Raw genomic sequence first — 57,671 nt, forward strand, 5'->3', positions numbered from 1 at the left:
CGATGTTTTGGCAACAAACTTTCGATTTAACAGTGTTAACAAAGCAAAACTCATTGCCGATGTCATTCCCCATATAACACCATCGATATCCCCTGCACTTAAATGGTCAAGTGGTAGAATAAATAAGATACCAACAACCGTGAGTAAAGCCTGCAATAACGCCTTATAATGGAATTTTTCTTTAAACAACATCGGTTCGAGGAAACTAACAAAAACAGGGAAAGTTGCAAAAGTGATCAAGCCAATTGCGACACTTGATACCTGAATAGCATAAAAGAAACTGCCCCAATGAAAAGCTAAAACCAAACCAGTAAAAGCAAGTGGCAATAGTAGTGACTTTTCAACTTTTAGAGACTGCTTTCTTATCAGTAAAACAAAAAGCGCAATAGTTGCCGCGGCAAAAGCAGCACGACCAAAAACAATATGGCTGGCTGGCATATTTAGCCACTTAGCAAAAAGACCCGATATAGCGAAAAGTAACACCGCACTATGCAGTGAAAATAATGACTGTTTGTGACTGGGCATTCATGCTCGATTTAGTAAAATTAAACAAGCCATTCTACCAGCTAAAATAGCTCAGCTAATAGAATAAGTCGTTTGCCTATATATTTTTACTATCTACTTATAGCATTGCAAATTAAGATTTTTACAATAAGCCCCTTAAGATCGGGGGTTCACATTATTGTTCTTTTAACCAGTAAGCCACTTTTTTAGCAAAGTAAGTTAAAATACCATCGGCACCCGCACGTTTAAAAGCGAGCAAACCTTCCATAACACAGGGTTTTTCAGCTAACCAGCCATTTTGAATGGCTGCCATGTGCATTGCATATTCGCCACTCACCTGATAAGCATATGTTGGCACTTGAAAGGTATCTTTAACTCGGCGCACAATATCTAAATAAGGCATACCCGGTTTTACCATGACCATATCTGCACCTTCGGCGATGTCTTGAGCAACTTCATGTAATGCTTCATCACTGTTTGCTGGGTCCATTTGATATGAGAATTTATTACCGCCTTTAATGTTACTTGCAGAGCCAACAGCATCACGAAAAGGACCATAATAATTAGAAGCATATTTTGCCGAATAAGCTAAAATTCGCGTGTTTACAAAACCATGTTTTTCTAATTCTTGACGAATTGCCCCAACACGACCATCCATCATATCTGAAGGGGCAACCACATCGGCACCCGCTTGAGCATGAGACAACGCCTGCTTAACTAAAATTTCTTTGGTAATGTCATTTAATACGTAACCCTCATCTTTACCCTTTATGCCAAGAATGCCATCTTGTCCATGGGTCGTAAAAGGGTCAAGAGCAACATCGGTTATTACCCCTAATTCAGGAAACTTTGCTTTTAATGCACGAACAGTACGTTGAGCTAACCCTTCAGGGTTATAGGCTTCTTCAGCCATTAATGACTTTTTATTTGCTGGAGTGACAGGAAATATAGCAATGGCAGGAATACCTAAATCAACCAGTTCTTGCGCTTCTTCTAATAATAAATCAATACTTTTACGTTCAACGCCAGGCATAGAAGCTATAGCTTCGCGTTGATTTTCACCATCAAGAACAAAGACCGGGTAAATTAAATCATTAACGGTTAATTGATTTTCTGACATTAAACGACGCGAAAAATCATCACGGCGCATGCGGCGCATTCTGCGGGCAGGAAATTGCCCAAAAGCGTTACTCATAAAATTTTCCTATATAAATAAAGTTGATAAGTTAGCGGTTAACTATCGCTAGCTTTGACAACGTCTTGTTGTCTCACTTGATTGCGGCCATTATGTTTTGCTTGATATAAGGCTTGATCTGCTGCGGCAAAGAGATGCTCGGCTTGAACATCTTTTTGTTGTAAATAAGTACTAACACCACAGCTAATGGTTAGACTTATGATAGTGTTATTGTAGCTAACCTGACAGCTAGCAATACTTTCCCTTAATTCTTCAGCCAGTGCTAATGCCCCTTGGCTATCGGTTTCAGGCAAAATTAAACAAAATTCTTCACCGCCATAACGACAACTGATGTCTGCACTTCTTCGCAAGCAACTTTTAATGCAAGCAGCAACTACGATTAAACATTCATCACCGGCTAAGTGACCATAAGTATCATTCACTTTTTTAAAATGATCGATGTCAAGAATCACTAAGCTCAAGGGCGTTAAGTTACGGCGACTACGTCGATATTCAGCGAGTATTTTTTGATCATAAAACCTCCGGTTATACAAACCGGTAAGGTCGTCTAACGTATTCTTTTCTTCTAACTCTTTATTAACTTCTTCGAGTTCTTGCAAAGCAATATTGAGCTCTAAAGTACGCTCTTGTACTTTACTTTCAAGCTCATCGTTATCTTGAACTTCATTTTCAATGTGCTGATCTGCTGCATTGCTAGCAAGAGAGTTTTTAGTGTTTTTTTCTTGTGAAAAGACTAAAAACGCCATAAAGAGAGCCATAATTAATAACAGTAAGGTCAGCGATGAAAATTGCACAACTAACTGAATTATCGATAAAATCACCACTAATATTGCAACAATAAAAAGGTAAGAAGTTGACCGATTAAAGAGTGAGATCATTAACGCTCACCTAAGTTGAAAACTTTTCGCGCATTTTCACTGGTGGCATTAATAATGTCGTCGCTATGGCATTGGTACAAATGGGCGAGCTTTTCTATGACGTAAGGTAAATAGCTTGGTTCATTGCGACTGCTTTTGGGTTTAGGCTTAATGCTTCTAGGTGTTAAATATGGCGCATCTGTTTCAATCATTAACCTATCTAATGGGATTGATGGAATAAGCGCTTGTAATGGTTCTCCACGACGTTCGTCACACACCCATCCGGTAATACCAATATACATACCAGCTGACAAGCATTGATTTAACTCATTCTCATTACCGGTAAAGCAATGAGAAACCATAGCGGGCACAGCGGTTAAGTAAGGAGATAGTAATTGAAACCAGACAGGGAAAGCATCCCGTTGATGTAAAAAAAGTGGTAATTGAAGTTCTGCAGCTAATGATATTTGTTCAGCAAACACTTTTTCTTGTTGCTTTGGCGTAGAAAAATTACGGTTAAAATCTAAACCACATTCACCAATTGCTTTTACCGCTTTATTTTTAGCTAATAATCGAATGTCATCTAAATAGTTATCACTGACATTATCGGCATCATGGGGATGTATACCCGCTGTGGTATAAAGATAATCAGGATATTGTGCAGATAATTGTAAAGCTTTATGACTTTCAGAGATATTAGTTCCGGTAACCAACATAGCCCTGATACCAGCAGATTTAGCCCGCGCGATTAATTCATCACGGTCTTTATCAAAACGAGTATTTGTTAAATTAACGCCAATATCGATCATTAGCTATCCAGTTTCATCAAACTAAGCTTCTTCAGATTCGTTTTTTTTCTGGTAAATAGACGCTATAAAAACGCCTAATTCAAATAATAATAGCATGGGTACGGCCAATAATGTTTGTGAAATAATATCAGGCGGTGTTAACAACATGCCAACCACAAACGCACCAACAACAACATAGGGTCTTTTTGCACGCAAACTGTCGGGATCGGTAAAGCCGGTCCAACACAGTAAAATAATAACAATGGGTATTTCAAAAACAATCCCAAAGGCAAAGAATAATTTTAGAACAAAATCTAAATAACTGGTAATGTCGGTGGCAATATTTACCCCTTCAGGAGCTACAGAAGTAAAAAAAGCAAAAATTATTGGGAAAACCACATAATAGACAAAAGCAATACCACCATAAAATAGCAAGGTGCTGCCGAACATCAGTGGAATAACTAAGCGTTTTTCATTCTTGTATAAGCCAGGCGCAACAAAGGCCCAAATTTGATAAAGAATAAAGGGCATGGCAATAAAAATAGAAAGTACCATGGTTAATTTAAAAGGAGCAAAGAAAGAAGAGGCAACATCGGTTGCGATCATTTGTCCCCCTTCAGGTAAGGTTTCCATTAAGGGTTTGGAAACATATTCATAAATTTCATTAGCGAAATAGAATAAGCCTAAAAAGACAACCAAAACGCCCACCACAACGTTCAACAATCGGCTGCGTAATTCGAGTAAATGATCAAATAAAGTATAACTACTTGCTGGAGATGGATTCATGGTGTTACTTTTTATTTTCTTGTGAAGATGAAAGGTTAGCAGTGACTGCTGCTTCTTCAGTCACCTTATCATTTTTTTCAATATTTTCTGAGACAATACTTTGTGAGTCAACTTTTTCAGGCTCTTTATCGAGTTGATAAGGACGATTGACCATCTCAGCAGCTTCTTGTAATGTTTTTAATGATTCAGCAATCTCAGGTGATAGATTTTTCATATCCGCTTGTTCAGCTTTTTTCAAATTAGCATGTAATTCTTGTATGCGTAATTCTTCGGTAAGCTCGGTTTTTACACTATCACTAAATTTACGAACACCACTTATCCAACCGCGCACCGTTCTAATAGCAACAGGTAAACGTTCTGGACCTAAAACGATCATACCTATTATCGCAATCAGCGACAGCTCCCAAAAGCCAATATCAAACATCGCTTACGCCTGATCTTTTTCTTTTGTTTTTACTTTATCTTCGGTGTCGGTAGTAACAGACTTATCAGCAATATTTTCTGCACTTTCTTCTTCCTTTTTAGCGTTACTATCTGTCATAGCATTTTTAAAACCTTTAACCGCAGAGCCTAAATCGCCACCTAGATTACGTAATTTTTTTGTGCCAAATAACAACACTATAATAACCGCAACAATTAATAATTGCCAAATACCCATATTTCCCATGATAAACCCCTATTATTTAGAATGGATTCATTATAAAGTTTTAAAATGAAAAATCATCCTTTGATAGACAAAATAATGCGATAGGACAAACTTTGCAGAAAAAGCACCTTATTTATCTGAGTTGCTTGTTGATGATCAGCATTACCTTCACTACTTTTCAGAGTAATGCTAGACAAGATCAAAACATGGACAGTGACACTGAAAAGCAAATAGCAAAACCTATCAAACATCCACAAAGGCATGTTGTACCCACACTTGTGCCCGATGACTGGGGTCAAGACGTACACGACACCATCGCTAATTCCGTTTATCAATCGGCGACTTGGTTCGATAGTTTTTTTACTGATATTGATAGCCAACAAATTGAACCCAAAGCAACAGCCAAAATACGTTTTGGCTGGATACCCAAAGCACGTCATTTGGCGGAGCTTGACTCTCGTTTTCGATTAAAAGTAAAGTTACCGCACTTTAAAGATAAGATGAGCTTGATTCTTTCCGATGAAGATGACGTTGAAGACGGCCAGTTACCCCTCGATGGTATTGGTACTCGCCCAGAAATAAATGAAGAAAGCTTTGCCGTGGCCTTACGTTATGTGGTTAAAAAGAAGAGCGATAGCTTAGTCGATACTCGATTAGGAATTTCAGGCGGTGATATTTTTGTAAAAATACGTAAGCGCAAGTTGTATACCTTCAATGAAAAGCATGGTTTTAAAGTTGAACCTTCAACCTATTACTTTTTAGGCGACGGTCTTGGAGCCAAGTTATTTCTTGAATATAATTATCAATATAATGAAAAATCACAATATAGGATCAATTATACTATTCGCGGCTCTGAATCATTTAGTGGCATTCGATGGAAACACGGCTTTTATCAATTAAATCAATTAGATTCAACAACGGCCTCCGTTGTTGGTTTGCAAGTTGAAGGTGAGCGTAATGGTCAATATGGTTTTTTTACCGACAAATATACGCTGAGTTATCGTTATCGATTCAATGCACTAGAAAAATGGTTGTTTTTTGAAGTAGAACCATTTTTAGAGTGGTCAAAAGAGGATAACTACACCACCACACCTGGAATTGCGCTACGCATAGAAGGTTTTTTTAGTAAAATATAATTGATTGTTAACGAAAAATTAGGCGCTAACTTTAACTACAACCTCACTTTTGGTTATTATTCGTGGCATTTTTATCGGTCGACTAATATGAAAGCCCTGACCAAATTCACAACCGGCGTTCTGTAACTTTTTCAACATTTCCTCTGACTCGATTCCTTCAGCGACTAAATGGTAGCCAAAGTTACTGCCCAAATCATGCAAAGCCTTAACTAACGATAAATTTTTATTATTAGTATTTAGCGTACGAACAAAACTTCTGTCTAATTTGATAAATTCAAACGGGTAGTTGTGTAAGAAATTTAATGACGATGAACCCGCGCCGTAATCATCTAGAGCGAGTTTAACCCCAAATTCTTTTAATCGACGTAAGTTCTTCAGGGCTAATTCACTTTGTTGAGCAAATGCAGATTCATTAAATTCAAGAATTAAACGATGAGGCTCTATACCTGCGTCTTTAATTTGCTTGATCAACTTATTGAGCTGATTCGCTTGAACTAAGTGACGTCCCGATAAATTAATACCAATAAAAGCATTAAAATACTCGGTATTTTGTTGCCAGCTTTTTAATTGTTGACTAACTTCTTTAATAACCCAAGCTTCGATGTCTAATATCATGCCGGTTTCTTCGGCCATATATAAAAATTCACTTGGCGTTAGTAAGCCTTTAGTTGGATGCTGCCAACGTAATAAAGCTTCAAAACCAATGGTATTCGTTAACGTTAAGTTGGATATCTGCTGATAATGCAGTTCAAATTGACTCTTGGTAATGGCAACGCGTAATTCTTGCTCTAAAGTCATACTTGCCATAAGTTGTTCTCGCATGCTTTCATCAAAAAAGACATAACGACCACGACCTAAGTTTTTCGCTTGGTACATAGCGGCATCAGCATCACGTAAAATTTCATGAGAATCCTTATAATGACTGCTACATTGCGCAATACCTATACTGGCATTCGAGTAAAGTGTATGACCACCTAAACTGAAGGGTTTGGCAACAGCGGTAATAATGCGTGAGGCCACTTCTTCAATATCATCTTGACATTGTAGTGAATCAAGCAAAATAACAAATTCATCACCCCCTAAACGCGCTAAAATATCATTATCTCTGACACAGTCTTGTAATCTGAGTGCTATCTCAATAAGAAACTCATCTCCAGCATGGTGTCCCAATGTATCGTTAATCATTTTAAAACGATCTAAATCGATAAATAACACGGCAAAGCGTTGATCGGGATGACGCTTCAAATGTCGTAATGAGTAGCTCAATCGGTCTGAAAACATCGCTCTATTGGGCAGTTTTGTTAGGCCGTCATGGTGTGCTTCATAGTAAAGTTGCGCTTCTGCTTTTCGTCTCTCATCAATTTGCATACGCAAATTTAAATTACTCGCTTGTAGCTCTTGGGTACGTTGATTAACCGTATTTTCTAATTTTTCATGGTGTTTTTTTATTTCTGCTTGCGAACGCTTACGTAAAATAGCGGTATCAACGTGCTGGCTAATAAAGCGTATCAAGGTTAGGTCACTCTGTTGATAGGCTTGCGAATCTTGGTAATGCTGAATAGCTAAAATGCCGAATATCTTGCCATCTTCCATCAATGGTGCAGCAAGCCATGCTTGTGGCATTTTATTTTTAGGATAATCTATCGTCAGCGGTTCACTCGTTATTTCACCTTGCTCAGATAAATAAAAGACTTCACCTTCGGTGATCAATGTCGGTGCAACAGCATTTATCGCTAATTCTGTCAGACCAAAACCTAACATTCGAGGCAGAGGTGTATGCACTTTTTCATCGTCATAATAGGGGAAAGTCACGATAGAGTTATCTTTGTTATCACCCGTATCTAACAGAGCAATATATAAGTTCTTTGCTGGTAATAGAGTATTAATTTCTTGATGGATAGCTCGATAGAAGCAATCAATATCTTGTGAATTAGCCGTAATTTCTGAAATTGATAATAAGGCTTTATGCATTTTCACCGCTTTCTTACGCTCAGCAATTTCAACTTGTAACTGCTTATTCATTTCGGTTAGTGTTTCAGTACGCAGTAAAATACTTTCTTCTAATAATTCACGACTACGTACACGATCAATAGCGGTCACTAAATGCAAGGCAATAAATTCAAGCAACTGACAATCATATTCATCAAAGTAAAGTTTATCATCGTAACTTTGTAATGCCAGAACACCAATAACCTGATTCCCACGTCTAAGCGGAACACCAAGCCAATCAACACAGGATGAACCATAAAGAAAAATATCGCCTGATTTTGCTAATGCGAAACGCTCTTTAGCAGAGCAATGCATCGGCTTTTCATTTTCAAAAACCATACCTGTTAAGCATTTTCGCCAATCAGCAACTTTTAAATGATCATGTAAACGAATTTCTTCGGGGTTGTGACAATGAGCAAGCTCAAGATTATTTTTTGAATTGATCAGGGTGATGTGAAAACTATCGGTAATTAATAATGTTTTAATCACCGTTTTAAGCTCAGCATAAAAGGCTGCCATATCGGTAACTGTGCTTGCCAATTCAGACAACTGCAACAAACCCGACTGCATGGTTTTAACCTGCCGATACTTTTTAAGTAGAGACTTTAATTTGGGAAGCTGACGTAATGCCAGAATGTCTTCCTTTGCCTTTAATTCCGTCAAGGCGATTCCATAGTTAGTTATTAGTATTATTTTTAAGCGGTTAGTCTACCAAATTAATATCACTTGGCTAGTACCTTATTTGAATTGATAAGATCAATACAGTATATGTCTATTTTTTGTACACTATAATTGACGAGTTGCGCACGTTTACCAAAAAGGGACAAAAGACCGTTAATGATTAACATAAGCAAGCTAGTATCAGTGCTCAAAAGAGAAAGTCTACAAAAAGCAGACATAAAAAAACCGACGTAAATCGGTTTTTTTGTTGGTACAGACATGATCCAATAACTAAGCAGCCATTGAGCCTTTAAGTTTATTAAGGGCATTTTTTTCTAACTGTCTGACACGCTCTGCAGAAATATGATACTTGTTAGCTAAATCTTGTAACGTCGTTTTATCTTCAGTTAACCAACGGGTTCTTATAATATCTTGGCTGCGTTCATCAAGAATGACCAAGGCATTAGATAAACGCTTATTAGCATGAGAAGAGTGATCTTCATCTTCAATCTGAACAGCGAGATCTGACTGATGATCTTCAAGATATAAGGCTGGAGAGTAACCTCCACCAGCAGAATTATCAACATCGTCAGACGACAGTTCAAAAGCCTGATCTTGATTACTCATTCTAGATTCCATCTCTAAAACATCTTTAGGCGTAACACCTAGAGTCTCTGCAACATTATTAATTTCGTCGTTACTGAACCAACCTAAACGTTTTTTGTTTTTACGAAGGTTAAAAAACAATTTACGTTGTGCCTTGGTTGTTGCCACTTTAACAATACGCCAATTACGTAACACAAACTCATGAATCTCAGCTTTTATCCAATGAACAGCAAACGACACTAAGCGTACACCCACTTCCGGGTTAAAACGCTTAACAGCTTTCATTAAACCAACGTTACCTTCTTGAATTAAATCAGCTTGAGGTAAACCATAACCTGCATAACCTTTTGCTACATGAATAACAAAACGTAAATGCGACATAATAAGCTCTTGTGCCGCTTGTAAATCATTTTCTGAATATAAACGAGTGGCGAGTTCATTCTCACGCTGTGCAGTAAGCATAGGAATGCCATAAGCAGACTGCATGTAAGATTCAATACTACCGCTACGTGGAACTGTTAGCGCCATTGATTGTATCGGTTTACTCATTTTAAAAACCCCTCTTTATCGCTCTTTAATAACTCTTAAATAATTTTAACTTTCTAGCTCGCTATAATAGCATACATCGACCGTGTAGGCGAGCAACGCATCACACATTACCTTACAACACAAGACGAAACAACTCAGTCAAGTAGATTTATCTGTTTTTTTTGTGTACATTTGTTAACATAAAAGTATCAGAAAACACTTTAAACTTACAAAACAATAACTTAGCTTTTGTATCAAGATGTAATTTAACAAGGATGTGGCTATTACTTTATGTATTTAAGTAACTTATAAATGAATTTTAGAGGGTCATAATTTGTACTCATATGTTGCTCGTCAACCCATCTTAGATATTAAACAAAATGTTGTTGCCTATGAATTGCTTTTTCGTGATGGTAAAAGTAACAGTTTTCCTGATATTGATCCTAATCAAGCAACATCTAACATACTAACTAATAACCATTTAAGCTTAGGCATAGAACAAGTCACTGGTGATCTACCCGCATATATTAACTTTCATGCTGATACCTTGATTTTTCACTTCCCAAGCTTCCTTGATCCCAAAAACGTGGTATTAGAAATTTTAGAAGACGTTCCGGTAACCCCTGAGCTATTAGCTGCTTGCCAGTCACTTCATGAGAAGGGTTATAAATTAGCCTTAGACGATTTTGACTTTGATGAAAAGTGGGCTCCATTTTACCCTATCATAGACATTATCAAAATTGATGTCCTACAGTTTTCTATTCTAGAAATTAGCAAGCTGGTCAGAAAAATTGCTGGGCTAAACGTAACACTATTAGCTGAAAAAGTAGAAACTTCACAACAATTTGAACGATTAAAAATGCTGGGATTTACACTTTTTCAAGGTTATTTTTTTGCAAAGCCAGAAATGCTAAAACAGCGAAAAATCACCACGGCAAAACAAAATATCCTCGAACTGATCAGCCAAGCAAGCCAAGTAGAGTTAAACATTAACAAAATCAGTGAAATTTTTGCCGTTGATCCCGGCTTAACTTATAAATTACTGCGTTTTATCAATAGTCCTACCTATGGTAGTAGCCAGGAAATAACCTCGTTAAAACATGCTCTTGCTTATATCGGACAAGTTGAACTGAAAAAATTTATCGCGTTGCTTGCACTGTCAGATTTAAGCTCAGATAAAAATCCAGAAATTATGCGTCTTTCTTTGGCACGAGCTAAGTTTTGTGAAAAAATAGCCCTTTGCCGTTTTGAAAGTGAAAATCCGCCTAAAGCTTTTCTCACCGGTATATTATCGTTAATCGATGGTATTTTAGATCATGAATTAGAATATGTATTAGGTGTATTACCTATTCATCAAGGCATAAAATCGGCATTAAGAAGCGAGCAGTGTGACCTTGGAGATTACTTGTCATTAGTAAAAAACATTGAACAAGGCTTATGGGCAGAGGGTGAAGAAATTGCCAAGAGAATTACTTTAGAGAGTGAACTTTGTTTTCAAGCTTATAAAGACTCACTGTCATGGGCAGACGAAATGATCGCCTGTGGAACTTAAATCGACATTTAGTAGACTTTATTAATCAGCGGTAGGCTCTATGGCACGAATATGCTTACGCACTGAAATATAACTTCCTGATAAACCGAGTATAACGGCAAATAATATCAGTGTCATCGCTTCTGAAAAGCTTAAACCACTAATAATAAAGTTACTCTGATATAAGTGGGTTAATTCAGAGAGAGCCCCAGATAAATATTTAGCGAGCAGAGCCACACATAACCAAGAGACCACCCCCCCCAAAATACCATACCAAAGGCCCGCATATAAAAAAGGACGCTGAATAAAGCTATCCGTCGCGCCGACAAGTTTCATCACAGCAATCGCATCTTTTTGATTTAAAATAGCCAAGCGTATAGTGTTGCCAATAATGAGCACCACAGACAAACACAGTAATGCACCGATACCTACCACGATATCTTCAATAAGTTTAGCAATAGCTTCTAATCGAGAAAGCCATTCGAGGTCTAATTTTCCTTGCTGAACCTCTCGTTCTTTTTCTAGCTTCAATAATAACTCTCCAGCCGCCTGTGTTTGACTAGCACGCGTTGTTGGGGTCACTAAGAGTGTTGCTGGCAAGGGATTTTTATCTAAATATTCTAGCGCCTGTCCAAAACCAGATAAGGTTTTAAACTCTTGTAAAGCCTGCTCTGCCGAGATGTAAGTAACTTTGGCAACCTCAGGATAAAGTTCAATTCGATGAACTAAGTTTTGTGCCGCTTTGTCAGTCACTGACAATTTCAAAAACAAACTGATTTCTGAGGCGGTATCCCACTGTTCACTGATGGCTTTAGCATTTTTGACAAATAAATGTAACGTAGCCGGTAAGGTTAAACTGATACCTAAAACCAAAACCGTCATTATTGAGGTGAAAGGAGTACGCCATAAATCGCCTAAACTACCTACGGCTTGTTGAACATGTCGAATTAATCTATCTGTTATTTTTGCTGCAAAATTTAATTTCTGCGAAGGTTGGCCAAAACGGGTAGGTTTATTCATTGTTTTCATGCCTAACTTGTAAACCTTCAACGATACCATCGGTGATCATTGAACCTTGCTTAAGCGTCAGCGTTCTATATTTCATTCTAGCAATTAGCCCCAGATCATGCGTAGCTATGAGTACGGTAACGCCAAAATCATTAAATTCTTCAAACAAGCGAATAATATCTAAGGAAAGCTTAGGATCTAAGTTTCCGGTTGGCTCATCAGCAAGCAAGATTAATGGTTTATTCACTAATGCTCTAGCAATGCCAACTCGCTGCTGCTCTCCACCTGACAACATATTAGGAAAACAACGTAATTTATCGCTCAAGTGGACTTTATCTAGCGCTGCTTCCACGCGTTTTCGCGTTTCCTTGTGGCTATACCCTTCAATGACTAAAGGCAATGCAACATTATCGAAAATAGTTCTGTCCATTAATAGATTATGGTTTTGAAAAATCATTCCTATTTTTCGGCGAGCATAAGGAATATCTTTATACTTTATATTTGATATTTCATTACCGTTAATTTGGATTTTACCACTGGTCGGCTTTTCCATTAAGCTCATTAGCTTTAAGAGTGTACTTTTCCCCGCTCCTGAATGTCCGGTTAAAAATGCCATTTCCCCCGCAGCCAATTCAAAACTAACATTTTTAAGTGCTAGAAAGCCACCAGGATAGGTTTTACTGACATTGTTAAAGTGGATCATAAAATGGCCATACTCTTATTTTTGTTGTTCTTCACATAGTGTAGTCGGGCATCAAAACTATACCGTAAATCTTAGCTATCTTGGGTGAATAATGCATCAATAAAATCTTCACCGTTAAACGGACGTAAATCATCAATGCCTTCACCAACACCTAAATAGCGGATAGGAATCGCATTTTTATCGGCAATAGCAAACACAACACCACCTTTAGCCGTACCATCAAGCTTGGTTAATGTTAGTCCCGTCAAACCCACCGCTTCATTAAATAATTTTGTTTGGCTTAACGCATTCTGTCCAGTACCTGCATCTAAAGTTAACATCACTTCATGAGGTGCTTTATCATCAATCTTTTTCATAACACGGACAACTTTTTTCAATTCATCCATTAAGTGACTTTTGTTCTGCAGCCGGCCAGCTGTATCAGCAATGAGTACATCAACACCACGGGCTTTTGCGGCACTAATCGCATCAAAAATAACAGAAGCACTGTCTGCGCCAGTATGCTGGGCAATAACAGGAATATCGTTGCGCTCGCCCCACACTTGTAATTGCTCAACCGCCGCTGCTCTAAACGTGTCACCGGCCGCTAGCATGACCGATTTACCTTCAGCTTGAAATTTTTTCGCTAATTTACCAATAGTGGTGGTTTTTCCAACCCCATTAACACCGACCATTAAGATAACAAAAGGACCTGAATCATTATTAATCTCTAACGGCACACTTGCTGGCTCAATAATTTTCTTTAACTCTTCTTTGAGTAAATCATACAAAGCTTCAGCATTTTTAAGCTGTTTACGTGATGCACTTTCTGTAAGTGATTTAATAATTTTTGTGGTCGTTTCAATACCCACATCAGCTAACAGTAAATGTGTTTCAAGTTCTTCAAATAACTCGTCATCAATTTTTTTGCCACTGAATAAAGTAAATATTCCCCCACCAATATTTTGGCGTGTTTTAGTCAGTCCTTGCTTTAATCGAGCAAAGAAACCAGCCTTAGCTGCTGGCTCTGGCTCTGGCTCTGGCTCTGCAAGAATATTGTCGACAACAATGTCATCGATTACAAGGCTTTCACCTTGAATTTCTTCAACATTCTCTGCGATTTTTTCTTCAGAAACATCAGATGTTTCTACTGATGTTTCAACGACATCTGTAACTTCTTCAACAGCTTCTTCTTGCTGACGTCCCAAACCTAACCAGGAAAATAGACCTTTTTTCTTTGACATAACAATAAATTCTTCTCTGCACCATCATTTTGATGGCAATAGTTCACTAAACAAGGATAAAATCCTCGCTATAGTAGCACCTAAAAACAATACAAAAAACAAAAGCTGAGTAAGATATGAACAAACAACGTAAACAATCAGCAAAACCTAACAATAAAGGCAGTATTCGTATTATTGGCGGATCACACCGTGGCCGAAAGCTGCCTGTTTTAATGGCAGAAGGTTTAAGACCCACCACAGATAGGGTAAAAGAAACCGTCTTTAATTGGTTAATGCCTTTTATTCAAGACAGTCTCTGTTTAGATTGCTTTGCTGGCTCTGGTGGTTTGGGTTTTGAGGCATTATCACGAGGGGCAAGCCATGTTAGTTTCGTAGAATTAAACAAAGCGGCAGCTCAGCAATTACTTGAAAACCAACGTTTACTGAAATCAGCTAATATCTCGATAGTAAATAGTGATGCGCTGAGTTTCATTGAAAAAAATATCAGCAAATTTGATATTGTCTTTATTGATCCGCCTTTTCGCAAAAATTTAGTGGAGCAAACGGCCAAACGATTAGACCAACATAGTTTGGCTGACAACGCATTGATTTATATAGAAATGGAAAGTGAACAGAATAACCAACAGCTGCCCATGAACTGGACACTATTAAAAGAAAAAATAGCCGGACAAGTCGCTTATCGTTTATATCAAAAAATGTAACCTTCGTTTATCGCTGGGAGTTAACCTTAAACGCCCCCAGCTTAACATTATCAATAAAACGCTTACTGCTTAGGTTTAAGCTTTAAGTCATGAAAATCAAAGCTAAAATCGGTTGCGCGCGACACAGCTTGCATTGTTACCTCGTTAATTGAACCATCCGGATTCAGATTAAAATTAACAAAAGCATCGGCTTCCAAGGTTCTATCATCCCAGCGCACAATAAAAGTATTATGTTGATAATGCTCTAATACACCGCGCAATGCGGGTGTATGACCAAACTGCATGCTTAAAGCATTATTTGCATAGTTAATCGCAATATCACCGTACCAATTATCTTGATAGGTTTGTGCATAAGCTTTTAAAGGTAAAGAATGACGTGAATTTTTATCAACATTACTGGCGGCTTCTGCTAAACGATTTTTTTCTGCACTTTTTCGTTGCTCACTCATCGTCACATAGAAATCCACCCAGTCTTTTTCAGGCAAGTCTAAATATTCATTTAATATTTGATGATAAATCGCATTAAAAGCATATCCCGATTGCTGATTGGTTAAAATAACCATCGCTAAGTTTTCTTCTGGAACTAAAACAACTTTAGAGACCATACCTAGAATGCCACCACTGTGATGAACTAACTTTACACCGTGATAATCATTTAAAAACCAACCTAGACCATAACCAGAAAAATGGGTTTTATCATTTTTTGTCGCGGTAGCTGATACCGGTAATATTGTTCGCATTTGCCACATGTTGTGGCTTTGACGTTCACTAAAAAGTTTTTTGTTATCACCGTAAACGCCTTCGTTTAACTGCGCTTTGAGCCATAAAGACATATCATTAACACTTGAGGCAACAGATCCCGCTGAAGAAAACTGCTCTAAGAAGTTACCACCAACCACATTTAGCTTGCCATCTAACGGAACATGAGCACGAGCAACATTTTTGTTGTCTGTTGAAATCAGTGAAAACTTTGCTTTAGTATTCTTCATCCCTAACGGCTTAAAAATAGTTTCTTTAATATTTTCTTGCCAAGTTTTACCGGTAACTTTTGCGATGATCTCACCGGCAATAACATACATTAAATTGTCGTAAGCGAACTCACTGCGAAAACTTGAAACCTCGGGTAAATGCTTTAAGCCTTTAATAATATCTTTATTGGTTAACGTTGTACCTGGCCAAATCATCAGGTCGCCTGCACCTAGGCCTAAACCACTGTTGTGTGATAATAAATCGAGTAGGGTAAACTCGCGAGTCACGTAAGCGTTTGGCATTTGAAATTCAGGGAGTATATCAATAACCTTTGTTTGCCATGTCAATTTCCCTTGATCCACCAAATTGGCTAATAACGCTGTGGTCATCGCCTTAGTGTTAGAGGCAATACCAAAAAGAGTATCGCCATTAACCTTATTATTTTTACCATATTCAGTTAAACCGAAACCTTTACTCATCACCACTTTATTATCTTTAATAATAGCAACAGCAACACCAGGCACTTGAAAAGTATTCATTGCCTTATTAATCGATTTTTCGATATTTTGATTTTTTTGTTCAAGCGTATTTGCAGGATTACCAAAAGCTAAAGAGGCAAATAGATAGGCTACCGTCATCAAAATAGTGTGGAATAATTTCATCTTTTATCCTAATTGTTTAGTTATTCTAATAAGTAGATTGTGCATCCTAAGTAATTTCAATACCTAAATTGGATAATCCTTCTTCAAGAACCATCGCTTTAATTTTAATACAGGTTTCTTTATTTTCAGGAGAATCTTTTAGTGCGTAGTAGAGCTCATTTTGCGTATCAAACTCCCACTCCATTAATGGGTGTTGTTCAATTTCTTTAGTCGTAATGTCACTGTCGTCATTAGCGTCTCTTTGATCAGCGATCATCAGTTCAACATAATAAGTTACGCTATTCTCTGATAATCGTGAGACAATTTCAGCGCCTTCTACCTCTTTATCTTGCATCGCCTGTAAAAGTGACATTGTTGCCATAGTTGCATCAATGGCTGGAAATACCCCAAAAAAATCAAAACCTTCTGGATCGGGTATTTGTGGCTCCAGTTTATTTATTTGTGCTTCATAATTTATTTTACAACGATTATTTTTATCAAGCCACTGCCAGATAAGCTCTAATTGATTACGTAATACTGAAAATTCACCAAAATCTGCATGTTCAGAAAAAACTTTATAATTGGGGATCATTCGCTCTAATAATGCAGCAGAAAAAGCGATCTGTTGCCATTGACTTAAATGGGAAAAAGGAAGTTGAATAGCCACTGTACTCTCCATGGAAAAGTTTAAAAAATGAGTATATCCCAAAATATAACATTACGTTTATTTAGATATAAAAAAAGAGCCATAAGGCTCTTCTCTTTAAAACCGTTAAGCAATTACGCTTCAGCGGTTTCTTTAGCAAATTGTATTTGAATAGCCGTTACTTTTTGCTCACTATCAGATAGATTGCGTAATTGAGCTAAACGATTAATTTGACCAATCGATCCTAACATCGCATGAATCGGAATAAATAGACCTCGTTTATGGAAATCTAAAACTTTAGCTTCGCTAAGTTCCTGAAGTTTTTTCTCATTAATGCCAAATAAACCAACCAGTTTTTTATTTTCGCCGGTACTGAAATTAATATGCAATTCTAATTCTCGCAATAAATCATTTTCAGCTAATTCAACCATGAATCGTTCAGTCATCGTTTCATTTTCATATAAACGGCCTAATGATTCTTGAACGTTTTTATAAAAATCGGTAACCAAACCTTCAGCGTCAAACAAGGCATTATCTTTATCATCGCCTACATAAGCACTGTCTAAATCGATATAAGTCGTTAACGTTTTTTCTTTATCTGGGTCTATACCTAAACCAAACGGCATCATAGATGCACCGTGTGGTAAGTAAGTACCAGTCCAACGTTCATCTTTATAGTATAAGTTTTCGCCAGCTTCTAGTCCTAGCATAACGATACTGCGGAAGCTTGAGCCCTCAGGCTGTTTAACTAAGAAGATAGGAAAGCTGTTAGCGGCTTTGGTATATTCTGCTGCGGTAATTGGAGCAATGTGTTGCTTCTCAATATGTTCTAAGCCACGTTTAGTAGTAACTTTTAAATTCTGGTGTTGATCTTTTCTTACTGGAACGACGTTAGCCATAATAATATTCTTCTCTTTAATGCATGCGCTTTTCATTTAAAAATTTTAGCGCTTATATAATGTTATAAATAGTTATGGTGCCAATAGGGAGAGCTTTCAATGGTATATAAAAAAAAATGTTCTTTTTATTTAAATATTAAATCACTTTTCACTCTACACAATAAGTCAGCTATACTTTTGTAAAGAATATCAAATAGCTAATACTTCCTTATTATCTAAAGAAAATAATGTAAATTTAATGAAAAACTTACTCATCACCCTATTTTTTACTGTATTAATATTGTTATTAACAAATATCGTCCATGCGAAGCCAAAAACAAAAACTATTTATGGCCGTAATTTGGACGGATTTGCACAGGTTAAAATAAAAAACAACACGACTGAAAACCTTGCCTGTTATGTTGCAATCGACGGGTACAAAATTAAATTTCGATTACAGGCACTTCGTGAATCGAAATGGTACACCGCCACAGATAAACGTTTTCAATACCGTAGCTTTAGTTCTTGGTGCGACTACTTAACTTTATATCCCGAATATTTAAAATATCAAACTTTCTAATTTTTGATAGATGCAGATAATAAAATATATAAATCCCACTTAAATATAGCAAAAATTAGCGCTAAAAAACTAGCGCTAATAGTCAACTATTGGCTAAGCTTGAGCATTTAGCGAGCTCTGTAAAGCTTAATAAGGGCATTCGTTGAGCCATCCATATCTAGCGTTTCACTGGGGTCAGTTATTTTTGTTAGTACTTTATTACCCAGCGATTTGCCTAATTCAACCCCCCATTGATCAAAAGAGTTCACTTTCCAAATAACCCCCTGCACAAACACTTTATGCTCATACATAGCAATTAAACTGCCAAGCACCTTAGGTGTTAACTTTTCAAATAAAAGCGTGTTACTGGGTTTATTACCCTCCATAACTTTATGTGTAGACAGCTTTTGAATCTCTGATACATCACAGTTCGCTTTTTTCATTGCCGCTTTCACTTCTTCGAGACTTTGCCCCGCCATTAAGGCCTGACTTTGACCAAAACAGTTAGACGCCAGCATGTCATGATGATTCCCCATCTCGTGAAAGGGGAATAACGGCATCAAAAAATCAACAGGAATAGGGGTTTTGCTTTGATGAATAAGTTGATGAAACGAGTGCTGACCGTTGGTCCCTTCGCTTCCCCAAATGATCGGCCCAGTATCATAAGACATCGATTTATTATCAAGTGAAATAGATTTTCCGTTACTCTCCATATCCAACTGTTGGATATAAGCCGGTAAACCCCGTAAATAATGGTAATAAGGTAATAAAACCTGTGATTGCGCGCCATGAAAATTTCGGTACCAAATACCTAATAACGCCAAAATAACCGGGAGGTTTTTTTCAAGTGGCGCCTGGGTGAAATGTTCATCCATTTCAAACGCACCTTGTAAAAAGTCACGGTAATGCTCAAAACCTATCGCTAAAGCTAAGGGTAAACCAATCGCAGACCAGACCGAATAACGTCCTCCCACCCAATCCCACATCGGAAAAATATTATCTTTATCTATACCTAATTCTTGCGCGGCCTCAACATTAGACGACACACAGGCAAAGTGATGTTTAACGTTTTCGGTGGTGGCAGTAGCAACAAACCAATCACGTGCTGTTAGGGTATTACGCAGTGTTTCTTGGGTAGTTAATGTTTTAGATGACGTAATAAAGAGCGTCGTTTCAGGATTGACTTTAGCAAGCACATCATGAATGTGACAACCGTCAACGTTCGCAATAAAATGGACGTTTAACTGACTTTGTTGATAAGGCTTTAGTGCCTCTGACATTATTTTAGGCCCAAGAAAAGACCCACCAATGCCAATACTAATAACATCCGTAAATGCTTTGCCGGTATAGCCTACTTTTTTACCTGATGAAATATCATTAACAAAAACTTCTAACTTAGCCAGCGTTGACTGTATTTGTGGCATCACATCGACACCATCAACATAGACAGCGTTCCCTGAAAAGTTACGTAACGCGGTATGTAATACCGGACGATTTTCAGTGGTATTAATCGCTGAGCCATTAAACATCTGAGCACGCTTATCAACTAAACCGGATGACTGTGCCAGATTCATGAGTAAGTGCATGGTTTCATCAGTAACACGGTTTTTCGAATAATCGAGCATTATTCCCGCGCCAGAAAGTGAAAAATTATTAAAACGTTCCGTATCTTGCGTAAATAAATCGCGCATTTGTACCGGTACGTTTTTATTATAATGATTGACGAGTGACTTCCACTCAGGGGTGCTTGGTAACATACCCGTTATATCCTAATTTAAAGAGGAGACTGACTACAAAGTCACATGATAGCGCAACCTTTAGCTATCGGTCATATTTATACGAAAAAATCATTACAAGTGATTAGGGCGTTGGCTTTAAATACCCTAAACATGCATCAACTTCTTCCGTTGAGCCCATAATCACCGCAACACGTTGATGAATATGCGATGGTATGATTGTTAAGATACGCTCGTGTTCAGTAAAAGCTTTACCCTGAGCATTTTCAACCAGCATGGCTAAGGGATTGGCTTCATACAACAAACGTAATTTAGCCGGTTGCTGAGCATTTTTAGTATCGCTGGGGTAGCAAAAAATACCACCACGAGACAAAACACGATGAACATCACCCACCATTGCGCCATTCCAACGCATGTTATATTTTTTAGCGCGTGGGCCTTCATTGCCTAACAGTAAAGCATTAATGTAATCGGTAAAGCCCGATGACCACTGAGTAAAGTTTGACATATTAACCGCAAACTCTGCTGTCTGTGTCGGTATTTCCAGTTGTGCGGTGGTCAGTAAGTAGCAGCCTTGTGTTCTATCTAAGGTATATAAACGCGACGGACCGCCCGTGGTCAACGCCAGCATGGTCGAGGGACCATATAACACATAGCCCGCACATACTTGCTCGGTTCCTTGTTGAGCAAATTGTAATTCGCTGGTTGCCGGAACGTCGTCTTTGGCGCGATAGATGGTAAATATCGTGCCTATTTGACCATTAATATCAATATTAGAAGAGCCATCAAGTGGGTCAAAGGCGACAATATAAGGGGCACCTTCGGTTGCCGCAACCACCGAGTCTTCCTCTTCAGACGCAATGGTTCTAACGCGACCACTCTCTAACAACATATCTTTAAGTAACTGATTACTGATGATGTCTAATTTTTTTTGCGTTTCACCCTGAATATTCTCATCTAAGGTAGAGCCCAGCACATTTGACAATGCGCCTTGTCCCACTCTAAAAGAAATTTCTTTGCAGGCTGTTAAAATGGTATCAATTAACAGAATAAGTTCAATATCAACCTTATCGTTTTCTAAACAGTGAACTAAGCGTTTCATAAGTCTCCCTTATACCGATTAAGGCAATTAAGTTCTTTAAATGAAAGGATTAAACGCTCAGCCATCGACAGTTCGACTTTACGTAACCAGACACGTGGGTCGTAATATTTTTTGTTAGGACTATCGTCACCCGTAGGGTTACCTATTTGGCTTTGCAGATAAGCTTTATTGTCTTGATAATAGTCAGCAACCCCTTTCCAGCTTGCCCACTGTGTGTCGGTATCTATATTCATTTTGATGACACCATAACCAATAGCTTCAGTGATTTCTGCTGGTGCAGACCCTGATCCACCGTGAAAAACAAAGTTCAGCGCGTTATGTCCCAAACCATATTTTTCGGCGACAAAGGCTTGAGAGTTTTTCAATATCTTAGGCGTTAATTGCACATTACCAGGCTTATAAACGCCATGCACATTACCAAAAGAAGCCGCAATGGTGAATGAATCACTGACACGACTTAAGTGCTCATAAGCATAAGCAACATCTTCGGGTTGGGTATAAAGTAATGAAGCATCAAGGCCAGTATTATCGACACCGTCTTCTTCGCCGCCTGTACAGCCGAGCTCAATTTCTAAGGTCATACCGATTGCTGTCATGCGTTTAAGATAACGAGCACAAACATCAATATTTTCGACTAATGTTTGCTCAGATAAATCAATCATATGCGAGCTAAATAATGGTTCACCCGTTGTTTTAAAATGTGCCTCACTGTGCGCTAATAAGCCATCAATCCAAGATAAGAGCTTTTTAGAAGCATGGTCGGTATTAATGATGACAGGAATATCATAAAACTTAGCCACGGCTTTAATATATTTTGCCGCGATAACACCGCCTTCAATGGCGGCATCCATAGGTGAAAGTTTATGCCCTTTACCAATAAAAAAAGCCGCACCCGAATATGATAATTGAATAATAATAGGTGAGTTTATTTCACTGGCCGCTTCGAGTGCTGCATTAATAGAGTTAGTACCAATGACATTAACCGCAGGGTAAGCAAACTTATTTTTTTTAGCATAATCAAAAAGCACGCTAACATCTTCACCGAAGACAAAACCACTTTTGACTAGATCTGATAAACTCTTCATATTAATTAATTCCTTGGGCAGTTAAACAAGCAGCTGTGATCTTAGACCATTGCCCCGATTCTACCCAGTTAGCATCAGCAATCCAAGTGCCACCGACAGCAAATACATTGGTTAATGCTAAATATTCATCTTGATTACTCTGCTTAATTCCGCCAGTTGGGCAAAAAGATATATCTTTAAAAACTGATCCCATAGTTTTTAAAAACGGAGCACCTCCAGATAATGAAGCAGGAAATAATTTGAGCTCGTTATAGCCAAATTCCTTTGCTAAAAGTATATCTGCCGTATTAGATACTCCAGGAAGTACAGGGACCGTACATTTAGCTAAAACAGTCAGTAATTGACTTGATACTGCTGGCGTAATAATAAAATCACTACCCGCGTCGAGTGCTTGCTTTAAAACATTAGCGTCAAGCACCGTACCAGCACCTACTTTTAATTCGGGTAGTTCTTGCTTAATGGCTTTTATAATATCAAGTGATGCTGGCGTTCTCAGTACCACTTCAACTAAACCGATACCTGCGGCGGCCATAGCTTTAGCAATATTAAGTCCTTGTTCAACATTGTCTGCTTGAATTATAGGTAGCAGAGTCTGCTGACGTGGGTAAATTTATCGATAAACAGGTTCTCCAATTATCAGAGATGAAATTATCGATATTGAGTATGTATAACCCTAAAAATATACTACGGCATTAACACTTTATTTTACAAATTCACTGATTATAAATTTAGTTAAATATCTTGAAAAGTTTTTTTTGTGCGCCAAAGGGAAGTTAGCTATCGACGGTTATTTAGGTCAACTGATAGCCAAAAGCGGTCATTACGTTTTTGTTAATCCTTGATCATATTCAGAGTAAGTTTACCTAAAATTTACTGCTTGTTTGTGGGGCAAGTTTAAGCAATATAGCCAGTCGCATTTCGTTTCTGAACGCTAATTTTATGCACGAAGAGTAAGTGAGTAAAAAATGGACTAGACTAGGTTTATAAAATGAAACTTTACCTATGGTCGAGATTATAACAATTATGATGACTTTTAAATGAAAGCGCACGGAGCAAGGATGTATCAAAACAAGTTACATTATTTAAAAGATAAAATTTTAAAGCTAATAGGTCGCACTGACTCCTCCGCAAAAAAAGAAAGTCTTATCTTAGCTAGAGAACAAGCAGAAGCCGCCAAATTTGCCTTAGAGCAACATTCAGTTGTATCAATAGCAGATATAGACGGTAACATTCTCTATGTGAACGATAAATTTGTAGAAATCAGTGGTTATCAAGAAAGTGAGCTTATTGGTAAAAAGCATAGCATACTTAATTCGAATAACCAGCCTAAAACCTATTGGCTAGATATGCATCAAACAGTATTAGCAGGTAAAGTTTGGCATGATGAAGTACGTAATAGAGCAAAGAACGGCGACTACTATTGGGTGGATACTACGATAGTACCCAACTTCGATAGCAACAAAGAAGTCAAAGGCTTCACCTCAATCCACACAGATATTACTCAACAAAAACAAAATATAGAAAGTCTTGCCATAGCCAAGGAACAAGCTAAATCCGCAACAGAAGCAAAAACACAATTTTTAGCGACTATGAGCCATGAAATTCGGACACCAATGAATGGTGTGATAGGTATGACGAATCTCTTACTTGATACTTCGTTAAATAAAGAACAGTACAATTTTGCCAAAACGGTAAAATATAGTGCCGAATCACTGTTAACTATCATTAATGACATTCTTGATTTTTCTAAAGTTGAAGCTGGTATGTTAGAGCTTGAACCCCTTGAATTTGATTTAGAATTATTGATGCATGATGTTGGCAGCAGTATTGCTTTTCAAGCTCAGAATAAGGATGTAGAACTGATTTGTCCCGCTAATATTATGCCAAGTCAGTCTTTCATTGCTGATCCTGGACGCATCCGACAAATACTCAACAACCTTATTGGTAATGCTATTAAATTTACCGAAGAAGGAGAGGTATCAGTATATTGTAAAGTACAAGAGCAGACTGATCAGCATACAAGAATCCTCTTTGAAATTACGGATACTGGTATTGGTCTTACTGATGAACAACAAAGCAAGCTTTTTGAGCGTTTTAGTCAAGCAGACAGCTCTACTACTCGTAAATACGGAGGCACAGGGCTAGGGCTATCTATAAGCAAGCAGTTAGTCGAAATGATGGACGGTGAGGTAGGTATCAAAAGTGTTGAAGGTAAAGGTTCAACGTTTTGGTTTACACTAAATCTTGCTAATACCAACACTGTGAGGCCAAAGAAAGGTTTTGACAACTTGCGGGAGCAAAAAATACTTATTGTTGATGATAATTTAACAAACAGGGTTTTGTTAGGACAACTGCTGACTAAATGGCAAGTTGAACATACCTTGGTAGATAGCGGTAAGAGAGCGTTAGAAAAATTAACTGAAGAAAGTTCAAAGGGGAAACCTTACCATATCGCTATTCTAGATATGCAAATGCCTCAAATGGATGGTTTGCAGCTCGGTACTAAAATAAAAAATGATAATCACCTTTTTAAAAATACTCGTTTAGTGATGCTAACATCGCAAGGGCAACGAGGAGACGCTCATAAATCAAAGGTCGCTGGCTTTAATGGGTATCTTAATAAACCTATCGACCAAACTATTCTCTACAATACTTTACTTAAAGTAGCAGAATTTAACGTACCAGAACAACCGTTGATCACAGCCTATAGCTCTCGCGAACTTCCTCAGTTTACCGCAAGAGTTCTTGTAGTAGAGGACAATGCGATTAATCAGAAAGTAGCCCAAGGCTTATTGAAAAAATTTGGTGTGCAAGTTGAATTAGCTGCTAATGGAGAAGAAGCGTTAAATTCTTTAGAAAATCTCCCTTTTGATTTGGTATTTATGGATTGTCAAATGCCAGTAATGGATGGTTATGAAGCGACTCAACAAATTCGACATACAGAATCGAAGGTACGTAATCAAGATATACCAATAGTCGCCATGACAGCAAATTCAATGGAAGGCGATCGAGAGAAGTGTCTAGCGGTTGGAATGAATGATTTTATCTCTAAGCCAGTAAACCCTAGTAAGGTGCAAGAAGTATTAAAGCGCTGGCTACCGAAGTAATATTCTAATTCATATTGATTTTTGAAAAGGTGATGACCGCTGTGGTGGATTTGTTGACTATCAAGATGAAGGTAGTTCAACGTCTATGGACACTAAAAGCAGCTCAATAGTCTATTGACGTTAACATCCGCTTTCGTAACTTTGTTAATATTAAGCTATTAATAATTAGGGACTTCTTTAATTAGCCAATTGCGGACATTAAGCCTTTGCAAAATCAGATGATATTCAGCGCACTATTAGCCAGGGCTTTTTTTCTCATTTGTGGGGCTGATTTAAGCTCAAAGCCGACAGTGGAGTTCAAATTCACTCACAACGGATGATATATCAAATCAACTATTACAAGTCAGTTAGTAGGTGGTGAAAAGGTACTGAAAATACTGGTCTATAGCGGTGTTACTGTGTTGAAATACAACAATTAGCACTACTTGCTTTTAATTAATTACACTACTGAAATGGTTGTTTTAGCTAGCTTAAATCTGATTTTTAAAATGTTTATATTTTATTTAGGGTGAAATTCAATCACCTAAAGGTGTTTTTATACTGGAACTAATATTAATTACATTTTGTTAAAATTAGATAATTAATTCAACTGGTTGATGAGGTTTTTTGTGTCAGATTATTTTACAGTGTTATTTGATTTAAAATTATATAAATTATCATTGTATTGAAATTGTTGTATATTTTAAGTTTGGTATGTTTTGTGCATTCTCAGTAGCATATGTGATGACGTTTCACTTATAACTGCTACCCCCTAAAACGGTTACAAAGGAATATCAAATGAAGTTTAAAATATTTAATATAGTGATTGTTGGTTTGTTTTTAGCTACTAGCTCTTTTGTAAATGCGGGAATAATCACCCACGGCTATCTGACCACTGACACCGAGACAAATTATATAACAGACACCAATTCTGGACGAATGTACACACGCCTAGATGCTTTTAACCTTAACATTGCAGATACTCATATGTTGATGACAAGTGGTGCTGCTTTTGATGGTTGGTCCATAGTCACTGCGGATGTAATTGACGAGTTTTACAATGCGGTGCTTGGGGTTGCAAGTTCTCCGTGTGATGGTAATCTATTGTACGGAACAGTGTGCGGTACAATTACCGGGTGGAATAGTCTGGATTTCGGATTTGGTTACAGTTCTGGTTACACGCATTTTACTTACGACAACGGTATAATAGGTCGAGTCGGATTGGTAGGTATAGGTTCTAACGGTGTGATCCATGATTACTACAATTGGACAAGCCAGGCAGTGTGGCAAAATAATTGGGGACCAAACACTTCGAACCCTATCAATTATATGTTATATAAAGATGGTACTGTAGTACCAGAACCATCTACACTTGCTATTTTTGCATTAGGAATGATTGGTTTAGCATCACGTCGATTTAAGAAACAATCTTAATAATTTAATATTGTTTGATTCTAGAAAACACTGGTCGTTATGGACAGTGTTTTTTTGTATCTGGTGATTGGTAAGTTAGGTTGTTTCATCACCAAACTATCACCATAGGATTAAGTATCCTTTGCTAATCATGATAAATAAAGGCTTCTGGCTTATATCAGTAAACAATTAGCACTACTTGAGCACAATTATTCGTTTCAACCCCAAAATTATTCCTACCGAATGTCGGCAATGGTGGCTCAGGAGTCAGTCATGGTGATGTTCAATCGAGTTGGATGATGCTATGACAGCTATGACTCCTGCAAGCTCAAAGCGGTCATAGCGCTATCTTTAAAACTATCAATAAAACTTACTTCATAGTCATAGTTTCCGAACAATCGAGTAATCCTCGGTTGTTGCACAAGATGCTAAAACGTTGAGACACCCAATTTTGCAACAAGCTGTTGCGAAATTGAATAAAGGGTAAGTTTGAGCGGGAAGCGGATCTTTGATTGGATAGCTGTACAGGTCATAACAAACCATAGATAGACAAATCAATTCATCGTGTAATCGACCTAAAGACACAATCGATTGAGATATGTGTTAGCGTTAAACGGTTGGACTCTTCGTTTAGCAAATGCTTTAAGTCATTTATGAAAGTAATCGGCTTTAGCCTAATTAAATCAACGTCATTTTTTCAACAGTGAAGCAATGAATAATACTTATTGCTTCACTGTTGTTTGTAGATGGACTGAGGAAATCAAAAAATGTCTGAGTATGCTGATATAATCATCAATGCGACGCCCCCCCCCTTAATTACACTAGATAAAAATTTAAGGATAGTCACTGCAAACGATTCTTTTTATACGTTTTTTAAAGTCAAGTCTGAAAATGCCATCGGATACCTCATATACGAGTTAGACAATAAACAATGGGATATTCCTGCACTGCGAGAACTATTAGAAACAATTTTACCCCAGAAAACCAGTTTTAATAGCTACCTAGTTGAGCACAATTTTGCCAATATAGGTCGGCGAATCATGCTGATAAATGCCCAACAGATTGAAGAAGATGAAGATAGAGAACTGATTATTTTATTGTCCATGGAGGACGTCACCGAGCGAGTAGATGAATTAGTCACCGCCAACGAAGAGAAAGACAAGCTAGAAGATGATTTAGTCATCGCCAACGAAGAGAAAGACAATCTAGAAGATGATTTAGTCATCGCCAACAAAGAGAAAAACAAGCTAGAAGATGATTTAGTCTTCGCCAACAAAGAAAAAGAGAGGCGAGCAGATGAATTAGTCATTGCTAACGAAGAGAAAGAGCATCTACTACAAAAGATAAGACGTGCAGCCAGTGTTTTTACCCAGACTCAAGAGAGCATCATGATAACCGATGCAACTGCGACTATTACTGAAGTCAACGATACATTCAGCCGCATCACTGGTTACGATCCTAAAGATGTACTGGGAGAAAATTCAAGCATCCTCCAATCTGGATGCGAATCGCCGGAGTTTTTTATCGAAATGTGGGATACGCTGCAAACACAGGGGCATTGGCGTGGCGAGATATGGAACCGTCGTAAAAATGGTCAAATATTTCCCGCAATGCTATCCATTAGTGCTATAAAAAATGCTGATGGCCTTACGCAACACTACGTTTCATTATCCACTGACATTTCATCCATAAAGGCGTACCAAAGGCAATTGGAACGAAGTACTCATTACGATTTACTAACCAATCTGCCTAACCGCGTATTAGTGACAGACCGCATTACACAAGCTATGGTGCAATGCCAACGTGGTAGTAGGTCATTAGCCGTTGCGTTTATGGACTTAGATGGCTTTAAAGATGTCAATGACAAGTATGGACATAATATGGGGGACGGGTTGCTCATTGCAGTGTCACAAAAGATGCAAGCGGCTTTACGTGAAGATGACACGCTCGCACGTATTGGCGGTGATGAATTTATCGCAGTAATGATTGATTTAGAAAAGCCTGAAGATAGTGTGCCAGTATTAGAATGTCTACTAAAGGCCGCTGCTAATCCTGTTACCGTGGGCGATGTCGTCATGCAAGTTTCAGTAAGTATTGGTGTCGCCTTTTATCCGCAAGACGGTGTGGAAGCAGACTCACTCATACGTCGCGCCGACCAAGCCATGTATGTTGCCAAGCAAGTAGGTAAAAACCGTTATCACCTGTTTGATACTGCAAAAGATAATTTAATTAATACGCAACGAAAAAGTATCGACGATGTTCGTACAGCTATGGCAAGTAACGAGTTTGTGCTGCACTATCAACCCAAGGTGAATATGCAGACTGGGGAAGTAATAGGAGTAGAAGCGTTAATCCGCTGGCAGCATTTAGTACGTGGTTTAGTCCCACCTTTAGACTTTTTACCTATAATAGAAGGTCATGCCATAAGTCTAGAGCTGGGTGAATGGGTCATAGACACTGCATTGAGCCAAATAATCCAATGGCGAAGCATGGGAATAAATCTACCAATCAGTGTCAACATTAGTGCCTATCAATTACAACAAAGTAACTTCACAACTCGCTTAGCTGCATTGCTAGCGCTCCATCCTGAAGTAGCCCCCAACTATTTAGAATTAGAAATACTCGAAACTAGTGCCTTAAATGATATCAGTCAAGTGTCTGCGACAATGAATGCATGCAATGAGCTTGGCGTACACTTTGCTTTAGATGACTTCGGCACGGGCTATTCGTCACTTACCTATCTCAGACACCTGCCAGCGCACTTAATTAAAATAGACCAAACCTTTGTACGGGAGATGTTAGAAAATGCTGATGATTCCACGATTGTTGAAGCCGTAATAGGATTAGCTAATGCATTCCGGCGTGACGTGATTGCTGAGGGCGTAGAAACTATTCCTCATGGATTAGCATTATTAAAACTTGGTTGTCAGTTGGCGCAGGGTTATGGCATTGCTCGACCCATGCCTGCCGTTGATATTCCCAAATGGGTATCTAACTGGAAAGCGGATGATTCTTGGCAGATATGATGTATTAAGACTGATATTTGACTTAATTTCATGCTAACGGGGTGTTTAAAACTTAGTTGCTATTTAAAATATAAAATTTCGTTTCACATCAAGAGTGAAGTTGCTCTTGAAGACAACACATTGTTCGAACACGGCAGAATAAAAATCATAGACTTCTCATTCACTCACTAAAAGGCGCTTAATGTCGGATAACACTAAAGTTGAAAACTTTCTATAACTGAAATAACCGACTCGTTGGCAATCGAAAGCTATTTACCTGCGGGGTCGATGGAGTTTCATTTTTGGATCTGAAACAGTCAATTACACTAGGACCAGCGAACGGCGGCAATGGTGGCATTGTTGACTGTCAAGATGAAGGTAGCTCAACGTTTAATTAACACTAAGAATAGCTCAGAAAACTATTGATATTAACGTCTGCTAACGTATCTTTGCTGACTGTTTTAAGGTCGATCCTTCATTCATAAAAACGTCCGCAATGTGGCATTAGTGATCATATAGAATGTTAATATCACTTGATGATTGGCAATCTCAAACATTGTGCGCAGTCACATATTCTCATTCTCGGTCAGATTAACCAATAGATTCACCACGACTATTCAATGAGGGCTAAAGTATTTCATTTGAAGTAATTACTTTACTAAATTAGATAAAATACTCTATAGATGAACCTACAACTAATAAAAAAGCGACTACTCATAAGAATAACCGCTTCCAGTTTCGTTATTTATTTTTAGTTTCGATCTTAAAATAGTTTCATACTTTATTTCGAATTTCGTACTTTATTTTTTGTTTCGTACTCTATTTAACTCGTACACTTTCATTTAAGACTTATTATTCTACTCAACGGTAACTGATTTTGCTAAGTTACGAGGTTGATCAACATCTGTGCCTTTAATTATTGCGACATAATATGAAAGCAATTGCAGTGGTAACGTATAAACAATGGGTGCGATTAAATCGTCACATACCGGCACATTAATAACTTTCATCGTATCATCACTGGCAAAATTTGCTTCACTGTCAGCGAACACATACATTAAGCCACCGCGCGCGCGGACTTCTTCAACATTTGATTTAAGCTTTTCAATTAAATCATTTTTAGGCGCAACAACTATTACAGGCATATCAGCATCGATTAACGCTAATGGTCCATGTTTTAATTCACCAGCGGCGTATGCTTCAGCGTGGATATAAGAGATTTCTTTTAACTTTAAAGCCCCTTCCATAGCGATAGGATATTGGTCGCCACGACCTAAAAACAAAGCGTTGTGTTTGTCAGCAAAGTCTTCCGCTAAATCTTCGATAGAACTTGCTAATGCTAAGACTTCTTCTAGTTTACTGGGTAAAGCCATTAATGAACTGGCGATTTCATTTTGAACCGCTTCACTCATACCGTGATGTTTACCTATAGCCCAAGTCATCATTAACAAGCCGACTAACTGTGTGGTAAATGCTTTGGTAGAAGCAACGCCAATTTCTGCACCGGCTTTGGTCATGAAAGCGAGATCAGATTCACGCACTAAAGATGAACCAGCTACGTTACAAATAACTAAGCTAGCTTTATAGCCAAGCTCTTTTGCTAAGCGAAGTGCCGCTAAAGTATCTGCTGTTTCACCCGACTGAGAGATAGTTACAATTAAGGCATTTTTAGGAACATGAGACTTTCGGTATCTAAACTCACTGGCAATCTCTATATTACAAGAAACACCTGCTAGCGACTCTAACCAATACCGTGCCACCATACCTGAATGGTAGCTAGTACCACAGGCAATAATCTGTACGTGTTCGATACCCTTAAATATTTCATCAGCGCCTTCACCAAAAGTATTCATATCGAGCACATTACCAGACAAGCGCCCCTCTAAAGTATTGCGGATAGCCGTAGGTTGTTCGTAAGTTTCTTTTAGCATGTAGTGACGGTATTCACCTTTATCACCACTGTCTTGACTGATATCTTGTTCTTTTGCTTCACGCTTTACGGGTACGCCGTTAGTATCAAATACGTTAACTTCAAAACGAGTAACTTCAGCAACATCACCTTCTTCAAGAAAAGCAAACTTTCGGGTGACCGGTAATAGCGCCATCATATCAGAGGCTATAAAGTTTTCACCTACGCCATAACCTATCACTAAAGGGCTGCCAGAGCGTGCAACAACTACACGACTCTTATCGGTAGTATCAAGTACAACGGTGCCATAGGCGCCATCAAGCTGCTTAACTGTTTTTTGTACCGCTTCAAGTAAGGTCGCGGATGTTTTTAATTCAAGATGAACTAAATGAGCAATAACTTCAGTATCTGTTTCTGAAACAAATTCGTAGCCCATGCCCTGCAAACGTATTCTTAAACTTTGATGATTTTCGATGATACCATTATGAACAACAGCGATATTTTCACTAGATACATGTGGGTGAGCATTCACTTCACTTGGCGCACCATGAGTAGCCCAGCGCGTATGAGCAATACCTGTTCCACCTGATAAAGGGGTTGTTATTAAAGCGTCTGCTAACTCTTGTACTTTGCCTAAGCGTCGTACTCTGTTTAATTGGTTGTTATTATCGATAATAGCAACACCGGCTGAGTCATATCCACGGTATTCTAGGCGTTTTAACCCTTCAACTAATATATCTGCTACATCACGTTGTGCTACAGCACCTACGATCCCACACATAGTTTTTTCCTTTTATTTTGCAATGAGTAATTTAACGTCTTGTTCTAAGAGTTTGGCTTTGAGTTCATCAGACAGATCTGCATCAGTGATCAGTATGTCTATATTTTGCCAAGGAATTTCAACGTTAGGTATTTTACGATTAATTTTTTCAGATTCAACAAGTACAATAACTTCTCGAGAGACGTCGGCCATCACTCGGCTAAGCCCTAAAAGCTCATTAAAAGTAGTCGTGCCACGCTCTATATCGATACCATCGGCACCAATAAAAAGTTGGTCAAAATCATAAGATCTCAAGACACTTTCCGCTACTTGACCTTGAAAAGACTCAGAATGTGTATCCCAAGTGCCTCCGGTCATCAATAATGTCGGTTCATTTTCAAGCGCATGCAAATCAGAAGCTATAGCTAAAGAGTTGGTCATTACGATTAAACCTTGTTTGCTATTAAGCTCTTTCACTAAGGCCGAAGTCGTACTACCGCTGTCGATAATGATGCGGTTATGATCACGAATAAGTGTCGCCGCTTTACTGGCTATTGAAACCTTTCGTTTCGAAACTTTATCAGACTTATGCTCAATAATATCTCTAGGCAAAGGCACAGCTCCACCGTAGCGTCTGAGCAATAATCCGCTATTTTCTAGCGCAGCTAAATCTTTTCTGATGGTTACTTCTGAAGTAACGAATTTTTTTGCAAGACTATCGACACTTACTTCTCCGTGCTCATTAAGCTCAGAGATAATACTGTGGCGACGCTGCTGGGTGTTTCTTTTTGACATGCGATTAAGTTTATCTTTTGTTTCGTCACTTATCTTACATAATAAGTTTCGTTTAGTAACTTAAGCTATTAGAACAAAAGTATGCTTTTATGGCAATAAATATTTATTTGACTGATATTAATCCTAATTTATATCAGTGAACATAAAAAAGAGGCGCATATTGCGCCTCTTTCATTTTAAATATCAATTAACCTAGCTTTTTTTGGTCGGTCTTTGCCAGCCGGCTATATTTCTTTGTTTACCTCTAGCAACAGCTAGTTCATTGGCTGGTACATCTTTAGCAATAACAGAGCCCGCACCTATGGTAGCATTAGCACCAATAGTAACCGGGGCTACTAACGAACTATTTGAACCGACGAAAGCACCGTCGTCTATAATGGTTTTAAACTTATTAACGCCATCATAGTTACAAGTGATGGTTCCAGCACCAATATTAACATTTTGACCAATAATCGTATCGCCCAAATAAGTTAAGTGTCCCACTTTACTCCCAGCTCCTAAGGTTGTTTTTTTCATTTCAACAAAATTACCAACATGAGAATCTTTATTCATTACAGAGCCGGGGCGCAGTCGAGCAAATGGTCCGACAGAACAGTCTTTACCAACAACGGCGTCTTCGATAATACTATTTGCTTTAACTATGCTATTTTCGCCGATTGTACAATTTTTTAAAATACAATTGGCACCGATTTGCACACCATTCGCTAAAGAAACATCACCTTCAAAAATACAGTTAATGTCGATATGCACTTCTTCTCCAATGACTACGTTTCCACGAATATCGATGCGATTAGGATCACGTAGGCTTGCCCCCGCTATCATTAACGCTTCGGCTTCACGTAGTTGGAAAGCTCGTTCTAATGAAGCAAGTTGCACTCGATTATTGGCACCTTCAACTTCAATCTCGGTATCGGGATGAGCAGTAGCAATAGTTTTACCTTCATGATGACATGCGGCAATAATATCAGTTAAGTAATATTCACCTTGGGCATTGTCACTTGACAAATTTGCTAACCAACGTTTTAAATCTCCACCATTTGCTAATAAAATGCCGGTATTAGCTTCGGTAATTAATAACTGTTCGGCCGAAGCATCTTTTTGCTCTATGATGCCAACCACTGCATTATCTTTACGCATAATACGACCGTAGCCAGTAGGATCAGCTAAATTTACCGTTAGTAATCCCATACCATGGTCTGGTTTAACCGCTAATAATTTTTCTAATGTACTAACTTTGGTCAGTGGTACATCACCATAAAGCACTAAAACATTTTCATTATCTTTAATGAAAGGTGATGCCATATCTACGGCATGTCCGGTACCTAGTTGTTCTTTTTGTTCAATAAAGGTTAAATCATCATTTGCACTACTATTCGCTATTGTCGCTTTTAATACTTCACCACCAAAGCCATAGACAATATAGATATTATCGGCGTTTAATTGGCGGGCAGCATTAATGACATGGCTAACCATAGGTTTGTCAGCAATTGCGTGAAGTACTTTAGGGAGTGATGAACGCATGCGAGTACCTTTACCCGCGGCAAGAATGACAACTGAAAGAGACATAGTATATCCGTTATTTATGTTTTTGATGGTAATAACAAATATTGTAACCTTGTTTTAACAGATAAACTATAGCCATGTCGCGCTATAAGTGTCTGATATATTTTTACATCACCAAGATTAATTGTTTAACAAGGTTCAGTAAATTTAACCGAGTGACTTTGTGGTAAGACTTAATTAGCCACTATATTAAAGACAAAAAAAAGCGATATATACCTTAAGTAAATATCGCTTTTCTGTCACTAAAACTTAGTGCTTTGTCTGTAAAGTTAGACTTTTTTATTAGACGCTTGTATTACACGTAATTGCGCAGTTACTCGCGCTAATTCAGCCGCAACTTCAGCAAAACCAACATCTCCGCCATGGGCGTTCATGTGTTTTTCTGCACGTTGCTTAGCTTCTAATACTTCTTTTTCATCCAAATCGTCTGCACGTATCGCTATATCAGCTAACACGGTTACGTTATTTGGTTGAACTTCTAACATGCCGCCAGAAAGATATATAACATCTACTGAGCCACCATATTTAACAATACGAGCCATACCAGGTTTTAGCGAGGTCAATAAAGGTGCGTGACCAGGCATAATACCTAGTTCACCTTCTGAACCTGTGATCTGTAATGATTCAATACGTCCAGAGAATAGATTCTCTTCTGCACTTACTACATTTAGATTTACCGTCATTGCTGACATTTTGACCTCCTAAAGTAGGCGGTTAGATAGTCAATAAGTCGATGACTTACGTTAACCTAACACGCCCAAGCAAATTACATGTTTTTAGCTTTTTCAACTGCTTCTTCGATAGAACCAACCATATAAAAAGCTTGCTCAGGTAAATCATCGTATTCACCTGCAAGTAAGCCTTTAAAACCACTGATAGTGTTTTTAAGTGACACATACTTACCAGGAGAACCGGTGAATACTTCAGCAACAAAGAACGGTTGAGATAAAAAGCGTTGAATCTTACGTGCACGATTCACAGCTAATTTGTCTTCTTCAGATAATTCATCCATACCTAAGATGGCGATAATATCTTTAAGTTCTTTGTAACGTTGTAATGTTGATTGAACACCACGGGCAGTTTCATAATGCTCAGCGCCAACAACTAATGGATCAAGTTGACGAGAAGTAGAATCTAGTGGGTCAATTGCAGGGTAAATACCTTGCGAAGCGATATCACGACTCAATACAACCGTTGCATCTAAGTGAGCAAAAGTAGTAGCTGGAGAGGGATCAGTCAAATCATCTGCTGGTACGTATACCGCTTGGATTGAAGTGATTGAACCTTTCTTAGTTGATGTAATACGCTCTTGAAGTACACCCATTTCTTCAGCAAGTGTTGGTTGATAACCAACCGCTGATGGCATACGACCAAGAAGTGCAGATACTTCAGTACCGGCTAATGTATAACGGTAAATGTTATCAACAAAGAATAATACGTCACGACCTTCGTCACGGAATTTCTCTGCCATTGTTAAACCTGTAAAGGCAACACGTAAACGGTTTCCTGGAGGCTCGTTCATTTGACCGTAAACAAGTGATACTTTATCAAGTACATTTGAATCGTTCATTTCATGATAGAAATCGTTACCTTCACGAGTACGCTCACCTACACCAGCAAATACTGAGTAGCCGCTATGCTCAATCGCGATGTTACGAATAAGTTCCATCATGTTAACGGTTTTACCAACACCAGCACCACCGAACAAACCAACTTTACCACCCTTAGCGAATGGACAAACTAAATCGATTACTTTGATACCAGTTTCAAGTAGCTCATTTGACATCGCTTGGTCAGCATATGCTGGCGCTTGGCGGTGAATTGACCACTTTTCTTCTTCGCCGATTGGGCCAGCTTCATCGATAGGCTCACCCAATACGTTCATGATGCGACCCAAAGTTGCAGTACCTACTGGAACTTGGATGTTATCACCTGTGTTTTCTACATTCAGACCACGACGTAAACCGTCAGATGAACCCATGGCGATAGTACGAACTACGCCACCACCAAGTTGCTGTTGTACTTCAAGTACTAAGCCACTAAGGTTACCTTCAGTTATTTTTAACGCGTCATATACCTGAGGTACAGCATTTTGTGGAAATTCTACATCCACAACTGCGCCAATGATTTGGACGACTTTACCTGTACTCATGTTTAATCCTCTAATCTTGTGCTCTTATTTACTAATAAAATAAACAAAGAACTTTTGTTTATACCGCTGCTGCACCAGCACAGATTTCACCCAATTCTTGAGTAATACTTGCTTGACGCGCTTTGTTATATACCAATTGTAAATCATCAATTAAGTCACCCGCATTATCTGTTGCAGCTTTCATTGCAACCATACGAGCAGCTTGTTCACAGGCGAGATTTTCAACCACACCTTGATATACTTGCGATTCCGTATAACGAACGAGCAGTTTTTCAAGTAAAACTTGAGCATCAGGTTCGTATAAATAATCCCAGCTGTGCTTAAATGCGTCATCATCTGACTTAGGCAAAGGTAAAAGTTGATCGATTGTTGGTTTTTGCGTCATGGTATTAACAAATTTGTTATATACAATGAACAATCTATCTATTTCACCACTATCATAGGCATTCAACATCACCTTAACACTACCAATTAAATCAGTTAGTGAAGGATTGTCACCTAATCCAGACTTCTGCGACACTATTTTAGCACCGATATTGTTAAAAAATGACGTAGCTTTAGAACCCACTATGGCAAATTCAACATCGGCGCCCGCTGTTTGGTGTGTACCCGCATCAACAAGTACCTTTTTAAATAAATTAATATTTAAACCACCACACAAACCACGGTCTGTTGAGACAACGATATAACCTACACGCTTGACTTCACGTTCAACCATATATGGATGACGAAATTCTAAATTACCAAGTGCGACGCGACCGATCACATCTCGCATATTCTCAGCGTATGGACGAGATGCAGCCATGTTATCTTGCGCTTTGCGCATTTTACTAGCTGCAACCATTTCCATTGCGCTGGTGATCTTCTGTGTATTTTTTACACTTCCAATCTTTGATTTAATCTCTTTACCACCAGCCATGACTATTCTCCAAAAAGGTGAACTAAATTACCAAGTTTGAGTAGCTTTAAAAGCTTCAATTGCTTTCGCTAAACCAGACTCGATATCTTTGTTATAGTCGCCTTTTTCATTGATAGTAGCCATCAACTCAGCGTGATCATTGTTTACGTAAGTGCGTAATGCATCTTCAAAATCAACCACTTTAGCGATTTCAACATCGTTTAAGTAACCTTTTTCTGCAGCAAATAACGATACAGCTGTTTCAGCAATTGACAATGGACTGTATTGCTTTTGCTTCATCAGTTCAGTAACACGTTGTCCATGCTCTAATTGAGCACGAGTCGCGTCATCTAAATCTGAAGCAAATTGAGCAAATGCAGCTAATTCAGCATATTGTGCTAAGGCTAAACGTATACCACCACCTAACTTCTTGATGATTTTAGTTTGCGCAGCACCACCAACACGAGAAACAGAAATACCAGCGTTAACAGCAGGACGAATACCTGAGTTAAATAGGTTAGACTCTAAGAAAATCTGACCATCAGTAATTGATATTACGTTAGTTGGTACGAAAGCAGATACATCACCCGCTTGCGTTTCAATGATAGGTAAAGCTGTTAATGAACCCGTTTTACCTTTAACTGCACCGTTGGTAAACTTTTCTACGTATGCTTCGTTTACACGAGCAGCACGTTCAAGTAAACGACTATGAAGATAGAAAACGTCACCTGGGTAAGCTTCACGACCTGGTGGACGACGTAAAAGTAATGAAATTTGACGGTAAGCAACTGCTTGCTTAGACAAATCATCATATACGATTAATGCATCTTCACCACGATCTCGGAAGTATTCACCCATAGTACAGCCAGAATATGCTGACAAGTACTGTAGTGCGGCAGCTTCAGAAGCACCAGCAACAACAACGATAGTATTGTCTAACGCGCCGTGTTCTTCTAAAGAACGTACTAAGTTAGCAACTGTAGAAGCCTTTTGGCCTATTGCTACATATACACACTTAATACCAGTATCTTTTTGGTTAATAATGGCATCTAAAGCGATGGCAGACTTACCAATTTGACGGTCACCAATGATAAGTTCACGTTGGCCACGGCCAATTGGAATCATTGAATCAATTGATTTAATACCTGTTTGTACAGGTTGATCAACAGATTTACGTTCGATAACACCTGGTGCTAAAACTTCAACAGGAGAAAAACCATCATTTTCAATAGGTCCTTTACCGTCAATAGGCTCACCCAAAGTGTTAACCACTCGACCTAATAAACCACGACCTACTGGTACTTCTAAAATACGACCAGTACTTTTAACTTTTACGCCTTCAGCTAAGTCAGCGTATGGACCCATAACTACCGCACCGACCGAATCACGGTCAAGGTTTAACGCGATAGCAAAACGGCTACCAGGAAGTTCGATCATTTCACCTTGCATTACATCAGCAAGGCCATGTATACGAATAATACCATCAGTTACAGAAACGATAGTACCTTCGTTGCGAGCTTCGCTGACAACGTCAAACTGTTCAATACGATTTTTGATCAGTTCGGCGATTTCAGTGGAATTCAGTTGCATGCTCTTTTCCCTTATTCTAGGATTGTAAAATTGTTGCTAAACGGCTCAATTTACCTTGTATAGAGCCATCAATTACCATGTCATCAGCTTTAATAATTAAACCTGAAATAATAGTCGCATCGACAATACAATTAAGCTTTACTTTTCGAGCCAAACGCTTTACAAGCGCGGCGCTAAGTGTTGTTTTTTGCTCTGCTGTAATTTCTACAGCTGAGGTTACATCCACAGTAACTTCTTGCTCAAATTCAGCTTTAAGTGCTAAAAATTGCGTCAAAACATGTGGTAGCACCAACAAGCGTTCGTTTTCTGCCATTATTTTCAAGAAATTTTGGCCTTGACTGTCTATTTGCTCGCCACAAACACTTAAAAAAAGTGCTTGTGCCTGCTCGACTGAAGCACCACCAGAAAGAACCCCTTTAATGGTTTCATCTTTGGCAACTTCAGCAGCAAAGGTCAGCTGTGATAACCAGCTATCAATAGCCTTTGCTTCAACAGCAAAATCGAACGCTGCTTTAGCGTAAGGACGAGCGACAGTTGTCAATTCAGACATAGCTCTATTCCCTCTTAAAGTTCAGCGACGAATTTATCTAAGATGTCACTATGTGTGGCGGCATCAATAGAACGTTCAAGAATCTTCTCGGCACCGGCGACAGCAAGAATAGCAAATTGTTTGCGCAATTCTTCTTTAACACGGTTACGTTCAGTTTCGATTTCTGTGTGACCTGTAGCTAAGATTTTTTCTTTCTCAGCTTGAGCTTTTACTGCAGCTTCTTCAACTATTTGCGTTTCACGTTTTTTCGCTGCTTCGATAATTTCGGCAGCTTGTGACTTAGCTTCTCTAAGTTGAGCAGTAGCTTTTTCTTGAGCAAGCTCAAGATCATTTGCAGCACGGTCTGAAGCAGCAAGTCCATCAGCGATCTTTTTCTGGCGAGCTTCAATAGCATCGTTCAATGGTGGCCATACATATTTCATGCAGAACCAAACAAAAACAACGAATGCTATTAATTCACCAATTAGAGTGGCGTTTAAATTCACAACCGCTCCTCCTTAATAGTAAGCTGTTCAAATAATGAAATTAAAGTACAAACAATAATACCATCGCGATACCAACACCGATCATAGCAACGGCATCGATTAAACCAGCTAAAATAAACATTTTCACTTGTAGTGAAGGAGCTAGTTCTGGTTGACGTGCACACGCTTCCAAGAATTTACCACCCATGTTACCAAAGCCAATTGCAGTACCAATAGCACCAAAACCGATTAGTAAAGCAACTGCGATAAACTTAATCGCTTCAGGCATTGTTAATATTTGTTCCATTTTTTTCTCCAAAGTTTTAATTGTAAAGTTAAAGTTAAAGTTAAAGTTAAGGTTAAAGGTTAAAAATTAATGATTATCAGAACTCGCCATACTTAAGTAAACGATTGTTAGCATCATAAAGACGAATGCTTGCAATACGATAACTAATATATGGAATACAGCCCAGACAAAGTGCAATGGAAGCTGCATCAAACCAACAGCGCCAATTAAGATGAATATTAATTCACCTGCATATAAGTTACCAAACAAACGTAGTGCTAACGAAAATGGCTTAGCAACAAGAGCAATGGTTTCAAGTAATAAATTACAAGGGATCAAAAATACCATCGCTAACTTGTTTTTGGTGTTGAACGGGTGCAAGGTTAATTCTTTAACAAAGCCGCCAAGACCTTTTATTTTTATTGAATAAAAAATCATCAATAAAAACACACCAAGTGCTAGTGCAGCTGTTAAATTAATATCTGTTGTTGGTACAACTTTCATGTAGACATCGTGACTGTCCATGCCGAAAGCAGTTTCACCGACAAAACCAGCAAATGCAGGTAAGAAATCAACTGGAATTAAGTCCATTAAGTTCATTAAAAAGACCCAAACAAATATCGTTAAGGCTAATGGTGCAATTAATGTACTTTTTCCTTGGAACGTTTTATTAACGTTGTCACCGACAAACTCGACAACCATTTCAATAAAACATTGAAATTTATCAGGAACACCTACAGTAGCTCCTTTAGCAGCTTTGCGAAAAGTCCACAAAAACAGCATACCTAGGCCAATTGACCATGCTAGTGTATCTATATGCCATGTCCAAAACCCACTGTCACTACATGCTTTATTAAATGCTAAACCAGTATCGGTTGTACACATTTTTGCATTAGTTAAATGGTGTTGGATATGGCTTGATAAGGTGACTTCTTCTGCCATTTTATTATCCCAAAAGTTAAAGTTTATAAATCTTTATCGCCAGTGAATTAACGTTCAGTTAAAAAAACTGGCAGTAGTAATGTTAAAAACACCACCACACAATATGTGCTTAAAAATATTAAGGGTGAAATCACTAAAAATTTAAATACTAGCGCGAATAATAACGCTGTATATAGCATTTTTAATTTTACGCCGGTATAAAAAGATTCCATAACCTTTCTTGAGGCATTTGCACCTGCATACTTAAATGCTTTATAAGCGAAAATAATATTAGGAACTATCACCACTACTCCACCTACAAGTAAAGAGTAAGCGTATAAGAGTCCCCAATTGAAATATGTTATTACCGCGCATATAACGACCAACATTGTCATTATACCGATTTGTCTCGACGCTAATTTTCGACCAGGCGTAGTTAATAAATTTTGATAACCTTTCGCCACTGCGGTCTCCAACGTAATGCTTCGTAGTCATAGTATTTTTTAAAGTTAATACTTTAACTTTAAAAAAGTCGTCGCAAGTATACTTAATTACAGCACTAATGCAACAAAATAGGGCGCTGATTGCCCCAATATGTACAAAATTTAACACTAAATTTAGAAAGCTTTAATCGAAAATGAAAACGTTACCTTTGAATGACATAACTAAAGATAAAATAGTTAAATAAAACTTATTTTTTATCATGGTTAATGGGTAATAAACAATATTTTTTATTATTACCCGTTAACTACCTTAAATATAATATGCGCGTAATCTAATAAGAGTTGAAGCGAGAAATAATACTATCAAGCTCAGATAGGTCGCTGTAAGAGATAACCAATTTTCCTTTACCTTTTTTGTTATGAGCAATTGTCACCTGTGAACCAAATCTTTCTGATAAATTTTGCTCTAAACTTTTAGTATCTGGGTCTTTTTCTTTTTCTTCAATCACCTTCTCTGGTGCTTGTATCTTTTTAATTAACGCTTCTGTTTCACGAACGGTTAAATCTTTAGCAACAACAGTTCTAGCCGCATTACTTTGTATGTCTTTTTCTAATGCTAGTAACGCACGTGCATGTCCCATTTCTATATCACCGTGTTCTAGCAATGTCTTAACGTCTTCGTTGAGATTATTTAAACGCAGTAGATTAGAAACAGTCGTTCTAGATTTACCCACCGCATTGGCTACTTCTTGGTGCGTTAACTCAAATTCTGTTAATAAACGCTCTAATGCAATAGCTTCTTCCATGGCATTAAGATCTTCACGCTGAATGTTTTCAATTAAGGCAATAGCGATTGCAGCTTCATCGGGTACATTTTTAATTAAACAAGGAACCTTGTCCATTTTAGCTAATTGCGCGGCTCGCCATCGACGCTCACCAGCAATTATTTCATAATTGTTTTCACTAATATTTCGAACAACAATTGGCTGTATAATTCCTTGAGAAAGAATAGAATTTGATAAATCTTCTAAAGCCTCAGCCGACATATCTTTTCGGGGTTGGTATTTACCCTGTTGTAATTGCTCTATGGGTAAATATTGTAATTCACTGTCTTGATTAGAAGATAAATTACGTTGAGTCGCATCATCAGTTTCTTTATTTGATGTTAATAATGCATCAAGGCCACGACCTAGGCCTCTACGTTTTGCTGGACTCATAATTTTCCTTCGGGTTTATCTAAATAGTTAATCAATTGTTTTTTTCAGGTTTTTGTTTTTTTGTTCTGCTTTACGTAATATTTCACCGGCAAGTGCTAAATACGCTTTTGCACCAGTTGATGACTTATCGTAATACATTACTGGTGAGCCAAAACTGGGTGCTTCAGCTAAACGGACATTACGTGGAATTACGGTTCGGTAAACTTTATCACCAAAATGACGTTTCAATTGTTCTGAGACATCATTAGCTAATCGGTTACGGGGGTCGTACATCGTTCGCAAAATGCCTTCTATGTGTAAGTCAGCATTCACTACAGATGTTAACTGCGAAACTGTGTCCATAAGTGCTGTTAAGCCTTCTAATGCATAGTATTCACATTGCATGGGCACCAACACCGAATCAGCAGCAGTCATGGCGTTCACTGTCAACATATTCAATGAAGGAGGGCAGTCAATTATAATATAATCATATTGATCGCGAATAGGGGCTAAGGCATTTTTTAGACGATGTTCTCGAGAATACACTTGCATTAATTTGATTTCAGCAGCAGTAACATCAGTGTTGGCGGCAATTAAATCATATAAACCTGACGTTTCTCGACATACCACTTCTTCGAAAGACTTTTGTTCAACAAGTAATTCATAGCATGTTGCGTGTACTTCATACTTATCGATTCCACTGCCCATAGTGGCATTGCCTTGAGGGTCTAAATCAATTAATAATATTTTTCGTTTGGTTGCTGCTAGTGAGGCAGCTAAATTAACAGATGTTGTTGTTTTACCAACCCCACCTTTTTGGTTAGCAACCGCAATGATTTTTCCCACAATGACCTCGAAAGTATTTTATTATATTATTATTTTTTTTAGTTTAATAACATGGCGTTCGCCTTGTAAATTAGGCACGATTATTTCGCTACTGTCTACAAACTTTATATGTTCTGGTAATTGTTCTATTTCTTCGCGGGGAAATTGACCTTTTAGTGCATAAAATCGCCCCGTTTCATCCGCAATCAGATGTTGACACCAATTGACCATATCTTCAAGTGATGCAAATGCTCGACTTAACACTCCATCAAAGAGTTCATCAGGTTGATATTTTTCAACCCTGGATAACACTGGTGTGACATTCTTGAGCTTTAGTTGAAAAACCACTTGTCGTAAGAAAGTGATTCTTTTACCTAAACTGTCCAATAAAACAAAATTTCTTTCAGGGTATAAAATAGCTAACGGAATACCTGGTAAACCTGGTCCTGTTCCTACATCAATAAATGATTGACCTTTTAACTCTTTGCCTACCATTAGGCTATCCATTATATGTTTAACCAACATATCACTGGTATTACGGACAGATGTTAGGTTATAAGCCTTATTCCATTTATCTAACAATTCAACATATTGAATTAATAAATCTATTTGTGCTTCATCGAGTGTTAATTCGCTTTTATCAATGAGTAATGTTAGTTCAGTTTTAAGTGTCATTTTTTTTTCGCGTTTTAATAATTTTAATTAGGCAATCTTACGTAACAAACCATGCTTTTTAAGATAAACCAATAATAGCGATATCGCTGCTGGTGTAATACCGGATATACGTGATGCTTTGCCAATTGTTTCAGGTCGTGAATCACTTAATTTTGCCACAACTTCATTTGATAAACCCGATATTTGGGTAAAATCAAAATCTAGTGGGATCAGCGTATTTTCGTGTCGTTTCTTTTTTGATATTTCATCAAGTTGTCTATCAATATAACCTGCATATTTAATTTGAATTTCAACTTGCTCTGCAGCTTGTTTATTAGTAATTGCCGGTCCTAAACCTTCTATTTTCATTAAATCATCGTAACGAACTTCAGGGCGTCTGATCAGATCTTCTAAACTATTTTCTCGACTGATATCGGCTTTAAGTAGCTCATTGATTTGATCTACGCCAGAGTGATCTTTTTGGATCCAGGTTGTTTTTAAGCGTTGACGCTCTAGTTCAACCATCTCTATTTTTTCGTTAAAGGCTTTCCAGCGAGCTTCATCAACTAAGCCCAGTTTATAACCTTTTTCTGTTAATCTGATATCAGCGTTATCTTCGCGTAACAATAATCGGTATTCAGCACGTGAAGTAAACATACGGTAAGGTTCTTTAGTGCCTAGCGTCGCTAAGTCATCAACCAATACGCCCATGTAAGCTTCATCGCGGCCTAAAATAAGTTCTTCTTTTCCTTGTACTCGAGCTGCAGCATTCGTCGCCGCTAATAGCCCTTGAGCTCCAGCTTCTTCATAACCTGTCGTACCGTTAATTTGTCCAGCAAAATATAAATTTTCAACAAATTTACTTTCAAGGGTTTGTTTCAAATCGCGAGGATCAAAGTAATCATATTCAATTGCGTAGCCCGGTCGAGTGATATGAGCGTTTTCAAAACCTTTGATTGAACGTACTAATGCCATTTGAACATCGAAAGGCAAACTTGTTGATATACCGTTAGGATATATTTCATGGGTTGTTAACCCTTCAGGTTCAACAAATATTTGATGCGAATCTTTATCTGCAAAGCGAGTTATTTTATCTTCTATTGAAGGACAATATCTTGGTCCAACGCCTTCAATAACGCCAGTGTACATTGGCGATCTATCGAGACCATTTCTAATAATATCATGGGTATTACTGTTGGTATGGGTAATGTAACAAGGTACTTGAGCTGGATGATCATCTCTTGATCCCATAAATGAAAATACCGGTCGAGGATCATCGCCTGGTTGTTGCTCCATTTTAGAAAAATCTAAGCTGCGTGCATCTAAACGAGGTGGGGTACCTGTTTTTAAACGATCCATTCGAAATGGCATATCACGTAAATTTTTTGCTAAATTTACACTGGCAGGATCTCCTGCTCGACCACCTTGGTAATTATTCAAACCAATATGAATTTGTCCTGCTAAAAATGTGCCAACGGTTAAAACAACTGACTTCGCTTTAAATTTCAATCCCATTTGTGTAGATACACCGACAATTCTATTATTTTCTAGAATAAGATCGTCACAAGGTTGTTGAAAAATAGTAAGATTTTCTTGATTTTCTAAATGACTTCTAACATACGAGCGATATAAAATTCGATCAGCCTGTGCTCGTGTAGCACGAACGGCAGGGCCTTTACTGGCATTTAATGTTCTAAATTGAATTGCAGCATGGTCTGTAGCCGTAGCCATTAATCCGCCTAAGGCATCAATTTCTTTAACAAGATGTCCTTTGCCAATTCCGCCAATGGCTGGATTACATGACATTTGACCTAAGGTGTCGATGTTATGCGTTAACAATAATGTTTTACAACCCATACGTGCTGCTGCAAGACATGCTTCAGTTCCGGCATGACCACCACCCACTACGATTACGTCATAAGATTCTTGGTACCACATAAATTTCAGGCCTTGATTAAACGTTAAAAATATTTTTATGAATAATTTGTTATTCAAAAATTAGGGAACGTATTTTAGCGCTTTTTTGCGATGAGGGGAATGATCAAATGACTAAAAAGATCTGAGTGTGATCCTTCTTATAATATATAAGATCTTTAAAGAGATCTTATTACTATTACTTATTAGTAAAGCCATTTTCTGTTGATAAGTCCTTTTTCCTTATAGATAACAGTTCATTAGTACGATCATAACACTGTGATCAAACTTTGATCAAAGGGTTTTAAACCTATGATCAAAATGGCTAGTTATCCACAAGCTAAATAAATTAGAATTCTATACACTGAATAATAATAAGAAATTAATAGCTTTTACCCAGACTTATCCACAGGTGGTTGTTGTAGGGGACAGTTTTGTTGATAACTTATGAGTAAGATCTTTATAAAAGATCTTTATTATTTTCTAACCAACGTTGAGCAAGATCCTCTGGATCTATTTCCTCATTCATATCTAAGGTTTTGATCACGACTATTTCAGTGCAACCCCTTGATAATAATAACCTTTGAAAATCTTTAGCTGCTTTACAAAAGGTGTCATAATTTGAATCACCCAAACCTATGATCATAAATTTAACTGGGGATAGATCTATAGTACTATTTTTAAGATCTTCAACAAATTTTTGAATGTTGTCAGGAAAGTCTCCAGCACCATGAGTCGATGTACAAATTAGCCAAGTTTGATTATCGGCTATTATTTGTTCAAAATCGGGCTGCAAGTGAAGAGTTGTTTGGTGATTTAGTGCCAATAATGTCTCTTCACAGGCTTCAGCAACATACTCAGATCCACCTAACATACTGCCAACAATGATTTGAAATGAGCTCATTTTGTCCCTTTTTTCTTAAATTTAAAGTGGTATTTAGCGTTATTTTCCGATACAAAAAGACGAAAATATCTCTGTTAATAAGTCGTCATTGGTAAATTCACCGGTTATTTTATTGAGTTCTATCTGACATAAACGTAACTCTTCAGCAAGAATTTCTCCTGCGACATAAGATTCAAGCTGTTCTAAGCCAATAATTAAATGATGGTGAGCTTGTTCTAATGCGGCTAAATGTCGTCTCCTTGCCATAAATCCTCCTTCGGTACTGCCCTGATAGCCCATAATACTTTTTAAATGGTCTTTGAGCTCTGCTATGCCATCACCATTTTTTGCCGATAAGGTTACCGTAGGAATATCATTAGTCGCCGATAAACCGGTCGCTATGCCCTTAATATCTGCTTTGTTTTTAATAATGCTTAAACCAATATTTTTGGGAAGTTTGGCAAAAAACTCTGGCCATAATTTCTGTGGATCATCATTATTATCATCACAAGCATCGATCATAAGAAGCACTCTATCTGCTTGATTTATTTCCTGCCAAGCGCGTTCAATACCAATTTGCTCTACTTGATCGTTACTTTCACGTAGGCCGGCCGTATCAATAATATGCAGTGGCATACCATCGATGTGTATCTGCTCTGTAAGGACGTCTCGTGTTGTTCCTGCTATATCTGTGACAATAGCTGCTTCACGTCCACTTAATGCATTTAATAAGCTTGATTTACCGGCATTAGGTCGTCCAGCGATAACTACGCGCATTCCTTCACGAATAATACTGCCCTGATGGGCTTGGCTTTGAACCTTTTCTACCTGACTTATGATTTTTTTCAGATCGCCAACAACTTTTTCATCAGCAAGAAAGTCTATTTCTTCTTCAGGAAAATCAATTGCGGCTTCAACATACATTCTTAAATGAATAGTACTTTCGACAAGTTGATTAACAAGCTTAGAAAAATCACCCTGTAGTGAATGTAATGCACAACGAGCCGCTTGCTCTGAACTCGAGTTGATTAAATCAGCGATGGCCTCAGCTTGTGTTAAATCTAATTTGTCATTAATAAATGCCTGCTCACTAAATTCACCGGGTTTTGCCATACGTACTTTAGGTAGTGCTAAAATTTCTTTTAACAGCATATCTAAAATCACGGGTCCACCATGTCCTTGCAATTCAAGGACATCTTCACCAGTAAACGAGTGGGGCGCTTTAAAATATAAGGCAATGCCTTGATCGAGCGTTTGCTGGTTAGCATCGTTAAAGGGCAAATACTCAGCTTTTCTAATTTCAGGTATCTTGCCTAAAATAGCCTGAGCAACACTCTTAACTTCAGGTCCAGATATTCTGATAATACCCACGCCACCTCTACCAGGTGCAGTAGCTTGTGCGGCAATGGTTTCTTTTTGATATAAAATTTCGGTCATAATCATTTCCTAGATAATAGCTCAGCTATTATAAACATTTTTTACTGGAAATAAAAAAGGCGACCTAATAGGCCGCCTTTAATAATTTTACGCTGTAGAAATTAATCTTTAGCTTTGGCTAGTTTAGCTTTTTCAATACCACTGAAAATAATTTTCATTTGAGCAATTGAAATCATGTTACTGACAAACCAGTAAAGTACTAAACCTGATGGGAACCAAGCCATAAATACGGAGAATGCGACTGGCATGTATTGCATTATTTTCTGTTGCATTGGATCTTGTATCGTCATCGGTTGCATTTTTTGCATAACGAACATACTTACACCCATAAATACCGGTAATATAAAGTAAGGGTCCATAGTAGAAAGATCTTCTATCCAGAAAAAGAACGGTGCATGTCGTAGTTCAACACTTTCTAAAAATACCCAATACAATGCCAAGAATATTGGCATTTGAATGATCATTGGTAAACAACCACCGGCTGGGTTCACTTTTTCTTTTTTGTACATTTCCATGGTAGCTTGTGACATTTTCTGACGGTCATCACCAAAGCGTTCTTTTAACTGTGCCATTTTAGGCGCAAGTTCACGCATCTTAGCCATTGAGGTGTATTGTGCTTTTGTTAATGGATACATAGCACCCTTAACGACTAAGGTAATTACAATAATCGCAATACCCCAGTTAGTAACTAAAGACTGAATTTGAAGTAATAACCAAAATAGTGGCTTACTGATCATGAATAAAAAGCCGTAATCTATAGTCAACCCTAAGTTTGGCGCTATCTCATCAAGCTTATATTGATCCTTAGGACCAACATAAAAAATAGCTGAGGTTGTCGCTTGGCTATTTGGTTGAATAGTCACAGATGGTGACTTAAACCCAATAACTGCTTCATTGTTAGCAGAATAACTTGAATAAATATTGTTATCGGCAGTTAGACTCGGTACCCATGCGGAAACAAAATAATGCTCAAGCATTGCAACCCATCCACCAGCAGTAGCTACATTTAATCTTTTTTCTTCAATGTCACCAAAATCGTATTTTTCATAGCGATCTTCAGTTGTCGAATAGGCTGCACCACGATACGTAGGCATTAATGAACTGCCACTTTCTACTAAAGTAGACTGTTTTAGTTGTCCGTACATTTGAACGGTAGCAGCGGTAGTTGCTGTGTTGTTTATAATATATTCAACATTTACGCTGTAGTCTGATTTTGTAAATGTAAAACGCTTTGTTACGTTTAAGCCATTTTCAGCAGTATATTGTAAATCAACGATTAATGGATCATCGCCTTCTAACTGGTAGTTTTTGCTACTCGTTTGGTAAATAGGACGTCCGGACACTTTATCTATGCCTTGCGCGCCTATTAAACCACTTTGTGCTATGTATTTACGGCTACCGTTTTGCAAAACGGTAAAAGGAATATCGTTTCCTTGTTCGGTATTAAATTTGACTAATTTCGCATCAATGATATCACCACCGCTAGTCGCAATTTTTACTATTAACACGTCAGTATTAATTGTAATGACTTGTTCTTTTGCTTTAGTAGGCGCTGACATTGGCATTGCTGAGCTTGATGATTCAGGAACAAAATCTCCATTGCCGGTAGCAATTTGATCAGATGTTTGAGTCATTGTTGTTTGAGCTACTACGGGTGCATTATCTTTTTGGTATTCAGTGAATAGCAAATAAGTAACAACCATAAGCGCAATAAAAAGAAAACTGCGTTGAGATTCCATAATTTATTATTTCTCTTCTTTTGATGGTGGCACGGGATCTAATCCACCCGCGTTTAATGGGTGGCATTTTAGTATACGTTTGGCTGCTAACCAACAACCTTTTATCACACCGAAGCGATTTATCGCTTCAACAGCATAAAAAGAGCAAGTTGGATGGAATCGGCAGTTATTACCCAGTAGTGGACTAAGCCAGCGCTGGTAAGCTTTTACAAGAGCTATGGCTAGCTGTTGTGCCGCTGAATTATCTTTCGCCATATTTTTTCTAATTGTTTTCTTATTTCGGCATTTTCTAACTGATCAGTACCAGACTTTACCATTACAACCATATCGATGTTAGGTAAGTCGTGCTGATTGAGTCGAAAGCTTTCTCTGATTTGACGTTTAATACGATTTCGCTGAACAGCTAATTTAACGCGTTTTTTAGCAATAGCTAAGCCTAAACGATTACGTTCATCAATATTTGGACTAACAAGAATGGTTATGTGGCTAGAGCCGAAACGAAGAGGTTTAGAAAATACAGATTGAAAGTGACCGGGAGTCAACAAGCGTGACTCCCGATTAAATTCATAATTAACCATGATGGTTAAAATATCTCTTAATTAAAGATTAAAGAAGAGATTATGCGCTAAGGCTTTTACGGCCTTTCGCACGACGACGTGAAATTACTGCACGACCGTTTTTTGTAGCCATACGTGCACGGAAACCGTGGTTGCGTTTACGCTTTAATACACTAGGTTGAAATGTTCTTTTCATTACGCTCATCCGTCTGTTGTTGTTGCCCTGGCAAACAGCCGTATTGAGCACACTGGTTCTAAAAAAAGAGGCCGAATTTTATAGTTTGTAGCAGGTGTTGTCAATGCTTATAGTAATCTATTTTAAAAAGATCCTAATAGATCTTTAGGTTAATTATTTATATCCACAGTTTTATAACATTTGATCAAATAATTTCCATAATAATATAAGCAATTGCCACTAATAGCTAAATAATATGTAAACGATATTTTAGCAGTAAATTAGTCTAAGAAGACCGTTTTAATTGCTTATGTGTGGTTTTTTTTATTTATTTTCTCTAAAAGGGCAACTATTTAAAAGTCAATATTGATGTTGTGGATAACTATGGTGATAATAGACACATTACAAAATACCATATTTACCGACTTTTGTTTTATTTGTCATATTAGTTAAAAGATGATTTAACAAAAGATAGCGTAATTTCAGGAGCATTTGGTTGGATCATTCACTTTGGCAGCGATGCCTTTCAGTTCTACAAGAAGAATTGCCTGCACAGCAATTTAGTATGTGGATACGTCCATTACAGTGTGTTATTGCCGATAATATCATGACTTTATATGCGCCTAATCGTTTTGTGCTTGATTGGGTTCGAGATAAGTATGTAAGTCGTATAAATGAATTGGTCACTTTGCAAGAAAGTACAAATCCTCCTTTACTCAGGTTTGATGTTGGCAGTATTCCAAACCAAAGTAGCTCTCAGAATATTATTAATACTATTCCTCAACTTGTTACCTCCAATAAAAAACGAGAAGAGCCACAAAGTAATTTACCTAAAACGACCAATGTTAGAGTTAAATATACCTTTGACAATTTCGTTGAAGGTAAGTCTAACCAATTAGCACGTGCTGCCGCTTCTCAAGTTGCTGATAATCCTGGTTCTGCTTATAACCCTTTATTTATTTATGGCGGTACAGGGTTAGGTAAAACCCATTTATTACACGCTGTTGGTAATGGTATTTTACTGAATAAACCTAATGCAAAGATCGCCTATATGCACTCTGAACGTTTTGTTCAAGATATGGTGCGTGCGTTACAAAATAATGCGATGGAAAAATTTAAGCATTACTACCGTAGTGTCGATGCATTACTGATAGATGATATTCAATTCTTTGCCGGTAAAGATCGTACCCAAGAAGAATTTTTTCACACTTTTAATGCCTTGCTTGAAGGCAATCAACAAATTATTTTAACCAGCGACCGTTATCCTAAAGAAGTCGATGTTGAAGACAGACTTAAATCTCGCTTCGGTTGGGGATTAACGATAGCAATAGAACCACCCGAACTAGAAACACGTGTCGCCATTCTTAAGCGTAAAGCACAAGAAAGTCATATTAATTTGGCTGATGAAGTTGCGTTTTTTATTGCTAAACGTTTACGTTCTAATGTTCGTGAATTAGAAGGGGCATTGAATCGCGTTATTGCTAATGCTAATTTTACTGGCCGGCCAATTACTATTGATTTTGTCCGCGAAGCATTACGAGATTTGCTTGCCTTACAAGACAAGTTAGTTACTATCGATAATATCCAACGAACTGTTGCAGAATATTATAAAATTAAAGTGGCCGATCTACTTTCAAAACGTAGAAATAGATCTGTTGCTAGACCTAGACAAATTGCAATGGCATTATCTAAAGAGTTAACTAATCATAGTTTACCTGAGATAGGAGATGCCTACGGTGGGCGAGATCATACGACTGTTCTCCATGCATGTCGAAAAGTTAAAGCGTTACGCGAAGAGTCGCATGACATTAAGGAAGATTATTCTAATTTAACTAGAACACTTTCGTCATAGCTTTCGTTATAATAATAAGTACATAAAAAGATAGGTAGATAAATGAAGTTTTCATTAAATAGGGAATTATTACTGAAACCACTTTTATTGGTTTCTGGTGCCGTAGAACGTAAAAGTACATTACCTATCCTTGGTAATATTCTTTTAGATATAAGTGGGCAGTCACTTACGTTAACAGCCACTGATTTAGAGCTTGAAATGGTATCTAGTACGCAAATAGATAACCAAGGTGAGGATGGAAAAATTACTATTCCCGCCCGCAAGCTTCTCGATATCTGTAAAAGTTTACCCGAAGATTCAATGTTATCTTTTGAATCGAATAATGAAGCAATCATTATCAGTACCGGTAGAAGTAAATATTCTTTAGCAACGCTACCTGCTGCTGACTTTCCTAATATAGAAGAGTGGAAAGGTGATGTTGAATTTCAAATATTTAAATCTGACTTGCTTCGATTAATAGAAAGTACTCATTTTTCTATGGCAAATCAAGATGTTAGGTACTACCTTAACGGTATGTCTATAGAGACAGAAGGTAACGAAATTCGCTCTGTAGCTACTGACGGTCACCGTTTAGCGATATGTAAAATTTCGTCTAATGAATTAACACTGCCGTCTAGACAAGTTATTGTGCCTCGTAAAGGTATCTTAGAAATTATTCGTTTACTTGACCCAGTCGAAGAAAACGTTCAAGTCTTTTTAGGCTCAAATCATATTCGTATTATTGATAGTGGCTTTTCATTTACCAGTAAATTAGTTGATGGTCGTTTTCCTGACTATCGTCGTGTTTTACCACGCAATGGTGATAAAGTACTCAACACCAGTAAAGAAAATTTACGACAACTATTATCCCGCGCTTCGATATTATCTAATGATAAGTTTAAAGGTGTCCGTCTTAATTTTTCTAAACACGAATTAAAAATTACCGCTAATAATCCTGAACAAGAACAGGCAGAAGAAATATTAGAAATTGATTTTCCTTACGAGGAAGTTGAAATAGGTTTCAACGTAAATTATGTTCTAGATGTTCTAAACGCAATAAAAGAGCCTGAGGTTAAATTTACTTTAGCCGATGCAAATAGTAGTGTAGTTATCGAAGGTGCTGAAAGTAACGAAGCTATTTATGTTGTTATGCCAATGCGACTTTAATGAGTATAGAAAAACTTACCGCTTATGATTTTAGAAATTTAGCAGCAGATACCATTGAATTAAACGATAATATAAATTTTATTATCGGTGATAACGGCAGTGGTAAAAGCAGTTTACTTGAAGCTATTTTTTACTTGGGTCATGGTAAGTCTTTTAGAACGTCGCAAGTTGAAAATTTAGTCACTCACAATAAAAGTAAATTCATTGTTAGTGCTAAAGACGATAAAGGATTACAGTTAGGTGTTGCCAAAGATTTTGCTACCGGCTTAACAGAAATTAAAATTGCTGGAGAAAAGCATAGACAGCTTTCTCAATTAGCAATAAATATTGCGGTACAAGTTATTACACCAGAAAGTTTTAAATTATTTTTTGGTGGACCGAAACAAAGAAGACGTTTCATTGATTTAGGATTGTTTCACGTGAAACATTCATTTTCAGATTGTTGGAAAGAATTTTCAAGAATACTAAAACAAAGAAATGCTTGTTTACGTAATAGGTCTGATGTTGATACCTTAGATTATTGGAGCCAAGTATTCTGCGAGTCATCGGTAAGGGTTGCAAAATTACGTGACGAATATATTAAGGAGCTTTCTTTAGAGCTTCAACCTTGGTTAGAGTTGATGTTGCCTAGTTTAGCTGAAGGTATATCGATATCTTATAGCCAAGGTTGGAATAGTAAAAAAACATTGAGTGATGTGTTATTACAAAATAGAGAGAGAGAAAAAAAAGCAGGCTTTAGTTTATACGGTGCACAAAAGTTTGATGTGAAATTTTTAACGGGTAATGTGGTGATCGACAATCAGTTATCACGTGGCCAACAAAAGTTGTTTTTACTGGCGTTAACTTTTGCGCAAGCTAAGTTAATAGAAAAAGTTAAGCGAGTAAAACCAATTTTATTAATTGACGATGTTGGTGCGGAACTAGATTTAAATTCTAGAACCTTATTAAACAACGCGATAAATAAATTAGACTGCCAAGTTATCATCACGGCAATTGATAAAATCGCAGTAGAACCCTTGGTTCCTACTGATAATAATTATAAGATGTTTCACGTGAAACATGGACAAATCTCAGCAATAGGTAAATAGGCTATACGCTATGACAGTAGAAAATGAATACGGCTCAGACAGTATCAAAGTTCTAAAAGGACTTGATGCTGTACGTAAAAGACCAGGAATGTACATTGGTGACACGGATGATGGCAGTGGCTTGCATCATATGGTATTTGAAGTTTTAGATAATTCTATCGATGAAGCCTTAGCAGGTCATTGTACTGAAATTGTTGTTAAAATACACATAGACGGCTCTGTATCGGTTAGAGATGATGGTCGTGGTATTCCAACTGACATTCACCCTGAAGAAGGTATTTCTGCTGCTGAAGTTATCATGACAGTACTTCATGCTGGTGGTAAATTCGGTGGTGAAGACTCTGGCTATAAAGTTTCAGGTGGTCTTCATGGTGTTGGTATTTCTGTAGTAAATGCTTTAAGTAGTAAGCTGAAACTGAATATTCGCCGAGCAGGTAAATTATTTGAGCAGATATATCACGAAGGTGTTGCTGAAGCTCCTTTAGCTGAAGTTGGTGTTAGTGATAAAACAGGTACTGAAGTACGTTTTTGGCCAAGTGAAAATACCTTCACAGATATTTTATTTCACTATGACTTATTAGTTAAACGTATCCGTGAGTTATCTTTCTTAAACTCTGGTATTTCAATTCGTTTAATTGATGAACGTGAAAAAGGCAAAGAAGACCATTTTAAATTTGATGGTGGTATTCAAGCTTTCGTCGATTACCTTAATACCAATAAAACACCCGTCAATGAAGAAATATTCTATTTTGATTTAGCGCGTGAAGACGGCATTATTGTTGAAGTTGCTATGCAATGGAATGATGGTTTCCAAGAAAGTATTCATTGTTTTACTAACAATATTCCTCAACGTGATGGTGGTACTCACTTAAGCGGTTTCCGTACTGCTTTAACACGTACACTAAATAGTTACATGGTTAAAGAAGGCCTTAATAAAACGAAGAAAGGTGGTAGCACAGAAACAAGTGCTTCGGGTGATGACGCTCGTGAAGGATTAACCGCGGTAATATCGGTTAAAGTTCCTGATCCTAAGTTCTCATCGCAGACCAAAGATAAATTGGTATCTTCAGAAGTAAAAACAGCTGTTGAACAAGCGATGGGCGAAAAACTTGGTGAATACCTTTTAGAAAAACCTTCTGTTGCTCGTACTATTATCATGAAGATTGTTGATGCAGCTAGAGCGCGAGAAGCTGCTCGTAAAGCCCGTGAAATGACGCGCCGTAAAGGTGCATTAGATATTGCTGGCTTACCGGGTAAATTAGCTGATTGTCAGGAAAAAGATCCTGCTCTTTCTGAACTATATATTGTCGAAGGAGACTCTGCTGGCGGCTCTGCCAAGCAGGGGCGAAATCGTAGAAACCAAGCAATATTACCGTTGAAAGGTAAAATTCTTAACGTTGAGAAAGCACGTTTTGATAAAATGATTTCATCACAAGAAGTTGGAACATTAATCACCGCCTTAGGTTGTGGTATTGGTCGCGATGAATATAATCCAGAAAAACTTCGTTATCACAGTATCATCATTATGACCGATGCCGATGTCGATGGTTCTCACATACGTACATTATTACTGACGTTTTTCTATCGTCAAATGCCAGAAATAATGGAACGTGGTCATATCTTTATTGCTCAACCACCACTTTATAAAGTGAAAAAAGGTAAGCAAGAGCGTTACATTAAAGATGATGACGGCTTAACAGAGTACTTAACAACGTTAGCTCTAGATAGTGCCGAGATTTATGTTAATGAATCAGCACCAGCTATTTCAGGCTTAGCTTTAGAACAGTTAGTGAAACAGTATCGTAAAACGCATGACATTATTAAGCGTGTTTCACGTCAAATACCTGCTGATATATTAGAAAAAATGATCTACAGCAGAGAAATTGTTAAAAC

The 57,671-nt window shown here is 37.8% G+C and carries 51 protein-coding genes and 1 pseudogene (2 of these 52 cut by a window edge); 11 read left to right on the forward strand and 41 right to left on the reverse strand.

Translation table 11 applies throughout. The annotated features are described in order from the left end of the window. The 7 genes from H4J57_RS13620 to tatA form a co-directional block, all read right to left on the reverse strand. Positions 1–525 carry the 5' portion of a DMT family transporter gene (locus H4J57_RS13620; RefSeq protein WP_182217150.1) on the reverse strand. 327 nt of this gene lie to the left of the window's left edge, so the window shows 525 of its 852 coding nt (coding positions 1–525); the start codon lies at positions 523–525; the stop codon falls past the left edge of the window. Between the two features lie 154 nt (positions 526–679). Continuing rightward, complete coding sequence (hemB, locus tag H4J57_RS13625; protein ID WP_070375340.1) at positions 680–1,699, reverse strand: porphobilinogen synthase; 1,020 nt, start codon at positions 1,697–1,699, stop codon at positions 680–682. 38 nt (positions 1,700–1,737) lie between these two features. Beyond that, positions 1,738–2,577 (reverse strand): GGDEF domain-containing protein, encoded by an 840-nt coding sequence (locus tag H4J57_RS13630; RefSeq protein WP_182217152.1) that lies wholly within the window; start codon positions 2,575–2,577, stop codon positions 1,738–1,740. After that, positions 2,577–3,365: a TatD family hydrolase gene (locus H4J57_RS13635; RefSeq protein WP_182217154.1), complete on the reverse strand. Its 789-nt coding sequence runs from the start codon at positions 3,363–3,365 to the stop codon at positions 2,577–2,579. The genes H4J57_RS13630 and H4J57_RS13635 overlap by 1 nt, the downstream gene beginning before the upstream one ends. Before the next feature lie 21 nt (positions 3,366–3,386). Continuing rightward, the gene (gene tatC / locus H4J57_RS13640; protein WP_182217156.1) at positions 3,387–4,130 is read right to left on the reverse strand and encodes a twin-arginine translocase subunit TatC; all 744 of its coding nucleotides are present in this window, start codon (positions 4,128–4,130) and stop codon (positions 3,387–3,389) included. A gap of 4 nt (positions 4,131–4,134) precedes the next feature. Further along, on the reverse strand, positions 4,135–4,554 hold the full coding sequence (gene tatB / locus H4J57_RS13645; RefSeq protein WP_182217157.1) for a Sec-independent protein translocase protein TatB: 420 nt from the start codon (positions 4,552–4,554) through the stop codon (positions 4,135–4,137). Positions 4,555–4,557: 3 nt separating this feature from the next. Further along, positions 4,558–4,797 carry a Sec-independent protein translocase subunit TatA gene (tatA, locus tag H4J57_RS13650; RefSeq protein ID WP_070375334.1) on the reverse strand — a complete coding sequence of 80 codons (240 nt, stop codon included), beginning with the start codon at positions 4,795–4,797 and terminating at the stop codon, positions 4,558–4,560. Between the two features lie 92 nt (positions 4,798–4,889). Here tatA and H4J57_RS13655 point away from each other — a divergent pair, with 92 nt between their 5' ends. Further along, the gene (locus H4J57_RS13655) at positions 4,890–5,912 is read left to right on the forward strand and encodes a hypothetical protein (protein ID WP_182243317.1); all 1,023 of its coding nucleotides are present in this window, start codon (positions 4,890–4,892) and stop codon (positions 5,910–5,912) included. Positions 5,913–5,930: 18 nt separating this feature from the next. Here H4J57_RS13655 and H4J57_RS13660 read toward each other — a convergent pair whose 3' ends face one another. Then, positions 5,931–8,564: an EAL domain-containing protein gene (locus H4J57_RS13660; protein WP_182217160.1), complete on the reverse strand. Its 2,634-nt coding sequence runs from the start codon at positions 8,562–8,564 to the stop codon at positions 5,931–5,933. A 288-nt stretch (positions 8,565–8,852) separates the two neighbouring features. Further along, positions 8,853–9,716 carry an RNA polymerase sigma factor RpoH gene (rpoH, locus tag H4J57_RS13665; RefSeq protein ID WP_182243319.1) on the reverse strand — a complete coding sequence of 288 codons (864 nt, stop codon included), beginning with the start codon at positions 9,714–9,716 and terminating at the stop codon, positions 8,853–8,855. A gap of 313 nt (positions 9,717–10,029) precedes the next feature. Between rpoH and H4J57_RS13670 the strand changes: the two genes are divergently transcribed. Further along, a complete protein-coding gene (locus tag H4J57_RS13670; RefSeq protein ID WP_259364687.1) occupies positions 10,030–11,247 on the forward strand; it encodes an EAL and HDOD domain-containing protein in 1,218 nt (405 codons plus the stop codon). Positions 11,248–11,268: 21 nt separating this feature from the next. On the opposite strand, the gene ftsX is transcribed toward H4J57_RS13670, so the two are convergent. The 3 genes and pseudogenes from ftsX to ftsY all read right to left on the reverse strand — a co-directional run. Further along, positions 11,269–12,255: a permease-like cell division protein FtsX gene (ftsX, locus tag H4J57_RS13675; RefSeq protein ID WP_404842489.1), complete on the reverse strand. Its 987-nt coding sequence runs from the start codon at positions 12,253–12,255 to the stop codon at positions 11,269–11,271. Then, entirely contained in the window at positions 12,239–12,937 is a 699-nt protein-coding gene (gene ftsE, locus H4J57_RS13680) for a cell division ATP-binding protein FtsE (RefSeq protein ID WP_182217164.1), read from the reverse strand. Before ftsE ends, ftsX begins: the two co-directional genes overlap by 17 nt. Positions 12,938–13,008: 71 nt before the next feature. Beyond that, positions 13,009–13,935, reverse strand: a pseudogene (ftsY, locus tag H4J57_RS13685) (signal recognition particle-docking protein FtsY); the annotation flags it as partial. 341 nt (positions 13,936–14,276) lie between these two features. On the opposite strand from ftsY, the gene rsmD reads away from it, so the two are divergent. Next, positions 14,277–14,861: a 16S rRNA (guanine(966)-N(2))-methyltransferase RsmD gene (gene rsmD / locus H4J57_RS13690; RefSeq protein ID WP_070375326.1), complete on the forward strand. Its 585-nt coding sequence runs from the start codon at positions 14,277–14,279 to the stop codon at positions 14,859–14,861. 62 nt (positions 14,862–14,923) lie between these two features. On the opposite strand, the gene H4J57_RS13695 is transcribed toward rsmD, so the two are convergent. From H4J57_RS13695 to H4J57_RS13705, 3 genes are all read right to left on the reverse strand, one after another. Beyond that, positions 14,924–16,492: a serine hydrolase gene (locus H4J57_RS13695; RefSeq protein WP_182243321.1), complete on the reverse strand. Its 1,569-nt coding sequence runs from the start codon at positions 16,490–16,492 to the stop codon at positions 14,924–14,926. 46 nt (positions 16,493–16,538) lie between these two features. Continuing rightward, a complete protein-coding gene (locus H4J57_RS13700; RefSeq protein ID WP_182217821.1) occupies positions 16,539–17,138 on the reverse strand; it encodes a YjaG family protein in 600 nt (199 codons plus the stop codon). A 113-nt stretch (positions 17,139–17,251) separates the two neighbouring features. Beyond that, positions 17,252–18,016, reverse strand: a complete 765-nt coding sequence (locus H4J57_RS13705; protein ID WP_182217822.1) for a SapC family protein — start codon at positions 18,014–18,016, stop codon at positions 17,252–17,254. A 238-nt stretch (positions 18,017–18,254) separates the two neighbouring features. On the opposite strand from H4J57_RS13705, the gene H4J57_RS13710 reads away from it, so the two are divergent. Continuing rightward, positions 18,255–18,575: a hypothetical protein gene (locus H4J57_RS13710; RefSeq protein WP_182243323.1), complete on the forward strand. Its 321-nt coding sequence runs from the start codon at positions 18,255–18,257 to the stop codon at positions 18,573–18,575. A 107-nt stretch (positions 18,576–18,682) separates the two neighbouring features. On the opposite strand, the gene pgi is transcribed toward H4J57_RS13710, so the two are convergent. The 4 genes from pgi to eda form a co-directional block, all read right to left on the reverse strand. Further along, complete coding sequence (pgi, locus tag H4J57_RS13715) at positions 18,683–20,311, reverse strand: glucose-6-phosphate isomerase (protein ID WP_182243324.1); 1,629 nt, start codon at positions 20,309–20,311, stop codon at positions 18,683–18,685. A gap of 103 nt (positions 20,312–20,414) precedes the next feature. Continuing rightward, positions 20,415–21,392 carry a class 1 fructose-bisphosphatase gene (locus H4J57_RS13720; RefSeq protein ID WP_182243326.1) on the reverse strand — a complete coding sequence of 326 codons (978 nt, stop codon included), beginning with the start codon at positions 21,390–21,392 and terminating at the stop codon, positions 20,415–20,417. Next, a complete protein-coding gene (gene fbaA / locus H4J57_RS13725; protein WP_182243328.1) occupies positions 21,389–22,477 on the reverse strand; it encodes a class II fructose-bisphosphate aldolase in 1,089 nt (362 codons plus the stop codon). Before fbaA ends, H4J57_RS13720 begins: the two co-directional genes overlap by 4 nt. Position 22,478: 1 nt before the next feature. Then, on the reverse strand, positions 22,479–23,087 hold the full coding sequence (gene eda / locus H4J57_RS13730) for a bifunctional 4-hydroxy-2-oxoglutarate aldolase/2-dehydro-3-deoxy-phosphogluconate aldolase (RefSeq protein WP_182243361.1): 609 nt from the start codon (positions 23,085–23,087) through the stop codon (positions 22,479–22,481). Positions 23,088–23,535: 448 nt separating this feature from the next. On the opposite strand from eda, the gene H4J57_RS13735 reads away from it, so the two are divergent. The 3 genes from H4J57_RS13735 (at position 23,536) to H4J57_RS13745 (ending at position 30,002) form a co-directional block, all read left to right on the forward strand. Continuing rightward, on the forward strand, positions 23,536–25,584 hold the full coding sequence (locus tag H4J57_RS13735) for a PAS domain-containing hybrid sensor histidine kinase/response regulator (RefSeq protein ID WP_182243330.1): 2,049 nt from the start codon (positions 23,536–23,538) through the stop codon (positions 25,582–25,584). 777 nt (positions 25,585–26,361) lie between these two features. Then, a complete protein-coding gene (locus H4J57_RS20125; RefSeq protein WP_259366468.1) occupies positions 26,362–26,997 on the forward strand; it encodes a PEP-CTERM sorting domain-containing protein in 636 nt (211 codons plus the stop codon). A 746-nt stretch (positions 26,998–27,743) separates the two neighbouring features. After that, on the forward strand, positions 27,744–30,002 hold the full coding sequence (locus H4J57_RS13745; RefSeq protein WP_182243332.1) for an EAL domain-containing protein: 2,259 nt from the start codon (positions 27,744–27,746) through the stop codon (positions 30,000–30,002). An 836-nt stretch (positions 30,003–30,838) separates the two neighbouring features. Here the strand turns inward: H4J57_RS13745 and glmS are convergent. From glmS to rpmH, 22 genes are all read right to left on the reverse strand, one after another. Continuing rightward, positions 30,839–32,671, reverse strand: a complete 1,833-nt coding sequence (gene glmS, locus H4J57_RS13750) for a glutamine--fructose-6-phosphate transaminase (isomerizing) (RefSeq protein ID WP_182217843.1) — start codon at positions 32,669–32,671, stop codon at positions 30,839–30,841. A gap of 12 nt (positions 32,672–32,683) precedes the next feature. Further along, positions 32,684–33,445: a DeoR/GlpR family DNA-binding transcription regulator gene (locus H4J57_RS13755; RefSeq protein WP_182217845.1), complete on the reverse strand. Its 762-nt coding sequence runs from the start codon at positions 33,443–33,445 to the stop codon at positions 32,684–32,686. A gap of 192 nt (positions 33,446–33,637) precedes the next feature. Continuing rightward, on the reverse strand, positions 33,638–35,011 hold the full coding sequence (gene glmU, locus H4J57_RS13760; RefSeq protein WP_182243334.1) for a bifunctional UDP-N-acetylglucosamine diphosphorylase/glucosamine-1-phosphate N-acetyltransferase GlmU: 1,374 nt from the start codon (positions 35,009–35,011) through the stop codon (positions 33,638–33,640). A gap of 266 nt (positions 35,012–35,277) precedes the next feature. Continuing rightward, the gene (locus H4J57_RS13765; RefSeq protein WP_070375313.1) at positions 35,278–35,700 is read right to left on the reverse strand and encodes a F0F1 ATP synthase subunit epsilon; all 423 of its coding nucleotides are present in this window, start codon (positions 35,698–35,700) and stop codon (positions 35,278–35,280) included. Positions 35,701–35,774: 74 nt separating this feature from the next. Further along, a complete protein-coding gene (gene atpD, locus H4J57_RS13770; RefSeq protein WP_182217848.1) occupies positions 35,775–37,160 on the reverse strand; it encodes a F0F1 ATP synthase subunit beta in 1,386 nt (461 codons plus the stop codon). Positions 37,161–37,218: 58 nt separating this feature from the next. Beyond that, complete coding sequence (atpG, locus tag H4J57_RS13775) at positions 37,219–38,079, reverse strand: F0F1 ATP synthase subunit gamma (protein ID WP_070375311.1); 861 nt, start codon at positions 38,077–38,079, stop codon at positions 37,219–37,221. A 27-nt stretch (positions 38,080–38,106) separates the two neighbouring features. After that, positions 38,107–39,648 carry a F0F1 ATP synthase subunit alpha gene (atpA, locus tag H4J57_RS13780; RefSeq protein WP_070375310.1) on the reverse strand — a complete coding sequence of 514 codons (1,542 nt, stop codon included), beginning with the start codon at positions 39,646–39,648 and terminating at the stop codon, positions 38,107–38,109. A gap of 16 nt (positions 39,649–39,664) precedes the next feature. Beyond that, positions 39,665–40,198, reverse strand: coding sequence for a F0F1 ATP synthase subunit delta (gene atpH / locus H4J57_RS13785; RefSeq protein ID WP_070375309.1), 534 nt, complete (start codon positions 40,196–40,198; stop codon positions 39,665–39,667). Positions 40,199–40,212: 14 nt separating this feature from the next. Continuing rightward, complete coding sequence (gene atpF, locus H4J57_RS13790) at positions 40,213–40,683, reverse strand: F0F1 ATP synthase subunit B (protein ID WP_070375308.1); 471 nt, start codon at positions 40,681–40,683, stop codon at positions 40,213–40,215. A 40-nt stretch (positions 40,684–40,723) separates the two neighbouring features. Next, positions 40,724–40,951 (reverse strand): F0F1 ATP synthase subunit C, encoded by a 228-nt coding sequence (atpE, locus tag H4J57_RS13795; RefSeq protein ID WP_086745850.1) that lies wholly within the window; start codon positions 40,949–40,951, stop codon positions 40,724–40,726. Positions 40,952–41,035: 84 nt separating this feature from the next. Next, positions 41,036–41,890, reverse strand: coding sequence for a F0F1 ATP synthase subunit A (gene atpB, locus H4J57_RS13800; protein ID WP_182175911.1), 855 nt, complete (start codon positions 41,888–41,890; stop codon positions 41,036–41,038). A 47-nt stretch (positions 41,891–41,937) separates the two neighbouring features. Next, positions 41,938–42,333 carry an ATP synthase subunit I gene (locus H4J57_RS13805; protein ID WP_182217504.1) on the reverse strand — a complete coding sequence of 132 codons (396 nt, stop codon included), beginning with the start codon at positions 42,331–42,333 and terminating at the stop codon, positions 41,938–41,940. Between the two features lie 311 nt (positions 42,334–42,644). Further along, on the reverse strand, positions 42,645–43,529 hold the full coding sequence (locus H4J57_RS13810; protein ID WP_182217502.1) for a ParB/RepB/Spo0J family partition protein: 885 nt from the start codon (positions 43,527–43,529) through the stop codon (positions 42,645–42,647). 27 nt (positions 43,530–43,556) lie between these two features. Continuing rightward, positions 43,557–44,354 carry a ParA family protein gene (locus H4J57_RS13815; RefSeq protein WP_182243336.1) on the reverse strand — a complete coding sequence of 266 codons (798 nt, stop codon included), beginning with the start codon at positions 44,352–44,354 and terminating at the stop codon, positions 43,557–43,559. 21 nt (positions 44,355–44,375) lie between these two features. After that, positions 44,376–45,008 (reverse strand): 16S rRNA (guanine(527)-N(7))-methyltransferase RsmG, encoded by a 633-nt coding sequence (rsmG, locus tag H4J57_RS13820; protein ID WP_182222561.1) that lies wholly within the window; start codon positions 45,006–45,008, stop codon positions 44,376–44,378. A 27-nt stretch (positions 45,009–45,035) separates the two neighbouring features. Then, positions 45,036–46,925, reverse strand: coding sequence for a tRNA uridine-5-carboxymethylaminomethyl(34) synthesis enzyme MnmG (gene mnmG, locus H4J57_RS13825; RefSeq protein ID WP_182243338.1), 1,890 nt, complete (start codon positions 46,923–46,925; stop codon positions 45,036–45,038). 436 nt (positions 46,926–47,361) lie between these two features. Beyond that, entirely contained in the window at positions 47,362–47,805 is a 444-nt protein-coding gene (locus H4J57_RS13830; protein ID WP_182243340.1) for a flavodoxin domain-containing protein, read from the reverse strand. Positions 47,806–47,844: 39 nt separating this feature from the next. Continuing rightward, positions 47,845–49,221 (reverse strand): tRNA uridine-5-carboxymethylaminomethyl(34) synthesis GTPase MnmE, encoded by a 1,377-nt coding sequence (gene mnmE / locus H4J57_RS13835; protein WP_182230301.1) that lies wholly within the window; start codon positions 49,219–49,221, stop codon positions 47,845–47,847. Between the two features lie 101 nt (positions 49,222–49,322). Beyond that, a complete protein-coding gene (gene yidC, locus H4J57_RS13840) occupies positions 49,323–50,960 on the reverse strand; it encodes a membrane protein insertase YidC (protein WP_182222564.1) in 1,638 nt (545 codons plus the stop codon). A gap of 6 nt (positions 50,961–50,966) precedes the next feature. Beyond that, positions 50,967–51,215, reverse strand: coding sequence for a membrane protein insertion efficiency factor YidD (gene yidD / locus H4J57_RS13845; protein WP_070375298.1), 249 nt, complete (start codon positions 51,213–51,215; stop codon positions 50,967–50,969). Further along, a complete protein-coding gene (gene rnpA, locus H4J57_RS13850) occupies positions 51,182–51,538 on the reverse strand; it encodes a ribonuclease P protein component (protein ID WP_070375297.1) in 357 nt (118 codons plus the stop codon). Before rnpA ends, yidD begins: the two co-directional genes overlap by 34 nt. Before the next feature lie 40 nt (positions 51,539–51,578). Then, positions 51,579–51,713, reverse strand: a complete 135-nt coding sequence (gene rpmH, locus H4J57_RS13855; protein ID WP_070375296.1) for a 50S ribosomal protein L34 — start codon at positions 51,711–51,713, stop codon at positions 51,579–51,581. Positions 51,714–52,188: 475 nt separating this feature from the next. Here rpmH and dnaA point away from each other — a divergent pair, with 475 nt between their 5' ends. The 4 genes in view from dnaA to gyrB are tightly spaced (at most 42 nt apart) and all read left to right on the forward strand, a layout consistent with a single transcriptional unit that may run on beyond the window. Further along, positions 52,189–53,544, forward strand: coding sequence for a chromosomal replication initiator protein DnaA (gene dnaA / locus H4J57_RS13860; protein WP_182243341.1), 1,356 nt, complete (start codon positions 52,189–52,191; stop codon positions 53,542–53,544). A 42-nt stretch (positions 53,545–53,586) separates the two neighbouring features. Next, positions 53,587–54,690 (forward strand): DNA polymerase III subunit beta, encoded by a 1,104-nt coding sequence (dnaN, locus tag H4J57_RS13865; RefSeq protein WP_070375294.1) that lies wholly within the window; start codon positions 53,587–53,589, stop codon positions 54,688–54,690. Beyond that, the gene (recF, locus tag H4J57_RS13870; protein WP_182243342.1) at positions 54,690–55,778 is read left to right on the forward strand and encodes a DNA replication/repair protein RecF; all 1,089 of its coding nucleotides are present in this window, start codon (positions 54,690–54,692) and stop codon (positions 55,776–55,778) included. The genes dnaN and recF overlap by 1 nt, the downstream gene beginning before the upstream one ends. Positions 55,779–55,788: 10 nt before the next feature. Then, a protein-coding gene (gene gyrB, locus H4J57_RS13875) for a DNA topoisomerase (ATP-hydrolyzing) subunit B (protein ID WP_070375292.1) crosses the window boundary here: on the forward strand, positions 55,789–57,671 show its 5' portion. It continues 562 nt past the right edge of the window; only the first 1,883 of its 2,445 coding nucleotides appear in the window; its start codon is at positions 55,789–55,791; its stop codon lies beyond the right edge, outside the window.

It is taken from the genome of Colwellia sp. BRX8-7 (genome assembly GCF_014077275.1).
In the GTDB taxonomy this organism is placed as follows: Bacteria; Pseudomonadota; Gammaproteobacteria; order Enterobacterales; family Alteromonadaceae; genus Colwellia_A.

What these genes read in the sequence shown, in the direction of transcription:
- hemB (WP_070375340.1), bottom strand. Translation starts at nt 1,699, where the DNA reads ATGAGTAACGCTTTTGGGCAATTTCCTGCCCGCAGAATGCGCCGCATG.
- atpG (WP_070375311.1), bottom strand. Translation starts at nt 38,079, where the DNA reads ATGGCTGGTGGTAAAGAGATTAAATCAAAGATTGGAAGTGTAAAAAAT.
- ftsX (WP_404842489.1), bottom strand. Translation starts at nt 12,255, where the DNA reads ATGAAAACAATGAATAAACCTACCCGTTTTGGCCAACCTTCGCAGAAA.
- tatC (WP_182217156.1), bottom strand. Translation starts at nt 4,130, where the DNA reads ATGAATCCATCTCCAGCAAGTAGTTATACTTTATTTGATCATTTACTC.
- atpB (WP_182175911.1), bottom strand. Translation starts at nt 41,890, where the DNA reads ATGGCAGAAGAAGTCACCTTATCAAGCCATATCCAACACCATTTAACT.
- H4J57_RS13830 (WP_182243340.1), bottom strand. Translation starts at nt 47,805, where the DNA reads ATGAGCTCATTTCAAATCATTGTTGGCAGTATGTTAGGTGGATCTGAG.
- atpH (WP_070375309.1), bottom strand. Translation starts at nt 40,198, where the DNA reads ATGTCTGAATTGACAACTGTCGCTCGTCCTTACGCTAAAGCAGCGTTC.
- H4J57_RS13735 (WP_182243330.1), top strand. Translation starts at nt 23,536, where the DNA reads ATGTATCAAAACAAGTTACATTATTTAAAAGATAAAATTTTAAAGCTA.
- H4J57_RS13635 (WP_182217154.1), bottom strand. Translation starts at nt 3,365, where the DNA reads ATGATCGATATTGGCGTTAATTTAACAAATACTCGTTTTGATAAAGAC.
- recF (WP_182243342.1), top strand. Translation starts at nt 54,690, where the DNA reads ATGAGTATAGAAAAACTTACCGCTTATGATTTTAGAAATTTAGCAGCA.
- rnpA (WP_070375297.1), bottom strand. Translation starts at nt 51,538, where the DNA reads ATGGTTAATTATGAATTTAATCGGGAGTCACGCTTGTTGACTCCCGGT.
- H4J57_RS13765 (WP_070375313.1), bottom strand. Translation starts at nt 35,700, where the DNA reads ATGTCAGCAATGACGGTAAATCTAAATGTAGTAAGTGCAGAAGAGAAT.
- H4J57_RS13810 (WP_182217502.1), bottom strand. Translation starts at nt 43,529, where the DNA reads ATGAGTCCAGCAAAACGTAGAGGCCTAGGTCGTGGCCTTGATGCATTA.
- H4J57_RS13710 (WP_182243323.1), top strand. Translation starts at nt 18,255, where the DNA reads ATGAAAAACTTACTCATCACCCTATTTTTTACTGTATTAATATTGTTA.
- yidC (WP_182222564.1), bottom strand. Translation starts at nt 50,960, where the DNA reads ATGGAATCTCAACGCAGTTTTCTTTTTATTGCGCTTATGGTTGTTACT.
- H4J57_RS13720 (WP_182243326.1), bottom strand. Translation starts at nt 21,392, where the DNA reads ATGAAACGCTTAGTTCACTGTTTAGAAAACGATAAGGTTGATATTGAA.
- rpoH (WP_182243319.1), bottom strand. Translation starts at nt 9,716, where the DNA reads ATGAGTAAACCGATACAATCAATGGCGCTAACAGTTCCACGTAGCGGT.
- rsmG (WP_182222561.1), bottom strand. Translation starts at nt 45,008, where the DNA reads ATGACACTTAAAACTGAACTAACATTACTCATTGATAAAAGCGAATTA.
- fbaA (WP_182243328.1), bottom strand. Translation starts at nt 22,477, where the DNA reads ATGAAGAGTTTATCAGATCTAGTCAAAAGTGGTTTTGTCTTCGGTGAA.
- H4J57_RS13630 (WP_182217152.1), bottom strand. Translation starts at nt 2,577, where the DNA reads ATGATCTCACTCTTTAATCGGTCAACTTCTTACCTTTTTATTGTTGCA.
- glmS (WP_182217843.1), bottom strand. Translation starts at nt 32,671, where the DNA reads ATGTGTGGGATCGTAGGTGCTGTAGCACAACGTGATGTAGCAGATATA.
- mnmE (WP_182230301.1), bottom strand. Translation starts at nt 49,221, where the DNA reads ATGACCGAAATTTTATATCAAAAAGAAACCATTGCCGCACAAGCTACT.
- glmU (WP_182243334.1), bottom strand. Translation starts at nt 35,011, where the DNA reads ATGTCTCTTTCAGTTGTCATTCTTGCCGCGGGTAAAGGTACTCGCATG.
- H4J57_RS13745 (WP_182243332.1), top strand. Translation starts at nt 27,744, where the DNA reads ATGTCTGAGTATGCTGATATAATCATCAATGCGACGCCCCCCCCCTTA.
- mnmG (WP_182243338.1), bottom strand. Translation starts at nt 46,925, where the DNA reads ATGTGGTACCAAGAATCTTATGACGTAATCGTAGTGGGTGGTGGTCAT.
- atpE (WP_086745850.1), bottom strand. Translation starts at nt 40,951, where the DNA reads ATGCCTGAAGCGATTAAGTTTATCGCAGTTGCTTTACTAATCGGTTTT.
- tatA (WP_070375334.1), bottom strand. Translation starts at nt 4,797, where the DNA reads ATGGGAAATATGGGTATTTGGCAATTATTAATTGTTGCGGTTATTATA.
- H4J57_RS20125 (WP_259366468.1), top strand. Translation starts at nt 26,362, where the DNA reads ATGAAGTTTAAAATATTTAATATAGTGATTGTTGGTTTGTTTTTAGCT.
- atpA (WP_070375310.1), bottom strand. Translation starts at nt 39,648, where the DNA reads ATGCAACTGAATTCCACTGAAATCGCCGAACTGATCAAAAATCGTATT.
- atpD (WP_182217848.1), bottom strand. Translation starts at nt 37,160, where the DNA reads ATGAGTACAGGTAAAGTCGTCCAAATCATTGGCGCAGTTGTGGATGTA.
- tatB (WP_182217157.1), bottom strand. Translation starts at nt 4,554, where the DNA reads ATGTTTGATATTGGCTTTTGGGAGCTGTCGCTGATTGCGATAATAGGT.
- rsmD (WP_070375326.1), top strand. Translation starts at nt 14,277, where the DNA reads ATGAACAAACAACGTAAACAATCAGCAAAACCTAACAATAAAGGCAGT.
- dnaN (WP_070375294.1), top strand. Translation starts at nt 53,587, where the DNA reads ATGAAGTTTTCATTAAATAGGGAATTATTACTGAAACCACTTTTATTG.
- H4J57_RS13705 (WP_182217822.1), bottom strand. Translation starts at nt 18,016, where the DNA reads ATGGCTAACGTCGTTCCAGTAAGAAAAGATCAACACCAGAATTTAAAA.
- H4J57_RS13695 (WP_182243321.1), bottom strand. Translation starts at nt 16,492, where the DNA reads ATGAAATTATTCCACACTATTTTGATGACGGTAGCCTATCTATTTGCC.
- ftsE (WP_182217164.1), bottom strand. Translation starts at nt 12,937, where the DNA reads ATGATCCACTTTAACAATGTCAGTAAAACCTATCCTGGTGGCTTTCTA.
- H4J57_RS13755 (WP_182217845.1), bottom strand. Translation starts at nt 33,445, where the DNA reads ATGTCAAAAAGAAACACCCAGCAGCGTCGCCACAGTATTATCTCTGAG.
- yidD (WP_070375298.1), bottom strand. Translation starts at nt 51,215, where the DNA reads ATGGCGAAAGATAATTCAGCGGCACAACAGCTAGCCATAGCTCTTGTA.
- pgi (WP_182243324.1), bottom strand. Translation starts at nt 20,311, where the DNA reads ATGTTACCAAGCACCCCTGAGTGGAAGTCACTCGTCAATCATTATAAT.
- rpmH (WP_070375296.1), bottom strand. Translation starts at nt 51,713, where the DNA reads ATGAAAAGAACATTTCAACCTAGTGTATTAAAGCGTAAACGCAACCAC.